This window comes from Erythrobacter sp. SDW2 (assembly GCF_021431965.1).
Lineage (GTDB): Bacteria > Pseudomonadota > Alphaproteobacteria > Sphingomonadales > Sphingomonadaceae > Parerythrobacter.
Window position 1 is genome coordinate 57672 of record NZ_CP090370.1, and the last position, 56760, is coordinate 114431.

General features: G+C 64.8%; 54 protein-coding genes (2 of these 54 running past the window's edge). 19 read left to right on the forward strand and 35 right to left on the reverse strand.

Annotated features, from left to right (window positions below):
- Positions 1–305, reverse strand: partial view of a response regulator transcription factor gene (locus tag LY632_RS00310; protein WP_234091838.1) — the 5' end (the start) only. Its footprint begins 394 nt before the window's first position; 305 of the gene's 699 nt are visible here — the first part of the coding sequence; its start codon is at positions 303–305; its stop codon lies off the left edge, out of view.
- A gap of 444 nt (positions 306–749) precedes the next feature.
- Here LY632_RS00310 and LY632_RS00315 point away from each other — a divergent pair, with 444 nt between their 5' ends.
- A complete protein-coding gene (locus tag LY632_RS00315) occupies positions 750–3698 on the forward strand; it encodes a hypothetical protein (protein WP_234091839.1) in 2949 nt (982 codons plus the stop codon).
- Positions 3699–3874: 176 nt separating this feature from the next.
- The gene (locus LY632_RS00320; RefSeq protein WP_234091840.1) at positions 3875–4402 is read left to right on the forward strand and encodes a cytochrome c family protein; all 528 of its coding nucleotides are present in this window, start codon (positions 3875–3877) and stop codon (positions 4400–4402) included.
- Positions 4403–4474: 72 nt separating this feature from the next.
- Here LY632_RS00320 and hemA read toward each other — a convergent pair whose 3' ends face one another.
- From hemA to bchF, 14 genes are all read right to left on the reverse strand, one after another.
- On the reverse strand, positions 4475–5695 hold the full coding sequence (hemA, locus tag LY632_RS00325) for a 5-aminolevulinate synthase (protein ID WP_234091841.1): 1221 nt from the start codon (positions 5693–5695) through the stop codon (positions 4475–4477).
- Positions 5692–6420, reverse strand: a complete 729-nt coding sequence (locus tag LY632_RS00330; RefSeq protein WP_234091842.1) for a DUF3623 family protein — start codon at positions 6418–6420, stop codon at positions 5692–5694. The genes hemA and LY632_RS00330 overlap by 4 nt, the downstream gene beginning before the upstream one ends.
- 71 nt (positions 6421–6491) lie before the next feature.
- Positions 6492–7568 carry a magnesium-protoporphyrin IX monomethyl ester (oxidative) cyclase gene (gene acsF, locus LY632_RS00335; protein WP_234091843.1) on the reverse strand — a complete coding sequence of 359 codons (1077 nt, stop codon included), beginning with the start codon at positions 7566–7568 and terminating at the stop codon, positions 6492–6494.
- Entirely contained in the window at positions 7565–7864 is a 300-nt protein-coding gene (locus LY632_RS00340; RefSeq protein ID WP_234091844.1) for a hypothetical protein, read from the reverse strand. The genes acsF and LY632_RS00340 overlap by 4 nt, the downstream gene beginning before the upstream one ends.
- Complete coding sequence (puhC, locus tag LY632_RS00345; protein ID WP_234091845.1) at positions 7861–8337, reverse strand: photosynthetic complex assembly protein PuhC; 477 nt, start codon at positions 8335–8337, stop codon at positions 7861–7863. The genes LY632_RS00340 and puhC overlap by 4 nt, the downstream gene beginning before the upstream one ends.
- Entirely contained in the window at positions 8334–8942 is a 609-nt protein-coding gene (gene puhB / locus LY632_RS00350; protein ID WP_234091846.1) for a photosynthetic complex putative assembly protein PuhB, read from the reverse strand. The genes puhC and puhB overlap by 4 nt, the downstream gene beginning before the upstream one ends.
- Positions 8939–9706 carry a photosynthetic reaction center subunit H gene (puhA, locus tag LY632_RS00355; RefSeq protein ID WP_234091847.1) on the reverse strand — a complete coding sequence of 256 codons (768 nt, stop codon included), beginning with the start codon at positions 9704–9706 and terminating at the stop codon, positions 8939–8941. Before puhA ends, puhB begins: the two co-directional genes overlap by 4 nt.
- A gap of 27 nt (positions 9707–9733) precedes the next feature.
- Positions 9734–11161 (reverse strand): BCD family MFS transporter, encoded by a 1428-nt coding sequence (locus LY632_RS00360; protein ID WP_234091848.1) that lies wholly within the window; start codon positions 11159–11161, stop codon positions 9734–9736.
- The gene (gene bchM, locus LY632_RS00365; protein ID WP_234093266.1) at positions 11161–11865 is read right to left on the reverse strand and encodes a magnesium protoporphyrin IX methyltransferase; all 705 of its coding nucleotides are present in this window, start codon (positions 11863–11865) and stop codon (positions 11161–11163) included. Before bchM ends, LY632_RS00360 begins: the two co-directional genes overlap by 1 nt.
- On the reverse strand, positions 11865–12755 hold the full coding sequence (bchL, locus tag LY632_RS00370; RefSeq protein ID WP_234091849.1) for a ferredoxin:protochlorophyllide reductase (ATP-dependent) iron-sulfur ATP-binding protein: 891 nt from the start codon (positions 12753–12755) through the stop codon (positions 11865–11867). The genes bchM and bchL overlap by 1 nt, the downstream gene beginning before the upstream one ends.
- A gap of 13 nt (positions 12756–12768) precedes the next feature.
- Positions 12769–16308 (reverse strand): magnesium chelatase subunit H, encoded by a 3540-nt coding sequence (bchH, locus tag LY632_RS00375; RefSeq protein ID WP_234091850.1) that lies wholly within the window; start codon positions 16306–16308, stop codon positions 12769–12771.
- Positions 16298–17833 (reverse strand): ferredoxin:protochlorophyllide reductase (ATP-dependent) subunit B, encoded by a 1536-nt coding sequence (gene bchB, locus LY632_RS00380; RefSeq protein WP_234091851.1) that lies wholly within the window; start codon positions 17831–17833, stop codon positions 16298–16300. Before bchB ends, bchH begins: the two co-directional genes overlap by 11 nt.
- Before the next feature lie 2 nt (positions 17834–17835).
- Positions 17836–19131, reverse strand: a complete 1296-nt coding sequence (locus tag LY632_RS00385; protein WP_234091852.1) for a ferredoxin:protochlorophyllide reductase (ATP-dependent) subunit N — start codon at positions 19129–19131, stop codon at positions 17836–17838.
- A complete protein-coding gene (bchF, locus tag LY632_RS00390; protein ID WP_370636547.1) occupies positions 19128–19535 on the reverse strand; it encodes a 2-vinyl bacteriochlorophyllide hydratase in 408 nt (135 codons plus the stop codon). The genes LY632_RS00385 and bchF overlap by 4 nt, the downstream gene beginning before the upstream one ends.
- Positions 19536–19870: 335 nt before the next feature.
- Here bchF and LY632_RS00395 point away from each other — a divergent pair, with 335 nt between their 5' ends.
- The 7 genes from LY632_RS00395 to LY632_RS00425 all read left to right on the forward strand — a co-directional run bounded on the left by LY632_RS00395 (position 19871) and on the right by LY632_RS00425 (position 26507).
- Positions 19871–20809, forward strand: a complete 939-nt coding sequence (locus tag LY632_RS00395; protein ID WP_234091853.1) for a B12-binding domain-containing protein — start codon at positions 19871–19873, stop codon at positions 20807–20809.
- Between the two features lie 14 nt (positions 20810–20823).
- Complete coding sequence (ppsR, locus tag LY632_RS00400; protein ID WP_234091854.1) at positions 20824–22242, forward strand: transcriptional regulator PpsR; 1419 nt, start codon at positions 20824–20826, stop codon at positions 22240–22242.
- An 88-nt stretch (positions 22243–22330) separates the two neighbouring features.
- The gene (chlG, locus tag LY632_RS00405) at positions 22331–23233 is read left to right on the forward strand and encodes a chlorophyll synthase ChlG (RefSeq protein WP_234091855.1); all 903 of its coding nucleotides are present in this window, start codon (positions 22331–22333) and stop codon (positions 23231–23233) included.
- Positions 23233–24546 carry a BCD family MFS transporter gene (locus LY632_RS00410; RefSeq protein ID WP_234091856.1) on the forward strand — a complete coding sequence of 438 codons (1314 nt, stop codon included), beginning with the start codon at positions 23233–23235 and terminating at the stop codon, positions 24544–24546. Before chlG ends, LY632_RS00410 begins: the two co-directional genes overlap by 1 nt.
- Positions 24543–25739 (forward strand): geranylgeranyl diphosphate reductase, encoded by a 1197-nt coding sequence (locus tag LY632_RS00415; RefSeq protein WP_234091857.1) that lies wholly within the window; start codon positions 24543–24545, stop codon positions 25737–25739. The genes LY632_RS00410 and LY632_RS00415 overlap by 4 nt, the downstream gene beginning before the upstream one ends.
- Complete coding sequence (locus LY632_RS00420; protein ID WP_234091858.1) at positions 25736–26218, forward strand: TspO/MBR family protein; 483 nt, start codon at positions 25736–25738, stop codon at positions 26216–26218. The genes LY632_RS00415 and LY632_RS00420 overlap by 4 nt, the downstream gene beginning before the upstream one ends.
- A gap of 10 nt (positions 26219–26228) precedes the next feature.
- Complete coding sequence (locus LY632_RS00425; RefSeq protein ID WP_234091859.1) at positions 26229–26507, forward strand: hypothetical protein; 279 nt, start codon at positions 26229–26231, stop codon at positions 26505–26507.
- Between the two features lie 12 nt (positions 26508–26519).
- Here the strand turns inward: LY632_RS00425 and LY632_RS00430 are convergent, their stop codons facing one another.
- From LY632_RS00430 to LY632_RS00475, 10 genes are all read right to left on the reverse strand, one after another.
- A complete protein-coding gene (locus LY632_RS00430) occupies positions 26520–26795 on the reverse strand; it encodes a hypothetical protein (protein WP_234091860.1) in 276 nt (91 codons plus the stop codon).
- 173 nt (positions 26796–26968) lie between these two features.
- Complete coding sequence (pufM, locus tag LY632_RS00435) at positions 26969–27898, reverse strand: photosynthetic reaction center subunit M (RefSeq protein WP_234091861.1); 930 nt, start codon at positions 27896–27898, stop codon at positions 26969–26971.
- A gap of 14 nt (positions 27899–27912) precedes the next feature.
- A complete protein-coding gene (pufL, locus tag LY632_RS00440; RefSeq protein ID WP_234091862.1) occupies positions 27913–28737 on the reverse strand; it encodes a photosynthetic reaction center subunit L in 825 nt (274 codons plus the stop codon).
- A gap of 128 nt (positions 28738–28865) precedes the next feature.
- The gene (gene pufA, locus LY632_RS00445) at positions 28866–29051 is read right to left on the reverse strand and encodes a light-harvesting antenna LH1, alpha subunit (RefSeq protein WP_234091863.1); all 186 of its coding nucleotides are present in this window, start codon (positions 29049–29051) and stop codon (positions 28866–28868) included.
- A gap of 10 nt (positions 29052–29061) precedes the next feature.
- Positions 29062–29292: a light-harvesting antenna LH1, beta subunit gene (gene pufB / locus LY632_RS00450; protein ID WP_234091864.1), complete on the reverse strand. Its 231-nt coding sequence runs from the start codon at positions 29290–29292 to the stop codon at positions 29062–29064.
- A gap of 127 nt (positions 29293–29419) precedes the next feature.
- On the reverse strand, positions 29420–30865 hold the full coding sequence (bchZ, locus tag LY632_RS00455) for a chlorophyllide a reductase subunit Z (RefSeq protein WP_234091865.1): 1446 nt from the start codon (positions 30863–30865) through the stop codon (positions 29420–29422).
- Positions 30862–32391, reverse strand: a complete 1530-nt coding sequence (gene bchY, locus LY632_RS00460) for a chlorophyllide a reductase subunit Y (RefSeq protein WP_234091866.1) — start codon at positions 32389–32391, stop codon at positions 30862–30864. Before bchY ends, bchZ begins: the two co-directional genes overlap by 4 nt.
- Positions 32392–32394: 3 nt before the next feature.
- On the reverse strand, positions 32395–33378 hold the full coding sequence (locus LY632_RS00465; protein WP_234091867.1) for a chlorophyllide a reductase iron protein subunit X: 984 nt from the start codon (positions 33376–33378) through the stop codon (positions 32395–32397).
- Positions 33375–34310: a chlorophyll synthesis pathway protein BchC gene (gene bchC / locus LY632_RS00470; protein ID WP_234091868.1), complete on the reverse strand. Its 936-nt coding sequence runs from the start codon at positions 34308–34310 to the stop codon at positions 33375–33377. Before bchC ends, LY632_RS00465 begins: the two co-directional genes overlap by 4 nt.
- Positions 34311–34417: 107 nt before the next feature.
- Positions 34418–35524 (reverse strand): methyltransferase, encoded by a 1107-nt coding sequence (locus LY632_RS00475; RefSeq protein WP_234091869.1) that lies wholly within the window; start codon positions 35522–35524, stop codon positions 34418–34420.
- 67 nt (positions 35525–35591) lie between these two features.
- Here LY632_RS00475 and crtD point away from each other — a divergent pair, with 67 nt between their 5' ends.
- Positions 35592–37145 carry a 1-hydroxycarotenoid 3,4-desaturase CrtD gene (crtD, locus tag LY632_RS00480; protein ID WP_234091870.1) on the forward strand — a complete coding sequence of 518 codons (1554 nt, stop codon included), beginning with the start codon at positions 35592–35594 and terminating at the stop codon, positions 37143–37145.
- A complete protein-coding gene (locus tag LY632_RS00485; RefSeq protein WP_234091871.1) occupies positions 37076–37984 on the forward strand; it encodes a hypothetical protein in 909 nt (302 codons plus the stop codon). Before crtD ends, LY632_RS00485 begins: the two co-directional genes overlap by 70 nt.
- A 6-nt stretch (positions 37985–37990) precedes the next feature.
- On the opposite strand, the gene LY632_RS00490 is transcribed toward LY632_RS00485, so the two are convergent.
- The 6 genes from LY632_RS00490 to LY632_RS00515 all read right to left on the reverse strand — a co-directional run bounded on the left by LY632_RS00490 (position 37991) and on the right by LY632_RS00515 (position 45458).
- Complete coding sequence (locus tag LY632_RS00490; RefSeq protein ID WP_234091872.1) at positions 37991–38143, reverse strand: hypothetical protein; 153 nt, start codon at positions 38141–38143, stop codon at positions 37991–37993.
- Complete coding sequence (gene bchO / locus LY632_RS00495) at positions 38140–39024, reverse strand: alpha/beta fold hydrolase BchO (RefSeq protein WP_234091873.1); 885 nt, start codon at positions 39022–39024, stop codon at positions 38140–38142. The genes LY632_RS00490 and bchO overlap by 4 nt, the downstream gene beginning before the upstream one ends.
- Positions 39021–40715, reverse strand: a complete 1695-nt coding sequence (locus tag LY632_RS00500; RefSeq protein ID WP_234091874.1) for a VWA domain-containing protein — start codon at positions 40713–40715, stop codon at positions 39021–39023. The genes bchO and LY632_RS00500 overlap by 4 nt, the downstream gene beginning before the upstream one ends.
- A complete protein-coding gene (gene bchI, locus LY632_RS00505; RefSeq protein WP_234091875.1) occupies positions 40712–41713 on the reverse strand; it encodes a magnesium chelatase ATPase subunit I in 1002 nt (333 codons plus the stop codon). Before bchI ends, LY632_RS00500 begins: the two co-directional genes overlap by 4 nt.
- 43 nt (positions 41714–41756) lie before the next feature.
- On the reverse strand, positions 41757–43022 hold the full coding sequence (locus LY632_RS00510; protein ID WP_234091876.1) for an MFS transporter: 1266 nt from the start codon (positions 43020–43022) through the stop codon (positions 41757–41759).
- A 105-nt stretch (positions 43023–43127) separates the two neighbouring features.
- Positions 43128–45458, reverse strand: a complete 2331-nt coding sequence (locus tag LY632_RS00515; protein ID WP_234091877.1) for a TonB-dependent receptor — start codon at positions 45456–45458, stop codon at positions 43128–43130.
- Positions 45459–45633: 175 nt separating this feature from the next.
- Here LY632_RS00515 and LY632_RS00520 point away from each other — a divergent pair, with 175 nt between their 5' ends.
- From LY632_RS00520 to LY632_RS00555, 8 genes are read left to right on the forward strand one after another with little or no spacing between them, the layout of a single operon-like run.
- Positions 45634–47643 (forward strand): alpha-glucosidase, encoded by a 2010-nt coding sequence (locus tag LY632_RS00520; protein WP_234091878.1) that lies wholly within the window; start codon positions 45634–45636, stop codon positions 47641–47643.
- Entirely contained in the window at positions 47640–48650 is a 1011-nt protein-coding gene (locus LY632_RS00525) for a LacI family DNA-binding transcriptional regulator (RefSeq protein WP_234091879.1), read from the forward strand. Before LY632_RS00520 ends, LY632_RS00525 begins: the two co-directional genes overlap by 4 nt.
- On the forward strand, positions 48647–49561 hold the full coding sequence (locus LY632_RS00530; RefSeq protein ID WP_234091880.1) for an aldo/keto reductase family oxidoreductase: 915 nt from the start codon (positions 48647–48649) through the stop codon (positions 49559–49561). Before LY632_RS00525 ends, LY632_RS00530 begins: the two co-directional genes overlap by 4 nt.
- Positions 49561–50652: an LLM class flavin-dependent oxidoreductase gene (locus LY632_RS00535; protein WP_234091881.1), complete on the forward strand. Its 1092-nt coding sequence runs from the start codon at positions 49561–49563 to the stop codon at positions 50650–50652. Before LY632_RS00530 ends, LY632_RS00535 begins: the two co-directional genes overlap by 1 nt.
- Before the next feature lies 1 nt (position 50653).
- On the forward strand, positions 50654–52150 hold the full coding sequence (locus tag LY632_RS00540; RefSeq protein ID WP_234091882.1) for a glycerol-3-phosphate dehydrogenase: 1497 nt from the start codon (positions 50654–50656) through the stop codon (positions 52148–52150).
- Positions 52147–52722: an NADPH-dependent FMN reductase gene (locus LY632_RS00545; protein ID WP_234091883.1), complete on the forward strand. Its 576-nt coding sequence runs from the start codon at positions 52147–52149 to the stop codon at positions 52720–52722. The genes LY632_RS00540 and LY632_RS00545 overlap by 4 nt, the downstream gene beginning before the upstream one ends.
- On the forward strand, positions 52722–53318 hold the full coding sequence (locus LY632_RS00550) for a 3,4-dihydroxy-2-butanone-4-phosphate synthase (RefSeq protein WP_234091884.1): 597 nt from the start codon (positions 52722–52724) through the stop codon (positions 53316–53318). Before LY632_RS00545 ends, LY632_RS00550 begins: the two co-directional genes overlap by 1 nt.
- 23 nt (positions 53319–53341) lie before the next feature.
- A complete protein-coding gene (locus LY632_RS00555; RefSeq protein WP_234091885.1) occupies positions 53342–54259 on the forward strand; it encodes a DUF3883 domain-containing protein in 918 nt (305 codons plus the stop codon).
- Between the two features lie 430 nt (positions 54260–54689).
- Here LY632_RS00555 and LY632_RS00560 read toward each other — a convergent pair whose 3' ends face one another.
- From LY632_RS00560 to LY632_RS00575, 4 genes are all read right to left on the reverse strand, one after another.
- Positions 54690–55301, reverse strand: a complete 612-nt coding sequence (locus tag LY632_RS00560; protein WP_234091886.1) for a DUF305 domain-containing protein — start codon at positions 55299–55301, stop codon at positions 54690–54692.
- Between the two features lie 3 nt (positions 55302–55304).
- Positions 55305–55667 carry an ion channel gene (locus LY632_RS00565; protein WP_234093270.1) on the reverse strand — a complete coding sequence of 121 codons (363 nt, stop codon included), beginning with the start codon at positions 55665–55667 and terminating at the stop codon, positions 55305–55307.
- 226 nt (positions 55668–55893) lie between these two features.
- Positions 55894–56355 (reverse strand): hypothetical protein, encoded by a 462-nt coding sequence (locus LY632_RS00570; RefSeq protein ID WP_234091887.1) that lies wholly within the window; start codon positions 56353–56355, stop codon positions 55894–55896.
- Between the two features lie 18 nt (positions 56356–56373).
- A protein-coding gene (locus LY632_RS00575) for an APC family permease (RefSeq protein WP_234093272.1) crosses the window boundary here: on the reverse strand, positions 56374–56760 show its 3' portion. It continues 873 nt past the right edge of the window; the window shows 387 of its 1260 coding nt (coding positions 874–1260); its start codon lies beyond the right edge, outside the window; the stop codon is at positions 56374–56376.

The window sequence follows — 56760 nt, forward strand, 5'->3', positions numbered from 1 at the left end:
TTGACGATGTAGTCGATGGCGCCAGCCTCGAGGCCTCGTACCACGTCTTCCTTCCCGGCCCGGCTGGTGAGCAGGATCATTGCCGGCGGCGGCGACAGATTGGCGCTGGCCCAGGTGACGATTTCCAGCCCCGATGCCCCCGGCATGTTCCAGTCGATCAGCACAACGTCATAGGTTTCGCGCTTCAGCGCGGTGAGCATTTCGGCCCCGTTGCGATAGCGATCGAAGCTGTGGCTCGCGCCTTCCAGCGCGGCCGACAGCTGCTCCAGCAGCTCGGGATCGTCGTCTGCAATTGCGACACGCATCTATCTGTTCTCTCTTGCGCCGAGGGCGCCCTCATTGCCCCTCGGCAGGCATTCAGAAATGTAACGAACTGGCTGAATATTGAAAGAACAACGGCACTTTAGAAAGTGCGAAGTTACAAGATTTTACTAGTTTGATCAGCGGCTTAGGTGGCCTTACAAGTGCCTTTTGCCACCAGTATTCCGGCAGCAGTGCTTCCAGTCCGCAACTGATGCATCCGCGCGACGCCGATGTCCAAGATTGCGGCGACGTCCGCCAGTTTGACAAACAGGTCCGGGTTGCGACCACCTACCCGCTGCCACCCCGTACCCCCGTGACAATGCTGGCCATCTTGTCTAACCTGCTCTGGCAGCTTGGTAATGATGCACTAACGGGTCCCGATTCCAGCCATGCTTGCCGCGCGATCGCCCTCTTGCGGGGCGGTCCGTCATGCCTGGGAGGGGACCATGCCGAAGATTGCCGCAAAAGCTGCCGAACACCTTGATGAGCTGCTCGCCGCGGTCGATCTCGACGACGAGGTCGAAACCGCCAAGGCGCTGGTCGAACTGGGCAGGAGTTTCCGCGACAAGGCGGACCAGGTTAAGGATTTCGATAGCGCCGGGGCATTGGTCAAGGCACTGGCCGAGGGCACCCGGTCCGACGCGGTGAAGGCGGCTTTCGCTGCAATCGGGGAGGAGGACTTGCAAGGCAAGCTCGCCGCCAGGGCCGAATGGCTGGAGCAGGCCTTCGCCAAGGTCGACAGCAAGGGTGGCGACCTGCTGCGCACGCTCGACCAGTTCGGCGACGGGGCGGAGCGCGGGTCCGGCAAATTGGCTTGGCCGCTGCTCAAACAATCGGCTTCGGGCGGAGGCAACGCAGGGGGGCAGGTCGGCTACGACTTCGCCTTTACCAGCGAGCTTGCGCTGGACCTGGAAGCGGCGGCCAAGTGGAGCTACACCGACCAACTGGCCGGCCCGCTGATGCGGATTGGTGCTTCTGGCCGGCTGGAAGCAAGCGGCGGGGCTACGCTGCCATTTACCGGCGGCAGTGCTGGCCTCAAGGCCGGGGTCAGCGCCAGGCCGAAGATCGATTACTTTTACGCCGTAAAGGACCGCACAACCTTATTCGCCGAAGCTGTCGCCGGCAGGCTGGGCAAGCTGCCCAACCCGTTCGACTATGACGCGGTGTGGGACGGCTTCACCAAGGGCGATCTCGCCGGGCTGCACTGGCAATTCGAAGGCGCCGCGTCGATCGGACTGGGGCTTACTGTGGCCAAGGCATTTTCGATCCGCGACGCGGTGGGTGTGGACCTCGGCGCCACGGTCGATGCCAAGGCCAGTATAAACGGGCTGTGGAACCTCAGCCTGCAACGTGCGCCGGGCTTCACCGCAGATCGACCGCGCATCCTCGCGATCCTTTCGCGCGAACGCACAGGACAAGCCGAGATGATGGCCAAGCTGGGGGCAGAGGTCGATATCTCGAAACTGGCCACGAAGATCCATGGCTTTCTTGACGAGGCCCTCGCAGGAATGGACGAGGCGCTGGCTGAGCTCAGGCCCTTCCTCTCGCCAGGCACTTACCTTCTGGGCCAGGGCGACGAACTGAAAGCGCTGGTCCGGGCCGAAGCCGAGAAGCTGGTTGGCAATTACGAGCTGAAGCAGGCATTGGCCCGCGACCTGCAGGGCGTCGTCGGGGTCGGCGAGCCGGATGAAAGCGAATTGGTTGCTTGGCTGACCGAGCGGCTCGGCGGCGGACTCGATGCCGGGCAAGGATGGCTCAGCGACAAGGGGCGAGCAGTGACCAATGCGCTCAAGGCGATGGCGAGCCAGGTTCCGGCACTCGGCCAGAAGGACTTCATTGATGAGCTGACCGTCAGTCTCGAGACCCTGATCGGCAAGAATATCACGCGCCTGCGCGAGACAGTGGATGCAATGATCGATGACAAGGGCGAGCAAGTCGAGCAAGCTCTCGATAAGCTCGGGCTCAAAGTCGGCAAATGGCCCAAGGACAAGGCCAAGCAACTGGACGACGCCTTTGCCTCGGTCCGCGCGCTGGTCGAGCGTTACGAAGGTCTGTTCCGCAAGGTGCTGGAGAAAGCCAAAGCCGCAGCCGACGCCAAGATTTCAGCCGCGATCCAGGTCGACCTCAACCGTACGGACCGCAAGCAAGTCGAGTTTCAGGGAACGTTCCTGGTCAACAGCGACCACGCCCGCATGGTGTTCCAGGCCTTGTCACGCGGAGACTTCGATGCGCTGACAAATGTCATCCTCGAGAATACCAGTGGTGGCCACGATGCCGAGTTCGACCTCGATGAGGGAGAGACCCGCATCGCGCGTTTTTCTGAAAGCAAACGCAATGTCGGTTACGAATTCCTCGCTTTCGGCTTCGGCGTCAGCGGCAATGCACTGCTCTCCGCCAAGGCGGAAGTGATCGTTGATGGCTATGGGAATATCGAGATCACCACCGAGGCCGAGATCAGGAAACGCGGTGAGAACTTCTTCGGCAAGCGCGAGATCAGCCTGATCAACAGCCAGAGTCTGAGCCTTGCCCGCGTCACTACCCATGCCAGTCCACTGGTCAAGAAGCGGTTCGGCTTTGCCCTGCACATGAGCCATGTCGACACCAGCCTGGTGCGAAGTGAGGTTACCGCTTTCGTGCGCAGCCTGTGCGACGGAAACCTGCTGGGCACCGATGCGGTCGCAAGCGCCGACGCTGCCTTCAGCCGCTGGAGCGCGAGCGCAGCGAGCGGGGCAAAAATCGAGGGGCGGCTCGATTTGCGCCTGTCTCTCGATCACAACGAACTACTGAGCCTGATGGAGATGGGGTCGGGCAACAGTTCGATCATCTTGTCCGATGCTCGCCGTATCGCCATTGCCAACCACGCATTCCGCCACCAGCGCGAGCATCTGCCGAAGGATGCGCAATTGGCCGCTAGTGCCATCGCATTCTTCGAAAAGCATACCGCCTTCAGCACATTCGAAGAGTCGATCTATTGCTGGGAAAGATCGCGCGGCAAACTCCTGCGCGAAGGGCGCGGACCGAGCCGCTCGGAATTGTCGAACGAAGACAAGGCATTCGTTGGCATGTGCGAACGCGCCAACGGTATCTGGGCCATGATCGAGGCGATGCGCGAGATCTATCTTTCGTCTCCGGAAATCACGGAGGACAACGATCCGAGAACGCTGTCCTACAAGGATTTCCGCCGACTTGCGGCGCAGGGGGCGAAAGCGGTTGAAGGCTGGCTGGCAGTTCAGAACAGCCTGTTCTGGTCGGACGCATCGATCCACCCCAAGGTGATCGCGTTCCTCCATCTTGTCGGGGACTTGGCCAATATCCCGGTAGAACAAAGGCTTTCCCTCACCCTGTCCAGGACCGGCCCGGGCGATCCGGAAACCCTGGTCCTTGTCGGCGCCTGAGAGCTGCCCCGACGATACAGCATAGCCGCCTTCGGGAACCATCGGAACGCTGGCGGTTTTCAAGTCTTGGCAGGAGACCACGGACGTTGGGCCACTATGCCGCGCCCCGAGAATGTTCTAAGGGAAATGGGGAGAGATCGGCGCACCGGTCTCCGGGAAAGCGAGAGGGAGTAAGTATGAGCAAATACAAGGCATTTGCAGCAGTGGCAGGTATGTCGGTGCTGATCGCGGCTTGCTCTGGCGGGGAATCGGAACCCGCCGCACCGGCCGAACCTGCTGCCACCGAAGCGCCGGCTGCAGAAGCAACGCCTGCGGCGCCTGCCGCTGCGGAAACTCCGGCTGCCGCTCCTGCCGAAGGCGGCATGGCCACGGCCGATGGCGTGGCCTATGCCAGCCTGACGGGCAATGCTGCGGCCGGCAAGGTGGTGTTCGCTGCATGCGCCACCTGCCACTCGGTCAAGGCAGGGGAAAACAAGACCGGCCCGTCGCTGGCCGGCATCGTCGGTCGCCCCGCCGGTTCGGTGGCAGGCTTCAACTATTCGCCGGCCAACAAGAACAGCGGCCTGACCTGGACCGAAGAGCAGCTGTACCAGTATCTGGAAGCGCCGCAGAAGGTCGTTCCGGGCACCAAGATGATCTTCCCGGGCCTTCCCGATGCACAGAAGCGCGCCGATGTGATCGCCTATCTCAAGAACCCGGTCTGATCGGGCCATTTCTGGACTAGCAAAAGGGGTCGGAATTCCGGCCCCTTTTTCATGGCATCCTTGTCGAGGTGATCAGGCGGCCAGTTCGCGCCGGGCCAGTTCGCAACGCGACCAGATCTCGCTCAACGCATCGAGCAGCCGGTCGATGTCGCCGTCGCTGTGCACCGGTGACGGGGTGACCCGCAGCCTCTCGGTCCCGCGCGGGACGGTGGGATAGTTGATCGGCTGCACATAGATCCCGTGATGCTCCATCAGCCAGTCGCTGATGAATTTGCACTTGTGCGGATCGCCCACCATCACCGGGATGATATGGCTGGGATTGGGCAGGTGCGGGATGCCCATCCGGTCGAGCGCGCCGCGCACCTTGGCCACTCGTTCCTGTTGCATCTCACGCTCGGCATTGCTGTCCTTCAGATGCCGGATGCTGGCGCAGGCCCCGGCCGCAACCGCGGGCGGCAAGGCGGTCGAGAAAATGAAGCCGCTGGCAAAGGTGCGGACGAAGTCGCACAGGTCGCGGCTGGCGGCGATATAGCCGCCCATGACCCCGAAGGCCTTGCCCAGCGTGCCTTCGATCACGGTGATGCGGTCCATCAGCCCTTCGCGCTCGGCCACCCCGCCACCGCGCGGGCCGTAGAGGCCGACGGCGTGGACCTCGTCGATATAGCTCATCGCATTATGCGCTTCACAGACGTCGAGGATTTCGGCGATCGGTGCGATGTCGCCGTCCATCGAATAGACGCTTTCGAACGCCACCAGCTTGGGCCGGTCAGGGTCGAGCGTCGCCAGCTTGCGGTCGAGATCCTCGGGCGAATTGTGCTCGAAAATCATCCGCTCGGCCTTGGAATGGCGGATGCCTTCGATCATCGAGGCATGGTTGAGCGCGTCGGACAAGATCACGCAGTCCGGGATCATAGCCCCCAGCGTGCCGAGCGCCGCCCAGTTCGAGACATAGCCCGAGGTGAACAGCAGCGCGTCTTCCTTGCCGTGCAGGTCGGCTAGCTCGGCCTCCAGCAGCACGTGATGGTGGTTGGTGCCCGAGATATTGCGCGTGCCCCCCGCGCCCGCACCGCATTCGTCGAGCACCTTGTGCATCGCCCCCAGCACCTTGGGATGCTGCCCCATGCCGAGGTAATCGTTGGAGCACCATACCGTGACGTCGGTGGTGGTGCCATCGACATAGCGGGTCGCCTGCGGGAAATTGCCCGCCTTGCGTTCGATCTCGGTGAAGACGCGGTAGCGCCCCTCTTCGCGCACGGCATCGAGCTGGCGGCCGAAAAATTCCTCGTAGTTCATGCTTGTCCCTCACCGTCATGAATTCTGTTGCTGGTCTCCGCGCGCGCTTCGAGCGCCCATTGCCACAGGGCGGAATCGCGAAACGGAATGGCCAGGAAAATGTGTTCGAGCGCCGCGAGCAGGCACAGGCCGCTCAGCAACGCGCCCTGTGCGGTACCGGCCGCTGTGGGGGCGACAAAGGCCGCATGGGCGAACCAGGCGCCAAGCCCCAAGATGGCAATGGTGCTGAGCAACAGCGCCGGATGCAGGCTGCGCGGCCCGAAGTAGCTTTTCAGGTAGTCGAGATGCCGCGGCAGCAGCTCGTCGCTCATGTTCGGCACGCCGCGATAGATGTTGAGCTTGGACGAAAGCCGGAACACCAGCAGCAGCGCGAAGGTCAGCGCCCCGGTGGCGTTGTGCGTAACCGCTGCGAGGGAGAGCAGCAGACCGGCGGTCATCGCCAGCGCCACCTCGTGATGGATCAGCGCCATGGTGGCGAGCGAGAACCGTTCCCAGCCCCGCGCCTGCGGTGGGCAAACCTCGCGATGAACCCCGGCGACAGCGCCGGTGAGAAAACTGATCTCGTGCCAGCTCCAGATCAGCAGCCCGCCGAGGAAGCTGCCGTAGACCGCCCACACGGCTTCCGAAGTGCTGCTCAGCACCACCAGCGCCAGTCCGCACAGGGCGCAGCCGCCGGCGATCACCAGGGCGCGCGCGAAGGATTGGCGAAAGCGGTGGTTGAGCATGGCGACAAGGCCCGTGCTCACGAACCAGAGCGCCGTCACCACAACGAAGGGTAGCAAAAGGCCGCTCTCGCCTACCACGCGGGCTGCATCCGGATCGTCGCGGGAAGCTGGTTGGGTTTGGGGCGCAGGAAGAACATGCGGGCGAAGGCCCTCCCGGCGCTGGCCATGCCCGCGAGCCTGTCGATGCGACCGGCGATTCCGCCGCGTGCCTTGGCGTCCTCGATCCGGTCGGACGCGAGGCGCAGGTCCTCCATCGCCCGGCGGAAGCGCGGATCGTCGGTGTCGAGCTCGACCGGAAAGACCTGGCGGCTGATTTCGGTGCAGATCGAGAAGACCTTGTAGCCGTATTCGGCCGGATGAATCCCCAGCGCCTTGTGGAACTCGGGCCGGTTGTGATCGCGCACATACATGGTGGCGTAAACCGACAGCAGGAAGAAGCGGATCCACAGCTTGTTGAGGCCGGTCAGCAGCTTGGGATCGGCCCGCATAAGCAGCGCGAAGGCCTCGCCGTGGCGGAACTCGTCGTTGCACCAGTCGTGGAACCAGTCGAAGATCGGGTGGAACTTGTTCTCCGGCCGCTTGCCCAGTTCGCGGTAGATGGTGATGTAGCGGGCGTAACCGATCTTTTCCGACAGATAGACCGCGTAGAAAATGAACTTCGGTTTGAAGAAGGTGTATTTCTTGGCCTTGGTCAGGAAGCTGAGGTCGATGCCGATGCCCGCACCTTTGAGCGTCTCGTTGATGAAGCCGGCGTGGCGGCTCTCGTCGCGGGCGAGCAGCTTGAACAATCGCTTCATGTCGGGGTTCTTCGTCCGCCGGGCGATTTCGGCATAGAGTATGCAGCCGGAGAATTCCGAAGTCAGCGAGCTGGCCAGGAAATCGATGAACTCCTTGCGCAACTCGGGTTCGAGCCCTTCGATCACGCCGTCGAATTCCGGCGTCTTCTTGAAGTGGCGCTTGTTGGGATCGCCTTCCATCTCGGTCATCAGCGATTCCCACTCGGCCCGCACCGATGACACATCGATCCGGTCCATCGCGGCGAAATCGGTGGTGTAGAAACGCGGCGCGAGGACGGTGTCCTGCGTGGCGATGGCCATGGTGTCCGGTTTATCACCGGCAGCCGCGGCCACCTTGCTATGGGCGTTCATCTGAGCCTCCCTGGATTGAAGCTGACTTCGTAGAGTTCACCGAGCTCGAAATAGCTGGCGAGCTTGGTCCACGCCCGGCGCAGCGGGGCTGCGCGGCGGACAGTGGCGGTGCGCTCGAAACTCAGCTTCTCGCCGAATGCCACAGTGACCGGCGCGCCGTGGACCTGCACCTGGTCGCCGGGATAGATCGGAACGTCTCCGTCGAGCTTCACATGCGCGTGGAAGTGATCCGGGCTCTGCTCGATCTCGATCCGGCAGCCCGTTTCGAAGGCGGTGCTGTAGAACAGGCCGGTCATTCGCCAACCCCCTGTAGCAGCGACGCGAAATTGGCGGTGTGATCGGGACCGTAGCCTTGCAACTCGGCGCTCTCGCCAGTGCTGGGATCGGTCAATGACAACGCCCCGTTCTGCCATTTGGTGAGGATGAAGGGAGCCTCGGGCCCGAGGCCGATCTTCTTGCGCAGTTTGGCGAGGCGACGGATCGTGGCGCGAGTGAAGCCTTCCTCGCCAAAGCCGATGACCTTGACCACCGCGCCGTTGGCAGCGTCGGTTACGACCACAGCTCCATCGGCGCGATCCTCGAACCGCAAGCTCCTCTGAAGCGCAGGTTGCACCTGCGCTGCGGCGCGCTGGAGCTGCGGGTTGGCCTCTTGCGGCAGGAAACCCCACGAAACCGCGCCGGTCAGGGCAAGGACGCAGGCAAGCAGCGCCGCGGCGCCGATCAGCGCTTCCTTGGGAACGGTCGGGTCGTGGTGATGGGCGTGGCTCATGCCGGGTAGCCCTCCAGCGCCGGTCCGGAAGCTGTGTTATCGGCCTGCACAATTGGCTGAACCTGCCGCACCGCGTCGAACAGCTGCTTCGCCACCGCCGCTGCATCCGGAATCGCCCGCAGAATCGGCTGCGGCCGGAAGATGCGGAGCGACCGGGCGTGCGGCCACAGCATCAGGTAGCCGAGCCGGGGCATGCCCTTGAGGTGCAGCACGATGCTGCCCTTGCCGCCGCCAAGCGGCTTGAGGTCGGCGCTTTCGATTTCGCTCAGCGGGATATTGATGCACTTGTTGAGCGCGACCCCGATCCGCAGCACGATCCGCTTGTTGGTCAGCGTATAGACCGTGGTCCGGTGCACACCCCAGAGGAACAGCGCCGCCAGCCCCAGCACCAGCACGGCCGATACGGCCAGCGTCCCCGCGGTCGTCCTGGCGCCGGTCGCCAGCGACCACACCAGCAGAGCGGCGAAGTAGAGCGCCACCAGCCGCACATGCAGCGCCGAGGTCACCAGGGTTCGCCATTCGGGTTCCCCCTGCCACAGGATCGCTTCGCCGGGCGGGAGCTCGCCAGGAAGCCCGCGCACCGGTTCGTGGTCGTACTCGCTCATATCAGCGGCTCCTGCCGGGCGCGGTTGGCGTAGAGGTAGCCACCGCCGAAATAGGCCACGATGCGCTCTTCCTCGTACAGCGTGATCGTATCGGCGGCCTCGGGCACCGGCGCGGCGGCGAACTGGCCGGCATTGATCGCATCGATCACCACCCGGCCGACCTTGCCCTGAACCTTGGCCATGCCCATCGGCGCGAGCACTTTCTTCATGCCCGTATCGACTTCGAGATAGCGGACCTGGTTCTCGGCCCGGTCGACCCACAGGTCGGTCACGGTCCCCGCCTTGGCCCCGTCGGCCCCGATCACGCTCATGCCGCGCGGATCGGCATCCTTGCGATGCACCCCGACACCGGTGGCAAGAGCAATCGGCACGATCCGGTTGCGCCCTTCGGCGTCGAGGTCGGCATGCTTGGCACGGTCGGCCCAGGCTGCCGGGCCGAGGCCGTCTTCGAGCGGGTTGCCGGTCGGATAGTAAGGCGCGCCGCCCGAGGCGAATGTCCGCTTGCCCGCAACATCGACCTTTTCGCGGCCCTTGGTGGGCGTCGTCACCGTGCCGCGGCCATGCGGCATGAGGAAGGTCTTGGGGCTATCGCTGTGCAGGATACCTCCAGGCGTATCGACGCGGCCTGTGACCTCATCCTCCAGCGGATAGCCTTCGCGGCGATCCTCGCGCCGGAGATAGACGAGCAGTGCCAGGAAAAACCCGGCGAACAGCACCATCGCAATTGCCGCCAGATCGTACTGGACTATGTTGAAATCCTTCATCTCAACTCTCCTTCTTCGTTCCGGCCGTCAGGTCGGGAATTCGGTCACCGCGAAACGCGCGGAGGCATTCTTGTTGTCGGGATCCGCAGGATTCCTGAGCCGCCCGACGACCGGCCCGAGAACAATCAGCGTGAACACCAGCAAGGCGATCTCCAGCGCGTAGACCGCACCGTATCCAGTCGCCCGATCGGCCAGTGTCGATGGGCTGTGGAGCGTGGTGCCAATGGCATCGCGAATGATGCCGCCCAGCGCGATTCCGAGACCGGCGGCGCTGGCCTGCACCGCCCCCCATGCGCCCAGCGCCATGCCCGCTGCGCCGTCGCGCGCGAGGCTCATGGCCGCAATCATGGTGCCGACCGAGAACAGCCCCGTGCCAAAGCCGATGGTGGCAGCCCCTGCGAACAGCAGCACGGGCGACGCCAGCGGGGCGGCGAACAGAGTCATCAGGAAAGCCGCGATCCCGATGGCCGCGCCATAACCGGCAAGCCGCAGCGGGTCGGCTCCGCCCTGCATGCGGTGGGCGCAGAGCGCGAAGGCAACGAGCGCGCCCAGGGCCCAGGCCCCGGTCAGGCTGGTGGTCGCGCCGACCGACAGGCCGAGAATTTCCCCGCCATAGGGTTCGAGCAGCGCATCCTGCATCGAGAATGCCATCGCCCCGAGACCGATGGCCGCCAGCAGACGCGGCGCATGCGGCTGTCCGGTGAAAGCACGCCATTGCTCGGCAAAGCCGGCCCGGATGACGTCCCCTGCGGCGAGCGCCGAATTGCGCGCTTCCTGCTTCCACAGTGCGGCAATGTTGAGCAGCATGGTCAGCCCTGCCGCGCCCTGGATCACCTGAATCAGCCGGGTGTGGCTGTAGTCGGCCAGCAATTGCCCCATGCTGAGCGCAGCCAGCATCATGCCGACCAGCAGCATGACATAGAGCAGCGCGACCACGGCCGGGCGCTTGTCCTCCGGGGCAATGTCGGTCGCCAGCGCCAGCCCGGCGGTCTGCACCACATGCATCCCCCCCCCGGTCAGCAGGAAAGCGGCGCAGGCAGCGGCGAGACCAATCGGCAAGGTATCGGGCCGCGACAGCAGCACCAGCGCGAAAGGCATGATCGCCAGGCCGCCGAACTGCGCCAGCGTGCCGAACCAGATATAGGGCACCCGCCGCCAGCCGAGGATCGATTTGTGGGTGTCGCTCTTGTGCCCGATCAGTGCCCGGAACGGGGCCACCACCAGCGGCAGCGCGATCAGCAGGGCGATGATCCAGCTCGGCGTGCCCAGCTCGACGATCATCACCCGGTTGAGCGTGCCGTTGAGCAGCACCACCGCCAGCCCCACGCTGACCTGGAACAGCGCCAGCCGCAGGATGCGCGAGAGAGGCAGGCTGGCGCTGGCCGCATCCGCAAACGGCAGCCAGGATGTCGCCACCCGGGTCCAGTTTGCAGCAAGGCGGCCAGTGTCAGCCATCAGCGTTTCACCAGCTCCATCGCTTGCGAGGTGTAGAAGCCGCTCGAGATCCGCATCGTCCGACCGATCTTCCAGCCCGCCAGTCGCGTCAGACGGCGGCGCAAGTCGCGTTCCGCAATCGGCACGATGGCGGGCGACCGGTTGCCGCGCGGGAACAGCTTGCCGGCGGTGTGCATCGCACCGAGCAGCGGTGTGTGCGGCGCGAAGGTGAACAGGATCGAGCCATGACAGCGCGTCGCCATTTGCTCGAGCGTCGCGACCAGGTCCTCCGCGCGGTAGTGGATCAACGAATCCATCGCCACCACATGCGCAAATCTGCCCAGCGCGGGATCGAGCATGTCGCCGACATGCCAGTCGATCCGGCCATGGCCGAGGAAACCCGGCGCGCGCCTGGCGGCGATCTCGACCAACCCGCCGGCGATATCGATCCCGGTGACCTCGGCCCCGAGACAGGCGACATCGACGCTGAGCGCCCCCGTGCCGCATCCGGCATCGAGCACACGCTGGCGGCGCAGGTCGGGCGGCAGCCAGCCGACCAGGGTCGCGCGCATCCGGTCGCGCCCGGCCCGCACCGTGGCGCGGATGCCGCTGACCTTGGCATCGGAGGTGAGATCGATCCACGCCTTGCGCGCGGTGCCGTCGAAATAGGCGGCGAGCTTTTCGCGCTGGTGATCGTAGCGGGTCGGTGCAGCTTGCGTGGCCATCATTCGAACCCCAGGAAGTCGAAGATGTCGCGGTCCTTCATTGGCTGCGCTGCGAGCGGTTCGACCCCGGCCCACAGCTTGCGGGCAAGGTTCATGTATTCCTCGCGCGCGGCTTCGACCTCGGGGCTGTCGTCCATTTCGAACAGGGTGCACTTCTTCAGCCGGCTGCGGCGGATCGCGTCGAGATCCTTGAAATGCGCCAGCCGCCGCATGCCGATAGCGTCGGAGAAGCGGTCGATCTCGTCGGTCTGGGCCGAGCGGTTGGCGACCACCCCGGCCAGCTTGACGTTGTAGTTCTTGGCCTTGGCGTTGATGGCCGCCACGATCCGGTTCATCGCGAAGATGCTGTCGAAATCATTGGCAGCCACGACGATGGCGGCATCGGCATGCTGCAAGGGCGCGGCAAAGCCGCCGCAGACGACATCCCCCAGCACATCGAAGATCACCACATCGGTGTCTTCCAGCAGATGATGCTGCTTGAGCAGCTTGACCGTCTGGCCGACGACATAGCCGCCGCAGCCGGTGCCCGCCGGCGGGCCGCCCGCCTCGACGCACATTACCCCGTTGTAGCCTTCGAACATGAAGTCTTCGGTGCGCAGTTCCTCGGCATGGAAATCGACCTGCTCCAGCACGTCGATCACCGTCGGCATCATTTTCTTGGTCAGTGTGAAGGTGCTGTCATGCTTGGGATCGCAGCCGATCTGCAACACCCGGTGCCCGAGCCGCGAAAAGGCGGCGGAGAGGTTCGACGAAGTGGTCGACTTGCCGATCCCGCCCTTGCCATAGACCGCGAAGACCTTGGCCCCCCTGATTTCGTCGGCCGGATCGAGCGCGACCTGGACGCTGCCTTCGCCATCCGGGGGGGCATCCTTGCCATCGAGTAGCGTCATGGTGTCACCTCTTTCATTCGGCCGAGACCAGCCCTTCGAGCCGGTCTTCGAGATCGTTGGCGGCGGCCTTGAGGGCAGCCAGGGTTGCGGCATCGGGGCTCCACAGCTCGCGTTCGGTGGCTTCGAGCAGACGCTCAGCCACGCGGGCGGAGGATTTGGGATTGAGCTGAGCCAGGCGGGCACGCATCGCATCGTCGAGCACGAAGGTCTCGCTGATCTGCTGATAGACCCAGGGCGAAACGCTGCCTGTGGTGGCCGACCAGCCCATGGTGTTGGTCACATGGCCTTCGATCTGGCGCACGCCTTCGAAGCCGTGCTTGAGCATGCCTTCGAACCACTTGGGGTTGAGCATGCGGGTGCGGGTTTCGAGATCGATCTGCTCACCCAGCGTACGGACCTTGGCCTGCCCTTGGGTGGCATCGACGACATAGACCGGGGTGGCGGTGCCCCGCGCCTTGGCCACCGCGCGGCTCATCGCGCCGAGGCCATCGACGTAATGGTCGATATCGGTGACGCCGAGTTCGACCGACTCGAGATTCTGGTAGGTCAGCTCGACACTGGCGAGTTCGCTCGCGAGCAGATCGCGGCGCTGCACCGGCGCGCCCCGGCGGCCATAGGCATAGCCCTTGTGGGTCTCGAACATGTCGGCCAGCTCGTCGGCATCCGCCCAGGCTCCGCTGTCGATCAGCTGGTTGACATTGGCGCCATAGGCCCCTTCCGCGTTGGAGAAGACCCGCAGCGATGCGGTTTCGAGGTCGCACTCGTGCTTGGCCATATGCGCCAGGCTGTGCTTGCGAACGAAGTTCTGCTCTTCCGGCTCCTCGGCCATGGTGGCGAGCCAGCTGGCCTCGGCGATCATGCGTGTCTGGAGCGGCAGCAGGTCGCGGAAAATACCCGACAGCGTCACCACCACGTCGATGCGGGGGCGGCCCAGTTCCTCCAGCGGGATCAGCTCCGCGCCCGCGAGGCGGCCGTAGTCGTCGAAGCGCGGGCGCGCGCCGATCAGCGCCATCGCTTGCGCAATCTGGCTGCCTTCGCTCTTGAGGTTGTCGGTGCCCCACAGCACCATGGCGATGCTTTCCGGCATGGCCGCACCTCCTGCAAGGTGGCGCGCCAGCAGCTGTTCGGCCTGCGCCGCGCCCTGCTTGCAGGCGAATCGGCTGGGGATGCGGAAGGGATCGAAACCGTGGAGGTTGCGACCGGTCGGCAAGACGTCGGCATTGTGCAGCAGGTCGCCGCCCGGAGCAGGCTGGACATAGCGCCCGTCGAGTGCGCGGACGAGCGCGCCGAGTTCGTCATTGGCGTCGAGCTTCGCTTCGAGCTCCGCCCGGTCGAGCGCAGGCGTGGCGGCAAGCATGGCCGCAATCAGCTCTTCGCGTTCCTGACCCTCGAGTTTCGCGCCGATGACGTGCAGGCCGTGCGGGATCAGCTCGCGCTCGATCTCGTAGATGCGGCCCGCGAGCGTGGCGATATCGCCCAGTTCGATGTCGAGCGCGGCGCACTGGTCGGCAATCATCGCGGCTAGCTCGGCGCGCTCGCTCACGTCCTCGCTGGTGCGCTGGCGTTCGACCAGGGCTTTCAGCTCGCCGAAGCCCTTGTTGAGCCCGGCCTCGGCCAGCGGCGGCGTGAGATAGCTGACCAGCGTCGCACCCGAACGCCGCTTGGCGATGATCCCTTCGGACGGGTTGTTGGAGGCGTAGAGGTAGAAGTTCGGCAGATCGCCCAGCAACCGCTCGGGCCAGCAGTCGCCGCTCAGCCCCGCCTGCTTGCCGGGCATGAACTCCAGCGCGCCATGGGTGCCGAAATGCAGCACCGCATCGGCCCCGAAATCCTGCCGCAGGTAACGGTAGAAAGCGCTGAAGGCATGGGTCGGGGTGAAGCCGCCTTCGAACAGCAGCCGCATCGGGTCGCCTTCGTAGCCGAACGCAGGCTGCACGCCGACGAAGACATTGCCGAAGCGCGCACCATAGACATGGATCGCCTGCCCGTCGCTCTGCTGGCGGCCGGGGGCGGGGCCCCATTGGGCCTCGATCTGCTTGAGGAAGGGTTCGGCGCGGACATGGTCGTCGGCGGCGATGAAGGCGGCAACATTGGCGTCGGCGCCGTATTGTTCGGCATTGCCTTCGATGATCGCGCGGCGCAGTGCCTCGACGCTCTCGGGCAAGTCGACGGCATAGCCTTCACCCGCCAGCCGGGTGAGCGTGGCATGGAGCGATTCGAACACCGCCAGATGCGCCGCGCTGCCGGTCGCCCCGGCATTGGGCGGGAAGTTGAAGATCACCACCGCGAGCTTGCGCTCGGCCCGCACGCGCTTGCGATTGGCGATCAGGCGGCCGACCTTGCGCGCCAGCGCCCCGGCGCGCTCGGGGCAGGCACGCATGGCGCGGGTGCCCTCGGCGGCGAAATCCGACCGCCCGCCGAACACCGATGGCACGATGGCCCCGTCGAGTTCGGGGATCGCCAGCATCATGGTGGTTTCGAGCGGCAGCAGACCCTGGCGGCTCTCGCCCCAGCTTTCGAGCGACTGGAACTCGATCGGGTGCGCCGCGATATAGGGCACATCGAGCGCGGTGAGCGTTTCCACCGCTGCATCGACATCGTTGTAAGCCGGGCCGCCAACCAGCGAGAAGCCGGTCAGGTTGATGACTGCATCGACCTGGCACACGCCGTCCTTGACGAAGTACCGATCGATCGCCGGGCGGGCATCGAGCCCGTTGGCGAAGGCGGGAATGACTTGCAGCCCCTCAGCTTCGAGCGCCTCGATCATGCCGTCATAGTGCCCGCTGTCGCGCCCGAGCAGGTAGGACCGCAGCATCAGCACGCCGACGGTGCCGTTGGCTTGCTTGACCTTAGGCAGGGCGGCGGCATCCTCCGCCATCAGCCCCTTCATGCGCGGGTGATAGACCCCGACCTCGGGGTAATCGCGCGGCGGCTGCGCGGTCATGGTACCCCTGAGAGTGGTGCGCTCGCCCGCAGCATAACGGTCGATCAGGCCGCGGACCATGTCGACGACATTGTCGTCCGAACCGGCCAGCCAGTATTGCAGGGTCAGGAAATACTGCCGCACGTCCTGTGCCGCGCCGGGGATGAAGCGGAGGATCTTGGGCAGGCGGCGCAGCATCTTCATCTGCCCTGCGCCGGAACTCGCGCCAGGTTTGGAGGAGCCGCGCAGCTTCTTGAGCAGCGCCAGCGGCCCCTTGGCCGGCTTGTCCATGCGGTAACCGCCGAGCCGGGTCAGCTTGACCACGTCGGAAGCCGACATCAGCCCGACCATCGCGTCGCACTCTTCACGCCGTGCCAGCAGCGCAGGATGGATCGCACGGACGTGATCCTCGAGAAACAGCATGGTGGCGATGACGATATCTGCCCGCGCCACATCGGCCTTGGCCCTCTCCAGCACGGTAGGATCGCGGTCCCAGTCCGAGGCGGCATAGAGCCCGATGCTGACATTGTCCGCCGCCAACCGCTGGTTGGCCCGCTCGACCGCACCAGCGAGGTGGTTGTCCAGCGTGACAATGACCACGCGAACGGAAGGGGCGCGCTTACCGGGCATAATGCGCCTTCGCTTCGTAGAGGGTCGCCAGCTCGATCCGCGCCATGCCCTGTTCGGCTGCAAAGAGTTCGGTGTTGCGCCGCGCCTTGCCGCGCACGAAGAACGGGATCTTCTTCAGTTCGCGCTCGGCATCCTCGCTCCACACGGCGGTGTCGTTGGCGGGTTCGGCGGGAACTTCGATGGCAGGCTTGGCGTGTCCCGGCCCCAGATGCGATGGCCCCGCCCCGTCGTTGAATTCGAAGTCATCGCTGAACATGGTCAGCAGGTGCTCTTCGAGCCCCATCACCAGCGGATGGACCCAGTCGTCGAAGATCACATTGGCGCCTTCGAAACCCATCTGCGGCGAGTGGCGGGCAGGGAAATCCTGCACATGCACCGGCGAGGAAATCACCGCACAGGGGACGCCCAGCCGCTTGGCGATGTGCCGTTCCATCTGCGTGCCCAGCACCAGCTCGGGCTGCGCCTCGCCGATGGCCGTTTCGACCGCGAGATGATCGTCGGTGATCAGCGCGGTGAGGCCCAGCTTCTCTGCCATTGCGCGGACATCGCGGGCATATTCGCGGTTATAGCAGCCGAGGCCGCAGACCTTGAAGCCCAGCTCCTTATGCGCGATCCGCGCCGCGGCCACGGCATGGGTGCCATCACCGAAGATGAAAACCCGCTTGCCGGTGAGATAGTTGGAGTCGACCGACCGGCTCCACCACGGCAGGCGGGAGAGCCCTTGGGCGAGGAGTTGCTCGGGGTCGACCCCGGCGAGGCTGGAGACCTCGCGAAGGAAATCCTGGGTTGCGCCGACCCCGATCGGCACAGTGCGCACGACCGGCTGGCGGAAGGTCCGCTTGAGCCAGTCCGCTGCAAGATCGCCGGTCTCGGGGTACATGACGATGTTGAAGTCCGCCGCACCAAGGCGGGCAATATCTGCGGCATCGGCGCCCAGTGGAGCGACGACATTCACATCGATGCCCAATTGAGCCAGCAGACCGGTGACCTCGACAATATCGTCGCGGTGGCGGAAGCCGAGCGCGGTCGGGCCGAGCAAGTTGACGAGCGGGCGGCGCGTTGCGGGATCGCTTGGTCGCAGGTCCTTGTCCGCCAGCGTGCGGACGATCTGATAGAACGTTTCCGCCGCGCCCCAGTGCTCCTTGCGCTGGTAGCTCGGCAATTCCAGCGGCACGACCGGGATCGGCAGACCCATCTTCTCGACCAGACCGGCCGGATCGTCCTGGATCAGCTCGGCAGTGCAGCTCGCGCCGACCAGCATGGCATCGGGCTGGAAGCGTTCGATCACATCGCGCGCCGCGTCCTGGAACAGCTGCGAGGTATCCTTGCCCAGATCGCGCGCCTGGAACGTGGTGTAAGTCACCGGCGGACGCTTGCCGCGCCGTTCGATCATGGTGAACAGCAGGTCGGCATAGGTATCGCCCTGCGGCGCGTGGAGCAGGTAGTGAATGCCGCGCATCGCTGTCGCCACGCGCATCGCGCCGACATGCGGAGGTCCTTCATAGGTCCAGACGGCGAGCTGCATCGCTATACCCTCAACAGATCGCGGCGGCGCAGGGGGCGGGCGAAGAGTTCGGCCAGATCCCCGGCCTGGTCGAAGCCGTGGATCGGCGAGAAAACCAGTTCGATCGCCCATTTGGTCGATAGCCCTTCGGCTTCGAGCGGATTGGCAAGACCGAGACCGCAGACGGTCAGATCGGCACGCGCGGCGCGCACGCGGTCAAGCTGCTTCTCGACATCCTGTCCTTCGCTGAGCTGGACCCCGGCCGGCAGCGCGGCAAGTTCCTGCGCCAGATGCGCGCGGTGGAGGTATGGCGTGCCCACTTCGGCCAGCACCATGCCCAGCTCGGTGGCGAGGAACCGCGCCAGCGGCACTTCCAACTGCGAGTCGGGCATGAAGAAAATCGACTTGCCGGCCAGCTTCTCGCGGTGGTGGGCCAGCGCAGTGCGGGCGCGGTCCTGATAGGGGGCAATCACCGCATCGACTTGCCGTGCATCGATCCCGAAAGCGGCAGCGGCGGCGTGGAGCCATGCCGTGGTCCCCTCGACCCCGAACGGGAACAGCGCATCGATCCGCATCGCGCCGCGCTGCTCGAGCGCGTGGGCGGTTTCGTTGTCGAACGGCTGGGCCAGCAGGAAGCGGGTGTTGGGGCCCACCCCGGGCAGGTCGGCGATGTTGCGTTCCGGCAGGCTCGCCACACGGGCAATGCCGATCTCGGCAAACAGGCGGCGAAACTGGTCCTCGACGATATCCGGCAGCGAACCGACGACGATAAGGTTGGCCGGATCGTCCGCCCCCAGCACCGGCATTTCCGGCACCAGCGCGGTCAGGCAGGCATCCTCGCCTTCGGTGAAGGTCGTCTCGATGCCGCTGCCCGAATAATTGAGCACCCGCACCCGCGGCGCATGCTTGCTGCTGAGCCGCTGGGCCGCTTTCGACAAGTCAAGCTTGATCACCTCGGACGGGCAGCTGCCGACCAGGAACAGCGCCTTGATCTCCGGCCGCCGGGCCAGCAGCTGGTCGACGATCCGGTCGAGCTCTTCATTGGCATCGGCGAGACCCGCGAGGTCGCGCTCTTCCATGATCGCGGTGGCGAAGCGCGGTTCGGCGAAGATCATCACGCCGGCCGCCGACTGCATCAGATGGGCACAGGTGCGCGAGCCGACCACGAGGAAGAAGGCGTCCTGCATCTTGCGGTGCAGCCAGACGATGCCGGTCAGTCCGCAGAAGACTTCGCGCTGGCCCCTCTCGCGCAGGACCCCGTCCGCCCTTGGAGCGCAATCGTCGGTGTCGGCGGTTCGCAAGATGGCCGGAGCGTTCATGCCAAGGCCACCACCGGTTCGGACTGGAGCCTCGCCATGCGAAGTTTCCACAGGAACTGCACAGCGTTGACCACATAGGTCGCATAGGCCGCGAGCGCGACGAACATGCGCGTTTCGGCCGTGCCCCAGCCGTTCCACAGCATCAGCACATAGGCGGTGTGGAGCGCCAGCACCGCCATCGAAAAGACGTCTTCCCAGAAAAACGACTCGGCGAAGAGCCATTCGTCGAACACGACCTTTTCCCAGATCGAGCCGGTGATCATGATGGCGTAGAGCACAGCGGTCTTGAGCAGGATCGAGATGTCGGCCGCCTGCTCCCCTTCTCCCGTCGTCAGAAAGCGCAGCACCAGCGCCAGGCTGACCGCAAAAACAAGGAATTGCACGGGGGCGAGGATGCCCTGCACCAATGTCCAGATCGTCGAGTCGCGGCGGGCACGCTGGGCCGGGGTGTAAAGTGGCCGCGCTGTTCCCGGAGCCGCCGAGTGGGCCGGGGTGCCGACTCCACTGGCCGGCGTTCTAGGTCCCCAAGAGGACAGTGGCACTCTCCCGCATTTCTATGACGGGAAGCTACGCCTCGACAGATGAAAGTGTCAAGTTTTTTGGACGTTCGGTAAAGTTTACAGTGGAGGTTTGCCAAGCCGGCAAAAGTAACATAGGTTGCGAGTCATGCTTGACGGCAAGAGCCGCTTGCCTGGCCGACGTTATGTCACGCCGACCAGACCTCTGGGAGAGTCTGCTGATGGCCAGCGTCTTCGGAATTTCAGCGCTGCGTACCCGGTTCGATGACTGGCGTTCGAGTTTCTGGAAACCGGACCTTGGTGAAGATCTGCCGCACGGGCCGGAGGTTGCCCGGCTGACAGTGGTCGAGGAACCCATCGACCTGTCCGCCCTGATCGAAAGGCTCGTTATTCCCAGGCTGCTCGCCAATGAGAAGGAACAGGGGCATCCGGCATGGTCGGGACCGCATAACACCGCGAATGCCGCCAACACGCTGTTTCCCGTATCCGACGACGATGTCACCGCCTTCGCCAAGCTCGCCATTGCCGGCGAAGCGGCAACCCTGCTCGATTTCATCGACGACTGCCTCACTCGCGGAAGCTCGGTCGAACATATCTACGTCGATTTGTTGGCCCCTGCGGCCCGCAAGCTGGGCACCATGTGGGAAGACGACCAGCGCGACTTCATCGATGTCACCATGGGGCTGTGGCGCATCCAGGAAGTGTTGCGCGAGCTCGGCCACCGTGTTCCCCACACTTCGTCGCGGGGGCGGGGACCGCGTATGGCATTGTTCTCTACCATGCCGGGCGACCAGCATAGCCTGGGCACGCTGATGATATGCGAATGCTTCGAACGCGCGGGCTGGAGTGCGGAGCCCTTGATCGAGCCAAGCACTTCGGATTTGCTTGGCAAACTGGCCGGTCGCCACTTCGACCTGGTCGGATTGACCGTCAGCAATGACTGCCCTACGGCGGCGCTCTCCAGCCTGGTCAGCTCGATCAGGTCCGTATCCAGCAACCCGGGAATTCGTGTTATGGTAGGTGGCCGCCTGATCAACGAGCAGCCGGAGCTGGCCGTACAGTGCGGTGCCGATGCGACAGCGACTGATGCCATGGCAGCGCTGGAAATGGCCAATTTTCTCGTTTCGGCGGTTGCCGAGGCTCCCTCCCCGCTGTCGTAGGGAACAGGCGGAACATGGACGCACCCACATCCGAAGACGTCCGGATCCCATTCGCCGATCCAGAGGCAGTGTTCGGTAATTTCGCCCAGGACGACGTGATGGAACTGGCCTATTGCGCCGGTGACATCATGCTGGCGATCGATGAATACAACATCGTCCGCGACATCTCCGTTGCAGGGGACGACCAGTCGCTGGCCAACCGCTGGATCGGGCAGAAGTGGGTCGACACTGTCACCACGGAAAGCCGTCCGAAAATCGAGCGTATGCTCGACACGCGGCAAGGGCGCGACCGCACCTGGCGCCAGGTCAACCACCGCCACGACGGCGAAGACATTCCGGTCAAATATCGCCTGATCCGTCCGAAAACGGGCCGCTGGGCCATCGCCATCGGCCAGGACATGCGGGCACTGGCCACACTCCAGCAGCGCTTGCTCAAGACCCAGCAATCGATGGAGCGCGATTACCTCGCCCTGCGCCAGACCGAGACCCGTTATCGCCTGCTGTTCGACACCATTTCCTATCCGGTCATTATTGCCGATGCTGCGAAGCTGGAAGTGCAACAGGCCAACCGGGCCATGCACGATCTGGTCGGGGCCGCCGCAGGCGCCCTCGATGGTTCGCCGCTGACCTCGCTGGTCGATCCGAAAGACCGGGACCGGCTGCTGACCCATATCGGGGCCGCGACCGCGCGCGGAAGCCCGGTCGAGCCGCTCGAGCTTCGGCTCGCCGGGCAACAGGAAAGTGTGCGCCTGTCGCTTTCGACCTTCCGCCAGTCGGGCCGCCAGTTGTGGCTGGTCAACATCGACGGCGGCGCTCAGGCGCTACCGGCCCGGCAGGCCGATCGATATGTGCTGGCGGCGGTCGAGCACATGCCCGATGCCTTCGTACTGGCCAATGCCAAGCACGAGATCATCGTCGCCAACCGCGCCTTTGCGGAGCTGGTCCAGGCCGGCACTGTGGAGCAGCTCTATGGCCAGTCGCTGGCCCGCTTCATCGGTCGGCCCGATGTCGACCTTGCCCTGATCCGCAAGCAGTTGCGTGACCATGGCACGCTGCGCAATTTCTCGTCGGTGGTGACCGATCTGACCGGTCTCGAGGAGCCGGTCGAGATTTCCGCGCTGATGATCGAGCAGGATGGCCCGCTCTACGGCTATTCGATCCGGCTCGTCGCCCGACGCGAGCGCGACTTGCCCGTAGGCGATGAGGAAATGCCTCGTTCGGTCGAACAGCTGACCGAACTGGTCGGGCGCAAGCCGCTCAAGGAAATCGTCCGCGAAAGTACCGACCTGATCGAACGCATGTGCATCGAAGCGGCGCTCATCCACACGTCTGACAATCGTGCTTCTGCCGCCGAAGTTCTCGGCCTCAGCCGCCAGAGCCTGTATTCCAAGATGCACCGCCACGGGCTTGGCGACCTGGAGCCGCGCGACTGATTCCGTCCCGCCAACTGTCTCGATTCGAGAGACAGTTTCACTGTCCAATCGAATTGACACTGCGGGGGTCGAGGCGTAGCTTCCACCCATGTCCGAGACGGCTCTTCCGACTCCTCTCAGCGGTGCCCCGGCGCTGCGAGACATCGTCGAGCTGACCAAACCGGTCACATGGTTCCCGCCGATGTGGGCCTTCCTTTGCGGAGTCGTCGCCTCGGGTGCCTCGATCCCCGCCAACTGGCTGTTCCTTGTCGCCGGCCTCGCGCTGACCGGTCCCGTGGTCTGCGGGACCAGCCAGGTGATCAACGACTGGTGCGACCGGCATGTCGACGCGATCAACGAGCCCGATCGCCCGATTCCCTCGGGCCGCGTGCCCGGGCGCTGGCCGGTTGGGATTGCGCTGTTCGGCACGGCGGTATCACTGCTGCTGGGCGCCGCATTGGGACCATGGGTGATGCTGGCGACCGGTGTCGCCCTGTTGTTCGGCTGGGCCTATTCCTCGTCGCCTTTCCGGCTCAAGCGAAGCGGCTGGCTCGGCCCGCTCGCCTGCGCGCTGAGCTATGAGGGGCTGTCGTGGTTTACCGGCACCAGCGTGATGGTCGGCGGGCTGCCTGCCGCCAATGTGTTGGCCGTCTTGCTGTTATACAGCCTGGGTGCCTTCGGAATCATGACTCTGAACGACTTCAAGGCGGTAGCGGGCGACCGCGCCACCGGATTGCGCTCGCTTCCCGTAGTGCTGGGGGAACGCCCGGCTGCGCTGCTCGCCTGTGCCGCAATGACAGTGCCGCAAGTGGCGGTGATTGTGCTGCTGGCGACACAGGGCATGGCGCTGTCTGCCGCAATCGTCACAGTCCTGCTGGCGGCCCAGCTTTACTTCATGACGCGCCTGTTGCGCGATCCGGCAGGCTACGCACCGATGTACAACGCAACCGGCGTGCTGCTCTATGTCCTGGGTATGCTGGCCTCGGCACTCGGACTGGGGGGATATTTCTGATGGCAGGAGTGCACGGTCTCGGCTGGTTCGGCATCGTCCGGCTCGGCATGGTGCAGGCCGCCATCGGGGCGATGGTGATGCTGGCGACTTCGCTGCTCAACCGGGTCATGGTGGTCGAATACGGGGTCGCTGCCGCAGTCCCGGCGGCCTTGGTCGCATGGCACTATGCCGTCCAGCTGACGCGTCCGCTGTGGGGCCACACCTCCGACCGTTCGCATAGCCGAACTCCATGGATCGTCGGCGGCCTGGGCATGCTGGCGCTGGGAACCCTGCTGGCGGTCGATGCCACGGTGATGATGGCGAGCCCGGGCATCATGGCGGCGCTCGTGGCGATCACGGGCTTCACCCTGATCGGCTTCGGCGTCGGCATGTCGGGAACCGCGCTTCTGGCCCTGCTCGCTTCGCGCACTTCGGTGACCCGCAAGCCGGCCGCTGCCGCGATCTGCTGGACCATGATGGTCGCAGGGATCGTCATCGCCGCCGCCGTTTCCGGCGCCAACCTCGATCCGTTCAGCGAAGCGCGGCTGGCGATCGTCGCCAGCTTCGTCGTGCTGGGTGCCTTTGCCCTCGCCATGCTGGCGTTGCGCAATGTCGAGCGCAACACGCCGCCGGTTGAACAGCCCAAGCCGGATGGCAGAGCGCTCGGTTTCGCCGAAGCTCTGCGGCAGATCTGGCACGAGCCGGAGGCGCGACGCTTCACTTTCTTCGTGTTCCTTTCCATGCTGGCCTACAGCATGCAGGACCTGATCCTCGAACCCTTCGCCGGGTTCCTGTTCGCCATGACGCCGGGGGAATCGACGCAGCTCGCCAGCGTCCAGCACGGCGGAGTACTGGCAGGAATGCTGCTCGCCGGGCTGGGCGGCAGCCTCTATGCCCGCCGCTTCGGCCGGGACATGCGGCTGTGGATAGTGGCGGGGTGCCTCGGCTCCGCCGCCATGCTCGGCGGGCTGGCGATGGCGGCGACGCAAGGACACGGCTGGCCGCTCCGCGCCAACGTCTTCGGGCTCGGCGTCGCCAACGGGATATTCGCAGTCGCGGCTGTCGGCGCGATGCTCGGCCTTGCCAGCAAGGGCGCCGGTGCAGGCGAAGGCGCGCGCATGGGTGTTTGGGGCGCGGCGCAGGCCGTTGCCTTCGGCCTCGGCGGGCTGGCCGGCGCAGTGCTGGTCGACCAGCTCCGCGCCTTCATGGCCAGCGACGGCGCAGCCTTCCAGGCGGTGTTCGCGACCGAAGCCCTGCTGTTCCTCGCCGCCGCGCTGGTCGCGACCGGCACCACCCTGGTGCGCGCACCCGAACCGGAGGGCCTGACCGCATGAGCCGCAATCCTGATTTCGACGTTATCGTGGTCGGTGGCGGACCTTCGGGCGCAACCGCGGCGAACGATCTCGCCCTCGCGGGACACAAGGTCATGCTGCTCGACAAGGCCGGGCGAATCAAGCCTTGCGGCGGAGCGGTCCCGCCGCGCCTGCTCGAGGATTTCGCTATCCCGCAAAGCCTTCTGGTGGCCCATGCCAAGTCGGCCCGCATCATCGCGCCATCCAACAACACCGTCACCATGCCCGTGGGCGATGGCTTCGTCGGCATGGTCGACCGCGAGCATTTCGACGAGTGGTTACGTGCTCGCGCAACACAGAACGGAGCCCGGCGGGTCACGGGAATGGTGGAGCAGGTGCTCGACGATCCCGACGGCACCGCGACGGTCGTCTATCGCGCCGATCGCGGATCGGGGGTCAGGACGGCAACGGCGCGCTGCGTCATCGGTGCCGACGGGGCGCGTTCCAGAGTGGCGGAGCAATGCATCCCCGGAGGCGGCAGGGTGAAGTGCGTCTTTGCCTATCACGAAGTGGTTGCCGTGCCGGATGACATCACCGGGGACTACGATCCGACCCGGTGCGACGTTTATTACCAGGGGCACCTCTCGCCCGATTTCTACGCCTGGATCTTCCCCCACGGCAAGACCGCCAGCATCGGCCTCGGCAGCGCCAACAAGGGCTTCCCCTTGCGCGAGACAACCCGGCTGATGCGCGAACAGATCGGCCTCACCCAGTGGAAGACGTTGCGCAAGGAAGGCGCGCCGATCCCGCTCAAGCCGCTCAAGCGGTGGGACAATGGCCGCAATGTCCTTGTCGCAGGCGATGCGGCCGGCGTCGTCGCGCCGTCATCGGGCGAAGGTATCTATTACGCCATGACAGCGGGCCGGATGGCGGCGACTGCGGCCACGGCCTTCCTTGCCAGCGGCAATCCGGCAGCGCTGAAAGGCGCGCGCAAGGCTTTCATGAAGGCGCATGGCCGGGTCTTCTGGATCCTGGGGATGATGCAGTATTTCTGGTACTCGAGCGACAAGCGGCGCGAACGTTTCGTCAAGATGTGCGCCGATCCGGACGTGCAGCGCTTGACCTGGGAAGCCTATATGAACAAGGAACTGGTGCGAAGGGAGCCGCGCGCGCACATGAAGATCTTCCTCAAGGATTTGGGGCATCTGTTCGGGCTGAAGACGGTCCACGGATGAATCGCGCCGCCTTTTTCCCGGTCGTGATCGCTGCGGCCTTTGCCATCATCACCGCCCTGGTCGGCAGCACCATCACCGTTCTCGACGAGTGGTACTACAGTCTTGTCCAACCGGCATGGGCCCCGCCCGATTACATGTTCGGGATCATCTGGACCGCGATTTTCGCGCTGATCGCGCTGGCCGCCGTGGTCGGCTGGCGGGCGGCGCAAACGCGCCGCGATGCCGAGGTCATGGTCGGGCTGTTCGCGCTCAACGGCTTTCTCAACATCCTGTGGAGCTTCCTCTTCTTCCGCATGCAGCGGCCCGACCTGGCGTTCTACGAGTTGCTGCTGCTGTGGCTGTCGATTGCCGCGCTGATCTGGTTTTGCGCGCGCTTTTCCAAGGGGGCAGCCCTGCTGCTGCTACCCTATCTCGCCTGGGTGACCACAGCCGGAGTGCTCAACTGGCAGGTAGTCCAGCTCAACGGGCCATTCGGCTGACCCCTGACCGATGACAGAGTTCTTCACCAGCGGGCGGGCGGTCGACGTGGTCCTCGCCGTGCTGGTGCTGGAAGGCATGGTACTGATCTGGCGCGGGCGCAGCGCCGTCAACGTGTTTGCCGCGCTGGTTCCCGCCGTGCTGATGATGATAGCACTGCGCGCGGCGCTGACCGGAGCGTCATGGCCCTGGATCGCCATCCCGCTGGCCGCCGCTTTCCCGGTTCACCTGCTCGACCTCAAGCTCCGCCGCATAGCAGCGCGCAAGCAGCCAGCTAACGACCTGAAATAGCCACCGTCCGGCTCAACGCACTTCAGCTGCCTCGGATTCCTCGGGTGTCGGTGCCGTCTCGGGCACGACCGGTTCATTGGGATTGTCGGCCGAACCCGTCGCCATGCCCCCGCCTTCGCGGATTTCCGGCGCCCCCGAGTCCATTTCGTCGGCGACGGTGCCGTCCGCAGCGTCTTCCGCCAGCTCCATGTCGGGCGCGGCAGGTGTCTCTTCCCCAGTGTCGTTGCAGGCGGCAAGGCCCATGGTTGCCAAAGCCAGGGCTGGAGCAAATTTCGCGATTGCCATCATCGTCGGTCCTTTCGCTTGATGATGGTCAAGCGCTCGAAGGCGCGAAGCGTTCCGCGTGCCTGCCCTTGGGTCCGACAGGGAAAGGGGCCCGATCTTGCGATCGGGCCCCTTGTCGCGGCAGTCGAAGCTGCCGGAGGTTCTGACGGGAGATCGGTCGTTGCCGTTCGCATCCCCTAGTAAGGCTGGGCGAACTTGTGTTCGATCGCCCACAGGTACCAGTTGTCGACCACCGTGCCGGTGAGCAGGATGCCGATCCCACCGGTCAGTGTGCAGAGCACCGCAAACCACCAGGCCCAGCGGTGGATCGATTCCATCGTGGCGTTGAAGCCCATGGTCCAGCGCCAGAACAGCGCCGCACGCTCCGAGGCCGTGCCGCGGTCGGTGATCTGCTCGAGCTCGCGCTCACCGCCATAACGGCCAACCGCCAGGATCGTCGCCCCGTGCATCGCGAACAGCAGCGCCGACCCGTAGAGGAAGACGATCGAGAGCGCGTGGAACGGGTTGTAGAACAGGTTGCCGTAGAGCAGCGAGAAGTTGTTGGTCCACTCGAGGTGCGGGAAAATCCCGAACGGAACCGATTCCGCCCAGCTGCCCATGAAGAACGGACGGATGAAGCCCAGCACGAGATAGAGCCATATAGCGCTGAGAAACGCCCAGGCGACATGCGTCCCCATCCCCAGTGCGCGGGCGCGGCGATAGGTCCGGACCCACCACAGCAGGATCGATAGCGTCAGGAAGAAGCCGGCGAGGATCCACCAGCCGCCTTCATTGAGCGGGACGAATGGCGAGAAACCGTATTCCGGCCCCGGGGGCGACAGACCGAGCCAGAAGAACTGGCGCACGAATTCTGCCAGGTCCCAGTTGACCGAGGCGAGCATGTTGAGGCCGATGATCTCGATCGCGAAGAACCCGAACAACAGCGAGGCGATACCCAGCCAGCCGAGATAGATCGGTCCGATCTGCGCCTGGCCGAACTTGCCCATCCAGTAGTTGAATGTGGTTGTCCGGGTCCGGTCGCCCTGCTCGCCGGCAGGCAAGTGGACGCCCATTTCCGGGGCGTGGGTCAGCTGGACCTGAGTGAAGATGTTTTGATAGCGTGCCATGTCTTTTCTCCCCCTCACGACCAGATCGGCATGTTGCGCCACCATTCCCACCATTCGGGGAAGCTGCCGTCATAGAGCGGCCCGGCAATGATGATGCACACCGCGCTCCAGAACCCGGCGTTGAGTGCCAGGAACAGACCGAGGCGGTGGATCCCGATGGTGCCGACCGAATAGCCGATCAGGTCGCGGAAGAAGGTGTCTTCCGATTCGGGCGTCTTGACGGTCTCGCCTTTCTTGGGATTGACCGCCGACAGGATCAGCGAGCCGTGCAGCGCCAGCGCGAAGCAGGTCACGAAGAAGAACGAGACGGCGATCATGTGCGCCGGATTGTAGTGGAAGTTGACGTAGGTGTAGCCGGTGTTGGACACCCAGTCCAAATGGCTGAAGATGCCATAGGGGAAACCATATCCCCATGCCCCCATCAGCAACGGTCGGAACACCACCAGCGTGACATAGGCGAGGATGGCAAAACCGAACGCGATCGGGACATGATAACCCATGCCCAGCTTGCGGCAGATTTCCACTTCACGCAGCGCCCATGAAACAAAGGCGATGATCGCGCAGCAGGTGATGATCTGCCAGAAACCGCCCTCGTTGAGCGGGGCCAGCGAGAGGCCGGCCGAAATGTCCGGCGGGTTGATGGAAATCAGCCACGGGTTCCACGTCGGCCCCTGCGAGGCTGCGTAGAAGATCAGAGCCGTGCCCAGGATCGCCGATATCGCGGTCACCACTCCGAAAAAGCCGACATAAAACGGCCCGATCCAGAAATCGAACAGGTCGCCACCGATCAGGGTCCCTCCCCTGACGCGGTATTTTCTCTCAAAGCTCAAAAGCGACATCGCAATATCCCCTGGGCGTAATCCAGCGGCGCCCCGCGAAAGGCGGGCGCTGCGAGATGTCTTTCATTCAAAACCCGGTGGGAGGCATGGCGCCACCAGGGCACCATGACCTCCGCAAGGGGCCGAGTTCAGGTAAGGGTTTCAGCCTGCCCCACCATGGCCGTGGCCGCCGGAGCAGCCGCGGGCCCTTCGATCCAGTTGAAGCGATTGGTGCTCAACAGGATGAAGTGGATCAGCAGGGCCAGGACGAACAGGAAGATTGCCAGGGCAACCAGTGTCCGACGCGGGTCGAAAATCAGCCAAAGTCTCCACATGGTCTCTCTCCTATCCGAAGAACGTGGTCAGAGCGGCCTGCGCGTACTGGGTGCCATGCTCGAGAGCGGCATAGCCGTTCACGCCAGGGAACCACGGACGCCACATCCACACCAGAGCGTGAGCGATGATCGCCACGATGGTGAAGAAGATGAAGCTGCTCATGAAAATCTTGTGAAATTCCTTGGCCTCCTCGGGCGTGAGATACGCCCCTGGACCAAAGCGATCAGAGTCTTCGCTCATATTTCCTTCTCCGGTTTAGCCCCCCGAAAGCCGCCGAGAGGCGCCTCCCACGGGTGTTCCCGGCCGACCGACATGGCCGCCCAGGTCTGTGATGCCGGACAGGGGCCCGGCAAATGGCGTTGGCGGGTCATGCACCCGCTCCTTCGAGCAGCACCGCGGCAAGGCGGTCTGCGGTAACTGTGGTATCGCCGTCCATGCGGGCGTGCCGTTCGGCGGCGTCGCGCAGGCGCTTGGCGGCGGAAATCCGCACCAGCACCGGCTGCGCTTCGACGATGGCGTCGAGCTTGGCCTTGGCCTCCGGCTCCCATGCGAGCGGGGCCTGGTTGCGCGCCGGCGTCTGGGCGCCGGCGTCCATCTGGGTCGAAAGCGGCAGGATGTGGAACAGCGCGTCGAACAGCGCATTGCACACTTCCTGCACCAGCCAGGTCGCACCGGAATATCCCATGTAGGGCGTACCGGTGTGCCGCCGGATCGCTGCGCCGGGGAAGCTTGCGGGGATATAGATCCCTCGCGCGCCGCACTCGGCCATGTACATCCGTTCGTTGTAGCTGCCGAACACCACCATCGGCGGGTTCTCGATGATCGCTTCGCGTACCGACTGGTTGTCGGGCTTGATCCCCGCCGACCTGCTGAATGCGAACGCACAGGGCAGGCCCATGTCGTTCTCGAGGAAATTGCGGATGCCGCGGGCGTAGGTCTCGTTGGCGACGATCGCGAAATTGGCGGTGCCGAAGAAGTCCTGCGTGACGGAACGCCACAGGTCCCACAACGGCTTGATCGTGGTGTGCTTTTCCCGGGTGATGAACGGCTCCGGATCGAGTCCGGTGAGATCGCCCAGCTGGCGCAGGAAGCGGGTGGTCGAGTCGAGGCCGATGGGTGCTTGCAGATATGGCCGCTCGAGCAGCTCGCACAGATTGCGACCGAACTCGCGGTACATGCAGATATTGACCGAGGCATCGGCCAGCCGGCGGATATCCGCCAGATGCGTTCCGAGGGGGAAGACCATGTTGACCTCGGCCCCGATCCCTTCGACCAGCCGCCGGATCTCGGCGAGGTCGCTCGGCATGTTGAACATGCCGTAGGAAGGCCCGATGATGTTGACGAGCGGCTTGTCGCCATCCTTCAGCTTGCGCGGCTCGGGCATCTTCTTGGGCCCGAACTCGGTCCACAGCCAGCTGAGCGCGCGGTCTTCGGACTGCCACTGATCCTCGTCGATGGTGCGCGGCAGGAAGCGCTTGATATTGGTGCCTTCGGGCGTGACCCCGCCGCCGATCATCTCGGCGATGGAGCCCGTCACGACTACCGCCGGCAGATCGGGATCGAGCGACTGCCAGGCGCGCTTCATCGCGCCTTCGGTGCCGGTCTTGCCGAGCTCTTCCTCGCCCAGCCCCGTGACCACGATGGGCAGTTCGTGCGGAGGAAGCCCGTCGGTGTAATGCAGCACGCTGGTGACCGGCAGGTTCTCGCACCCGACCGGACCGTCGACGATCACCTGCAGACCCTTCACCGCGGTGAAGGCATAGACCGCGCCCCAATAGCCGCCCGCCCGGTCGTGATCGAGGATCAGCGTCATGAGCCGACCGCCTCCGCTGCCTTGGCGGCGGCGGCATTTTGCGCGGCATACTTGGCCTTGAACTTGGGTCGGTCGACCGGGGTTTCTTCCCAGATCCCGCTGGCGTGGCCTTCACCGACGCCTTCGAAGAACTCGCGCATCCGGGCAAAGCGTTCACGGTTGCCGATGGCGGCATTGACCACCTGCGCCAGGCTGCCAGCACCTGCGGGGCCCATAAGGGGGCGGGCCGAGATGAGATTGGTGAAATAGAGCGCCGGGACCGCCTTAGCCTTGGCATGCTGCACCACCGGCGTGGTGCCAATGGCGAGATCGGGGCCGAATTCCTCGACCGCTGCAATGTCCTGTTCCAGGCTGGCGCGATAGTTGACCCGGACGCCGCGGGCCTCCAGCCAGTCGCGGTCGGCTTCCGACCACGGCGTGCGCGGACAGGCGGTGCCGACATAGGGCACCTCCGCCCCGCTTTCGACGAGCAGGCGGGCGACCAGCAGTTCCGAACCTTCGTAGCCTGAAACGGTGATGCGGCCCTCGATGGGCTTGGAGGCCAGTGCCTTGCGGATCGAGGGCAGGATCACGTTCTGTGCCGCCGCAATCTGCCCTGCGCTCGCTCCGGTCGCTTCACCGATGCTGGCAAGCCAGGCGGCGGTGCCGTCGACGCCGACCGGGGCGGAGCCCACGACCTTGCGCCCGGCGGCTTCGAACTCGCGCACGCTGGCGGTGTAGAAAGGATGGATTGCCGCAATCACCGCCCCGTCGAGCGCGGCATAGAGCTCGCGCCATTCGCGGGTGGGCACCACTGGCCCCGCAGCAAGGCCTAGCGGGGCGAGCATCATGCCGATGCCGACCGGGTCGGCCGGGAACATCTCGCCGAGCAGCGTCACGCCGGGCTTGTCGGCACGCGTGGCAGGGGCCGCCACCGGTCCTTGCTGCGCTTCCTCGCGAGCATATTTGAGCATCGCGCCGGCGAGCACGTCCTTCGCCTCGGCATGGGTCGGCACGCCGAAGCCGGGCACATCGATGCCGATGATCCGCACGCCGTTGATGGCATCGGGCAGCAGCCGCAGCGGCACCCCGCTGGCGGTCGGCACGCAGAGGTTGGTGACCACGATGGTGTCGTATTTCTCGGGGTCGGCCATCTGTTCGACGGCTTCCTTGATGTCTTCGAACAGCTTTCCGGTGACGAGCGTCTCCGAACTGAACGGGACATAGCCAACGCTGCGGCGTGCACCGTAGAAGTGCGACGTAAACGTCAGTCCATAGACGCAGCAAGCAGAGCCGGAGAGGATCGTCGCTGTGCGGCGCATCCTGAGGCCCACCCGGAGCGAGCCAAATGCCGGGCACATCGACTGCGGTTGGTCGTGCGGGCCTAGCGGGTAGTCTTTCTCGAACTGGTCGAGGATCTCGCTCTTGCCCGCTTTCTTGGCCGCTTCGCGCATGGTGTCCGCGCCACCATGGCAGCCGCTACCCGCTTGCGGATCGAGCTCGATCCGGTCGGGTGCGCGCTCGGTGGAGGCGGCGAGCTCCGTCATCCGTTACACCTCGTCATAGATCACCTCGAGCGACGGCTTCTCTTCGTAAGTGCCGCCGCGCATGTCGGCCTGGGTAGCGGGAACGAGCTGGATGTCGCCGCCGACGTCTTCCGGGGAGAACAGGCCGAGCAGGCCTTCCTGTTCCAGCGGCGTCGGGCGGCGCGGCGGAGCATTGGCGACATTGGTCGCCAGCTCTTCGAACAGCCCTCCCCATTCGCCGCCGGGCATGCCGATGATCTGGTAATTGGCGGACTTGCGGCGGATGTCCTCGTTGGCGGGGATGGCCGTCAGAACCGGGATATCGACCGCCTTGGCGAAGGCCTGCGCCTCGCCGGTGCCGTCATCCTTGTTGATGATCATGCCGGCAACGCCGACATTGCCGCCCATCTTGCGGAAATATTCGACCGCCTTGCAGACGTTGTTGGCGACGTAAAGCGACTGCAAGTCGTTCGATCCGACAACGATAACCTTCTGGCACATGTCACGGGCGATCGGCAGGCCGAAGCCGCCGCAGACCACGTCGCCGAGGAAGTCCAGCAGCACGTAGTCGAAGCCCCAGTCGTGGAAGCCGAGCTTTTCCAGCAGTTCGAAGCCGTGGATGATGCCGCGCCCACCGCAGCCGCGACCGACCTCGGGGCCGCCCAGTTCCATCGCGAACACACCGTCGCGCTGGAAGCAGACGTCCTCGATGGTGACCTCCTCACCCGCCAGCTTCTTCTTCGAGCTGGTTTCGATGATGGTCGGGCAGCTCTTGCCGCCGAACAGGAGCGATGTGGTGTCACTCTTCGGGTCGCAGCCGATCAGCAGCACCCGCTTGCCCTGCTGCGCCATCATGTAGCTGAGGTTGGACAGCGCGAAGCTCTTGCCGCTGCCGCCCTTGCCGTAGATCGCGATGACCTGCGTTTCCGACTTCACTTCACCGGTGTGGACCGGATCGGGCTCCTGCGCCGCTTCCTCGCGGAGGGTTTCGACGTCCAGCATGCTCATGCGCATTCTCTCCAATCGAGCACCATCTTGAGGCACTGCGGGTCTGCAAAGGCGGTGGGATAGGCGCGCGCCGCGTCGGTCGCGGGGGCCTGGTGTGAAATGAGCCCCGACAGGTCGAGCGCGCCGGTTTCTATCAGTGCGTCGACCGAGGCGAGGTCTTCGGGTTGCCATTCGGCAGCGATCCGCAGCCGTGCTTCGCGCTGGAATGCCGGCGGGAAAGTGAACTGGATCGGTTGGCTGTAGAACCCCGCCAGGACCAGCTCGCCGCCCTTCGCCAGCCGCGCGATGAAGGCATCCATGGCCGAGGCATCGCCGCTGACGTCGTAGATGCTGGCATAGTCCCGCCGGTCGTCATCTTCCGGGTGGATGACCTCATAGCCCTGCGCACCGTCCTGGCGGGCGGTATTGGTGTCCCACACCACGGGCGGCGGCGCCCCCGCTGCTATCGTCAGCCGCGCCAGCAGCCGGCCGAGGATGCCATGTCCGACGATCAGTTCGGGCGGGCTGCCATGGGCGATGGCATGCAGTGCGGTCGCTGCCAAAGCATAGAGAATGCCGTCACGGCCCAGCGACTCGGAAATCGTCAGCGCGCGGGCGGAGGGGAGAATGACGGTGCGGGCCGATCCGCCGAACAGGCCACGCGCCTCGCGATAGCAGTTGGCACCAGGCACGAAGACCCACTCACCCAGCCTGGAAGTCGCGGCGAGGCCGGTTTCGACCACTCGCCCGATCGACTCGTATCCAGGCACCAGCGGATACCCCATTCCCGGAAATGCGGGCATTTTGCCGGTCCAGAGCAGCTTTTCGGTGCCGGTGCTGATGCCGCTCCAGTGGATTTCGACACGCACATCGTTCTCGGTCAGGGGAATCAGTTCAAGGTTCCGCAAGGATAGACGCTCTGGCGCGTCGAGAATGATGGCGGATGTTTCCAAACAGCTCCCTCTCTGGTCCCACTCTTGAGGCGAAGGGACTCCGACATCTGTCTAGGTAACAGAACGCGGAACGTTGTCAATTTTATTGGACACTTTGCTGTGTCAGTTCAGCTGGCTTTGCGCGCCAGCAGGGCCCGGGCGATGATCGGCAGTGGGGTGTCGATCTCCACGACTCGCGCAAATCCGGCCTTTCGGGCCATTCCGGCGATCTCTGCGAAGGGGCGTGGGCGGCCCGAGCCCATGGCCCAGAGATAGAGCCCGAAATAACTATCGCCCATGGCCTTGGCGCCGCGCGTTCGGGCCATCGGTTCGATAATCAACAACTTGCCGCCGGAAGGCAGCGACTCGAAGATCGAGCCGAGCAAGGCCTGCGCGACGTCGTCGTCATGATCGTGCAGGATCCGCACCAGCGTTACGAGGTCGTAGCCGGTCGGGATCGGGTCTGTCCGGAAGCTGCCCGGGTGGAGGGCCACGCGAGGCTCCAGCGCGGTTCCGGCGACGCGGTTGCGGGCGAGCATGACCACTTCCGGAAGGTCGAAGATCCCGAGCTTGAGGCCGGTCGCATGGGTCCCGATGGCCTCGACAAAGCCGCCCGATCCGCCGCCGACATCGAGCATTCTCCGATGCGAATCGAAGCGATAGTGCCCGATAACCTGCTGCCACACCATCGGCTGAGTGGCGGCCATCAGCTGCGAATAGGGCTGCGCCGACTGCTCGGCCCCACCAGGCATGGCATAGGTCCAGAAGGCGGACAGGGCGGTGCCTTCACCCGGAGCGCGGCGCAGCAATTCGAGCGGATTTGCGAGGTCGCGATAAAGCAGCGCATGATGCGCCACCATCGCCATGGCACCATCGTTTGCAGAGAGCTCTGCCCCCGTCCGGCCGAGGGTCCAAACACCTTCCTGCGCCGACTCGCTCAGCCCGATCCCCTCGCCAGCACGCAGCAGTCGCAGCGCCGCCGCTTCGCTCAATCCGGTAAGGCCCTGCACCTCATCGAGGCGCATAACCCGCTCACGCAGCGCGGCAAGCAAGCCCGTAGTGACATAGACCTGCGTGACCTGGGTGTAGACGAAGCCCGCGATCAGATCGAACTGCCGCGCCGCCCTGTATCGCGCCACGCTGCGGACGATCGGCCAGTGCGAAGCCCAGCGCTGGAAGCGCGCGCTGCCCAACACGGCGTTCCGCCGCAGCGCCAGCCGCATCTTCCAGTTCAAGTCAGATTCTTTCTTGTTGGACATATTCCTATGTCCAATGAACTGGACCCATGTTAGCCTGTGGTCAATGACGGAAACGCCGACCATCATCATCGGGGCGGGCATAGGGGGACTTGCCAGCGCTGCGCTGCTCTCGGCGCGCGGGGTGCCGGTGGTGGTGCTGGAGAAGGATCATTCGCCCGGCGGAAAGATCCGGCAACTGCCGGTGGGCGATGCCGAAATCGACGCCGGACCCACTGTCTTTACCATGCGCCCGGCGCTCGAGGCCATTTTTGTCGATGCCGGGGCCCGGCTGGAAGATCACCTCACCTTGACCCGCGCCGATGTGCTCGCGCGCCATGCTTGGGATGAGACGGGCCATCTCGATCTCCATGCCGATCACGAGACCAGCGTCGATGCCGTGGGCCGCTTTGCCGGCGCCCGCGCCGCCGCAGGGTTCCGCAGCTTTTCCGCCGAGGCCAAGCGCATCCATGACATTCTCGACAAGCCGTTCCTGCAAGGCAGCAAGACCTACCCGCCCGGCCTGATGTGGCGCATCGGGTTGAGGCGGATCGGTGCCCTGCTCGCGATCCGCCCCTACGAGAGCCTGTGGAAGGTGCTGGGCGAGCATTTCGACGATCCACGTTTGCGCCAGCTGTTCGGGCGTTACACCACCTATTGCGGCTCCGCGCCGTTCCACACCCCGGCCACGCTGATGCTGATCGCCCATGTCGAGGCGCAGGGTGTGTGGGCGATAGAGGGCGGGATGAGCGCCCTCGCCGCCGCACTTGAAGGCGTTGCCCGAGCCAATGGCGCGCGCTTCCGCTATGGTGCCAACGCGACCTGGATCCCGACCCGAGGCGGCCGGGTTATCGGAGTGGGGCTCGAGAGCGGCGAAGTAATGGAGACCGGCTCGGTTATCTGCAACGCCGATCCTGCTGCCCTCGCCAAGGGGCTGTTCGGCAAGAGTGTCGCCCGCGCCGTGCGTCCGGTCCCACCCGCCAAGCGCTCGCTTTCCGCCATGGTGTGGCTGGCCAAGGCGCGTACCTCGGGATTCCCGCTGAACCATCACAATGTGTTTTTTTCGCCCGATTACCCGCGCGAGTTTGCCGAGATCGCACAGGGCCGCGTGCCGTCTGCCCCGACGGCCTATGTCTGCGCGCTGGACCGCGGCGCAGGAGCCGTCCCCGATGGGCCCGAGCGCCTGCAAGTCATCGTCAACGCGCCCGCCAACGGCGACACCCACAGTTACGGCCCAGAGGAGAGAGAGCGATGCACATCGACCATGCTGGAGCGGCTGCAAGCCTGCGGGCTGGAGCTGGAGACGCCGCTGCCGCACGCACTCGTCACGCCCAGCGATTTCTCGACACGCTTCCCGGCGACGGGCGGGGCGCTCTATGGTCGGGCTTCGCACGGGTGGGCGGCCTCCTTCCTCCGGCCCGGGAGCCGGACAGCGATCCATGGGCTCTATTGCGCGGGCGGGGCGACGCATCCTGGCGCGGGCGTGCCGATGGCCGCCTTGTCGGGGAGGCTGGCGAGCGAGGCCGTCTTGCACGACCGTGCTTCGACCCGGTGGTACCACCGCAAGGCTACCGCTGGTGGTATGTCGATGCGATCAGCGAATGCGGCGCCTACGGGCTGACCATTATCGGCTTCATCGGCAGCGTCTTCTCGCCCTATTACAAGAAATCCGGACGCGGCACGCCGCTCGACCACAGCTGCCTCAATGTCGCGCTCTACGGCCGACGGAGTGCCCGCTGGGTGATGACCGAGCGCGGCGCGGGCGATGTATCGCAGGAGCGCGACCAGTTGCAGATCGGCCCCAGCGCCATGCGGTGGGAAAACGATCGCCTGATCATCGACATCGAGGAACGCGACATCCGCCTCGGCATTCCCTGGCGGCGGCGGGTCAAGGGACGGATCGTGCTTCATCCCGAGGCGATGAACACCCGTCCCTTCCGGATCGATCCGGCCGGGCGGCACATGTGGCAGGCCTATGCGCCGCGCGCGCGGGTCGAAGTGCAGATGGAGCGGCCCGGCGTGTCTTGGCAGGGCAGCGGTTACCTCGACGGCAACCACGGCAGCGAGCCGATCGAGGCGGGCTTCAAGAGCTGGCACTGGTCGCGCGCCCACGCCGGACGCGATGTCGGAGTGATCTACGAAGGCACCCGCCGCGACGGCAGCCACTTCGCCAGTGCGCTGCGCTTCGACCATACCGGCACCCCGCACGAGGAAGAGCTGCCGCTGGTCGCCCCGCTACCGCCGACGCTGTGGCTGATGCAGCGCCAGACCCGCGCCGACCGCGGCCATGCCAGCGTTGTGAAGACATGGGAGGATTCGCCCTTCTACGCCCGCTCGGCACTGGCAATGCGGATGTTCGGGCACAAGGTGATGGCAGTGCAGGAAAGCATCTCGCTCGACCGGCTGATCAACCCGGTGGTGCAGTTCATGCTGCCCTACAAGATGCCGCGCGAGGTCTAGCAGGCGCTATTCGGCCTCGTCCTTCTTTGCTGCGGCTTCCTTGTCCTTGGCGATCTCGCGGTTGACCGACCACAATTGCCACACGCCGAAGCCGAGCGCGACTGCGCCGGAAAAGATGATCTCGATGAAGCCGAGGTTTTCCATGGTCAGTCCTTTCATTGCACCTCGTCGAAGAAATCCGAGATAAGTTCTGACGTCTCGCGGGGACGTTCCTCATGGGCAAGATGCCCAACCCCCGGCATGGTGACAAGCCGGGCACGGGGAATGAGATCGGCTGCTCCCTGCACCGCCGTCGCAGGGATGGCGGTGTCGCCACTGGCATGGACCAGCAGCACCGGCGCGGCGAAGCGGGGCAAGGTGGCCTGCAAATCCTCCAGCCGCCAGTTGGCCATCATCCGGATTGCGCCGTCGCAATGGCCCGACTTGGTGAGCAGGGCGCGATAGGCTCGCAATCCTGCCGCATCGAGGCGTGATCCTGTTGCCCTTTTCAGGAATCGCTCGGGCTCCGTAGGCGCGCGCATCATCCGGGCGACAATCACCGAAACCAGCGGATTGGCGAACAGCAACTGCGCCAGCGAGGGGAACAGCTTGGCCGCCAACCCAGGAAAGGGCAGCAGGGCGGGGTTGAGCCCGACCAGCGGCACCTTGCGGCCGCTGGCGAGCAGCATCTGGATACCGATGGCCGCGCCGGCGGAATGGCCGACGATCAGCTCAGGGACGAAGTCCTCCTGCTCCAGCAGCGCTTCGACCGAGGCAGCCATGCCCGGGAGCGTCACGGGCTTGGCAAAATTGGAACGGGTGAAGCCGTGCCCCGGCAGGTCCATCGCCAGAACCTCGAAGCCCGCGGCCAGCAGCGGCACCAGGTCGCGCCAGCTATGCGTCGCAGCGCCTGTGCCGTGCAGCAGCAGGCAGCGCGGCGCGCCTTGAGGCCCCATCCGCTGGACGTGCCAGCGATATCCGCCGTTGACGATGAACCGGCTGTGTTCGCGATTGGGCCAGTCGGCACCGTCGCGATTCCAGTCTGGGTAGCGGTCGGTCATCTGCCTTGCGCCGAGGCCACGGTCTCGATCGCCTCAACCATCGCCGCGCTGCGGGCGTGCGGCAGCGCCAGATAGGTCCCGCGCAGGACGGCAGCCAGCGCGGCAGCTTCCTCGCGTGGGCGGGGCGCGATATCGATGACCACGCTCAGGTGTCCGGACAGCGCAATCGCTCGCGCCCACTGCTCGACCTCGGCGGCGGCGCGCGGGCGATCGGCCTCGCCGTCAAGCGTGACATTGGCCTTGCCGTCGGTCAGCAGCGCGATGGTCGGTGTGAGGCCGCGCTTCTGCGCGCTGTCGGCCATCACCAGCGCTTCCCTGAGGCCTGCCGCGAGCGGCGTACCACCCCCGCCCGGCAGCGCCCCCAGAGCCCGCCGCGCGCGGGTGAGTGAGCGCGTGGGGGCGAGCAGCACCTCTGCCCCGCTCTTGCGAAAGGCGATCAGCGCGACCTGCGACCGCTTCACATGCGCCTGCGCCAGCATCAGCTCGACCGCGCCCTTGGCTTCGGCCAGTCGCGCGAGGGCAGAGGAGCCCGAGGCATCGACAACAAAGATCGTCAGGCTCTCTCGGCGCTGCTCGAAGCGGCGGATGTGGAGGTCATCGGTACGGATGTGCAGCCGCCCGGTGTCATTACCGCCCGCCATGGCGCGGCGCAGGCCCTGCCAGGGCGCAGCGGCGCGCAGCGTATCGACCAGCGCCAGCCGACGCCCCTGCCCCGGCATGCCGGGCCGCGAACCGAGCGGCCGCCCGCGCCGGGCCGACTTCTGCTTCTGCCCGCTCCTTCCGGCCTGCCCGCGCCCTTCGCGCAAGGCACCCTGCTGCATCAGGTCGAGCACATGCGGCGGGATCGAGGCGGCGGCGGCGGCGAGAAGGAGGTCTTCGAGCGGCAGGTCCTCTGGCGAAGGGGGAGGAGTGCTGCTCTCCCCGCTTTCGTCAAGCGCGCTTTCGGGCTGTGGCGGGGGCGAGGCTTGGTCCGGCTCCTTCGGCATTCGGGTCGCACGCGGGGCCAGCACCAGTCGCACCGCTGCGGCAAGGTCCCCATCCTCGATCTTACCCGCGCCGCGGAAGGCCGCATGATGCCGCGCCGCCTGCTCGGCAAACAGCACGGGGCGGATCGAGGCGATGCCCAGAGCCGCCGCGCTACCGGCGAGCGCCTTGCGCTGGCGGCCAGTCGGCGCGCGGACCGATGCCGCAGCGCCAGCTTCCACCGCAAACTCCAGCGTATCGGCGCGGGTCAGGTCGCAGTGGAACGCCGCGCGCTCCAGCAGCGCAGGAGGTGGGGCTTCGTCCGGCTCGATCCCGTCGTCGAGCAGCAGCAGCGCCAGTTCGCCGCGATCGACCGCTTGCGCCAGCTGTGCGGCGATGCCGGGTTCGAGCCGTTCGGCCATCGGCACAAGCAGAACCCCGCCCGCGAGCCGTTCGAGCAGGCCGGGGCGCAAGATCCGGGTGCCACTCGCCAGCGTAGCGGGCAGGTCGATCCCGCCTGCCATAAGCTCTGCATCCGCATTGATGGGCAGTTTGGCAACGGGGCGTGCCACCGCCAATCTCGCGACGACTTGATCGACCAGCACATCACGCGCCGGGCCGAAGCCGCGCAGCACGATGCCGCCGAAGCGCAGCGGGCCTTTCAGGAACAGCGATGTGGCAAGGATAGCATCCGCCAGCCCCGGATCGAGGACCGGCGCCTCGCTCAACCGAACAGCTCTTCCAGCGCCCGCTCGATCCGCACGGTCGAGCCGGTTTCGTCGAGCACGTCGCGCCGCAGCCGATGGCGCAGCGCCAGCGGGGCCATGCGGGTGAGATGGTCGAGCGTGACGGACTTCGTGCCCTCCAGCGCCGCCAGCGCCCGCGCCGCTCGCATCAGCGTCAGCTCCCCGCGCAGTCCGTCAGCGCCTACCGCCTGGCAGATTGACGCAGTGCTGCGCAGCATTTTAGGCGAGGTTCTGACCGACTTGAGCGACTTCTTGGCGGCCGCGATCGTGGCCAGCACAGCTGCATCCTCGTCTGCCCATTTGGCGGTAAACCTTTTCGCGTCACGCTCCTGCGCATCGCAGCGGCGCATGATCTCGACCCGCTGGTCGAGGTCCTGCGGCGTGCGGACTTCGACCGAGAGGCCGAACCGGTCGAGCAATTGCGGGCGCAACTCGCCTTCCTCCGGGTTGCCGCTGCCGACCAGCACGAAGCGCGCATCGTGCCGCACACTCAGCCCCTCGCGCTCGACCAGATTCTCGCCCGAGGCGGCGACATCGAGCAGCAGGTCGACGACGTGATCCTCCAGCAGGTTGATCTCGTCGATATAGAGGAAACCGCGGTGCGCCTTGGCGAGCAGGCCGGGCTCGAAATGCTTCTCGCCGGTCGACAGCGCTTTCTCGAGATCGAGCGTGCCAAGCACCCGGTCCTCGGTCGAACCCAGCGGCAGGTCGACGAAGGGCACGGCAATCTCGACGCTGCGCTTCGAGGTGCAGCAATCGGGGCAGGAGCCACGATTTTCCGGCGCACAGTGATAGCGGCACCCCTCCACCGCCTGGATCGGCGGCAGCGCCGCGGCGAGCGCGCGGGCGGCGGTGGATTTGCCCGTTCCGCGATCGCCGAAGATCATCACCCCGCCGATCCGCCCGTCCACCGCCGCCACCAGCAGGGCCAGCTTCATCTCTTCCTGGCCGACGATGGCGCTGAACGGGAATGCACTCATTTCAGCGACGTAACACAGCTTGCCTGAGGCGCAAACCGGCGCTTCAATCCGCGACCGCGAGCGCTCCCTCGTTGCGGCGGATGACCGGGATGAACAGGTGGAACCACGCCAGCGCGAGCAGGTAGGAACTGGCCGCAAAGACGAACAGCGGCACGAAGCCCAGCCCCGCGTCGAGCACACGGCCCGCCACCAGGCTGATCGCGACCCCGCCCATATTGCCCATGAAAGCACCGAACGCGGTCACCCGCGCGACCTTGGCGTTGGGCACAACATCGGTGATGGTCGAGAAGATCGACAGCGAGAAGCCCTGGTGTCCGGCCATGACCACCCCGATCATGATGGCTACCGGCCAGTAACTGTCGAGCCCCATCACCAGCGGCAAGGGCGCGACCACCAGCGCCGAGACCAGCATCACTGTCTTGCGCACACGGTTGACGCTCCAGCCCTTCTCCAGCAGCCGGGTCGAGACCCAGCCGGCCAGCAACGCGCCGAACCCCGATCCGGCAAAAGCAATCGCCAGCGGCACTGCCAGGTCAAGCGTCGTCAGGCTGAATTCCTTGCGATAGTAATCCGCCAGCCAGAAGTTGATGAACCACCAGGTCATGTCCGACAGCGCCTTGGCCACGACGATGCCCCAGGTCTGACGGTTGGTGAGGATATTGCCATAGCTTCCGCTGTCACCCGCGGGATGCTCGTCGGTCGCCTCGATTGTGCTCTGCCGCAATTGCGAGAGGCCCCGGGCGAGAAACATCCACGCGGCGAGCGAGATGAATCCGCCGATCCCACCGACCATGAGTGCTCCGCGCCAGCCCACCGCCAGCGCCAGCGCCGGGATGACGAACGGCATCGCAATGGTCCCTGCCCCCGCCAGCAGCGTGGCAAAGCCGAAAGCGAGCGAACGCCGGTCGGGCTCGAACAGGGTTGCGACGGTCTTGATCGTCAGCGGAGTCTGGACAGCCTCGGTCACCCCCAGGCCGACGCGCGCCGCCACCACCTGTGCGGTGGTCACGGCCCAGCCGTGCGCCATCGCCGCCAGGCTCCAGGCCGAAGCGCCCAGTTGCATCGAGCGGTGCACCCCCAGCCGGTCGACCAGCCAGCCGGTGAACAGGAAGGCAAACGCAGCGGAGAACTGCGTCACCGCCGCAAGATCGCCGAAGTCGGTATCGGTCCAGCCGAAGTCCGCCATCATGTTGGGCTTGAGAATGGCGATGATCGGGCGATCCATCGCGTTGAACACCCCCGCCACGCACAGCGTGGTGAACAGCGCCCAGCGCAGCTGGGTGGAGATATGGTGCGACGAACCAGCCATGATCGGCTCCCGACATTGAAGGCAGAGAGGTGAAATGGAAAGGGCCACCGGATCGCGCCGGCGGCCCCGTTCCTCGCTAGCGACCGCGAAGGGCCCTGGCGGCCATCAGAAGCCGGCCCGCAGCGTCACGCCGACATAGCGGTCCGCGTCACGCGGGATCTGCAGGCGCTGGCCGTTGCCCACGTTAAGCAGGGCGTAGCTTTCATCGGTGATGTTGCGGACCACGAAGGTCAGGCGATACTTGTCGTCCTGGTCGGAGAAGCCGATCGAGGCGTTCCACATGCCATAGGGATCGATCAGGCCCTGCTCGCCGAGGTCGGAGAACTGCTGGCTGACATGGCGGAAGTCCGTGTCGATATAGAGCTTGAAACCGGCAAGGTCGGTCTCATAGCTGGCACCCAGCGTGTATACGAACTCCGGCGCCAGCGGCAGCCGGGTACCGTCACGTGCGTCAGGTGCGTTGGTCAGCGGGTTCGGGTTGAACTTCTTGACCTTGGCATCGGCATAGGCCGCGCTGGCGCGCAGCGTCAGTCCGTCGACCGGAACCGCCAGCAGGTCGGCTTCGAAGCCCTGGCTCTTGACCGTCCCGGCGTTGGTCAGGTTGGTCACAGTCGCGCCGTTGAGCAGCACGAAGTTGTTGGCCTGGAACCCGTCATACTCGACGGAGAAGGCCGCGAGGTTGAGTTGGACCCGGTTGTCGGCAAACTGCGACTTGAGGCCGATTTCGAACGCGTCGGAGGTTTCCTCGTCGATCGGCACCGCATTGGTCGGGGCGGTGTGGTTGAAGAAAACGTTGAACGCCGGCCCCTTGTACCCGCGGGTATAGCTGCCGTAGAGCATGACATCGTCCGACGGCGTGAACTGCAGCACCGCCTTGCCCGAGAGATTGCCGTTGCTGCTCGATCCGGCCGAAGTGTTGGTGCCATTGCCGCCGCTGGCGATAGTGCCGCCGGCCGGATTGCCCGAAACACCCGGGCCCGTCGCCGGAAGCCCGGTGGCGGCATTGACGCCAGGCGCACGGGTGTGGACGTAATCGAGATCGTCCCAAGTGTAGCGCAACCCGCCGGTCAGCGCGAACATGTCACTGAAGCGGTAGGTCGCCTGCCCGAACAGCGCGAAGTTCTTCGAATTCACGTCGCTGTCCGATGTGGCAGTCGGGAAGATGGTGTTGACGGTGTCCGCCAGGTTGCACGGGCGTGCCCCACTGACCGGATCGATCGGCGAGGTCGAGCTGGCGCAGCTGATCACTTCGCGGGTGAAGACCTGCTGGTTGTCCGACTTCCACCAGAACGCGCCGACCTGGTAGAAAAACGGTTGCGACTGATCCGATGCCAGCCGGGCTTCGAGCGAGTACTGCTGGGTCTTGACCGTACCGTCATCGTGCAGCTGCGCCGTTCCGACGATCGGGCGCGGCAGGAAGTCGCCTTCGCGGATTTCGCGGTTCTTCCAGTTGCGGTAACCGGCGATCAGGCTGAAGGTATGGCTTTCGAAGACATCGAAATCGCCCGATGCGGTCAGGCTCCACTGCTTGTCCTTCGTTCGCGTGACGAGGTTGTGGTTGACGAAGCGCTGGTCGAGGCCCTGCGCAACGCCGCCGGGCAGGCCGAGCTCCGCATCGAGCGTGGCGCCGCGGCTGACGGTGGTGATGTCGGCACAGCAATCGTCGTCGGCCTGGAAATAGTCGGCGATGAAGCGCAGCGTTGCACCATCGCCGTCATAGTCGAGCAGGCCGCGCGCACCGTAGTGTTCGTAGCCGTTGACATCCTCGCCAGTGGCGATGTTGCGGATGTTGCCGTCATAGCTGCCGTAGAAGCCGGTGACACGGCCTGACAGGTCACCGCCGAGCGGGCCCGAGAGCGAACCGCGCAGGCGGTATTCGTCGCCTTCGAACCATTCTGCGCGGACGGTTCCTTCCAGCTCATCGGTGCCGCCCTTGGAGACGATGTTGACGAGGCCGGCGCTGGCGTTCTTGCCGAACAGCGTGCCTTGTGGCCCGCGCAGCACTTCGAGACGGTCGGCATCGACCAAGTCCATGAACGCCTGGCCCGAACGACTCAGCACCACGCCATCGACCACCGTCGAAACGCTTGGCTCGGCGGCGATGGAGAAAGTGATGGTGCCCACGCCGCGCATCACGATGGCGCTGTTGGCACTGGTGGTGCCCTTGCGGAAGGTGACCGAGGGGACCAGCTGGGTCAGCCCTTCGAGGCTGGTGGTACCGGTGGCTTCCAGCCGTTCCGAGGTCACTGCGGTGATCGAGATCGGCACGTCCTGCACGTCTTCGGCGACCTTCTGCGCGGTCACCACGATCACATTGATCCCCTCGCCTTCAGTCTCGTCAGCCTCCTGGGCATAGGCGGTGGTGGAAGCGAGAAGGCCGAGCGCGCTCGTCGACAAGGCCAGCGCACGCACGGCGCGGTTCCGCAAATCTCTCATCAGTCTCTCCCATGTGACCGAAGCGTCGCCAGGCCCCTTGTGAAGCCCGTGTCGGCGCATTCGCATGCGGCCAGAAATGCGCCGGGACCGCCCTTATGTCAAGCGTTGTCATATCGCCCTTGATTGGTCTTGCCATATGGGGCAAGAATTGGCGCTGAGGGAGAGAGACGGAGCCGTGCAACTGGCCTTTTCTGCCATTTCCAACGGGTTCGAGCTGCGGCTGGGCGGCCATATCGTGCTGCGTCACACCGAATTGTGTCCTGCGGTAGTCATCGCTCGCGGACAGCCCGACGTGGCGATGGTGCGCGGCAACTTCTCCATCTCCGACACGCTGCGTGACATGATCGAGCCAATCGGGTGGCGGGAGGTTGATAGCGGGATCGAACTGCTGGATGGCGAAAGCGTTGCAGCCCGTTTGGCCTTGGACGGCAATGTCCTGCGGGTCTCCGCTGTCGATCCGGCGCATGATCGTATCGCCCTGCGCTTCCATGCCGAATCCGGCGAGGCGGTCTGGGGCGGCGGAGAGCAGATGAGCTACCTCGCCTTGAATGGCCGCCGCTTTCCGATGTGGACCAGTGAGCCGGGGGTGGGGCGCGACAAGTCGACCGAGCTGACCCGGCTGATGGACGCCGAGGGCATGGCGGGCGGCGATTACTGGAACACCAACTATCCGCAGCCGACCTTCCTCACGTCGCGCTGGCTGGCAGTGCATCTGGGCGAGAGCAGCTACAGCGTGCTCGACTTCAGCGATCCGACCCAGCATGTGGTCGAGGTGTGGCGCAACACCGCGCGGTTCGAGTTCTTTGCTGCCGACGGGCCTAAAGTGCTGGTGTCCCAACTCTCGACCCACTTCGGCCGCCAGCCCGAATTGCCCGACTGGGCCATCGGCGGGGCCATCGTGGGGCTGAAATCGGGTGACAGCAGTTTCGAGCGGCTCGAGAAGTTCGTTGCAGCAGGAGCAGCCATTTCCGGCCTGTGGTGCGAGGATTGGGCAGGCATCCGCCAGACCAGCTTCGGCCGGCGGCTGTTCTGGGACTGGCATCTGGGAGAGCGCAGCGCCGAGCGCTTCCCCGATCTCGAAGCGCGGATTGCCGAGCTGGCGACGCGCGACATCCGTTTCCTCGCCTATGTGAACCCCTATCTCGCGGTCGATGGCGAGCTTTTCGCCGAAGCGGCAGCGGGCGGACACTTCTGCTTCAATCGCGACAGCGACGAGCCGCACCTGGTCGATTTCGGCGAGTTCGACTGCGGCGTGCTCGATTTCACCCGCGAGGAAACCCGCGCCTGGTTTGCCGAGCGGATCATCGGGCGCGAAATGCTCGATCGCGGCGTCGCCGGGTGGATGGCCGATTTCGGGGAGTACCTGCCCACCGATTTGCGGCTGGCCGACGGCTCCGACCCGATGGAGGCGCACAACCGCTATCCGGTTCGGTGGGCCGAAGTGAATGCCCGAGCGGTTGCCGGTCGGGGCAAGACCGGCGAGGCAGTGTTCTTCATGCGCGCGGGCTTTTCCGGCGTGCAGGCGCACTGCCCCTTGCTCTGGGCAGGCGATCAGTGCGTCGACTTCACCCGCCACGACGGGATCGGCACGGTGATCACCGCGGCGCTGTCGGCGGGGTTGGTTGGCAATGCCTACAGCCATTCCGATTGCGGCGGCTATACCTCGCTCCATGGGCATGTCCGCACCGAAGAGCTGCTGATGCGCTGGTGCGAGCTGGCCGCCTTCGCACCGGTGATGCGGAGCCATGAAGGCAACCGCCCCGACGACAATCTGCAATACGACAGCACGCCCGAACTGCTCGCCTGCTTCGCCCGCTGGAGCCGGGTGCACGCCCATCTCGCGCCCTATGTGCGCACCCTGTGCCGCGAAGCGGCCCGGACCGGACTGCCGCTGCAGCGCCCCCTGTTTCTCGAGTATCCAGATGATCCGGCGCTGTTTGCGCTGCAGGACCAGTATCTCTACGGCGGTGACCTGCTGGTGGCACCGGTGATCGAGGAAGGTGTGGACCGGCGCGAAGTCGTTTTGCCGGGAGATCGACCCTGGCGGTACTGCTGGAACGGCGACGACTTCGCGCCCGGGACGCATACCGTCCTCGCCCCGATCGGAGCGCCGCCTGTGTTCTATCGCCCCGACAGCGCCCATGCGCCGCTGTTCGCCGGGCTTGCCGAGGTGCTGGGACAATGAGCGAGCGATCGAATATCCGCGATGTGGCAGAACGCGCCGGGGTGGCGGTCAAGACCGTCAGCCGCCTGCTCAACGGCCATCCCTATGTCCGCGCCGAAACCCGCGAGAAGATCGAACGGGCGATGAAGGAACTCGACTTTCGGCCCAGCGTCGCGGCCCGCATCCTGTCGGGCGCGAAGTCCAACCAGGTCGCGCTGATCTATGACAATCACAGCCCCTATTACATGTTCCAGATCCAGACCGGATGCTGGGACGCCTGCAAGGCGCGGGGCATCCGGCTGATCGCCCAGCCGGTCGATGTCGAGGACCCCGATGTGGGCGAGCAGGTGCGCGGGCTGGTGATGGAAACCCATGTCGACGGGATCATCCTGTCCTCGCCCGTCACCGATTGCGAGGCTGTGCTGGCAACGCTCGACACGCTCGACATCCCCTTCGTCCGCATCTCGCCCGGCACCAACCACGCCCTGACCAGTTCGGTGTTCATGGACGATGCCCAGGCCGCCGACGACATGACCAGCCTGCTGATCAACAAGGGCCATCGGCGGATCGGCTTCATCAAGGGCCATCCCAACCACATGGCCAGCGACGAGCGCCTGTTCGGCTATCGCCGCGCGCTCGACCGGGCGGGCATTTCCTTCGAGCCGGGGCTCGTTCACGACGGCGAATTCGACGTCGAAAGCGGCATCAGGGCGGGCGGCGAACTGCTCGACTTGCCCGAACCGCCGACCGCGATCTTCGCTTCCAATGACGATATGGCGGCGGGCGTGCTGGCAGTGGCCCATGAGCGCAATATCGAAGTGCCCCGCGACCTGTCCGTGGTCGGCTTCGACGACACGCCATTGGCCCGCACGGTTTATCCGCCGCTGACGACAATCCACCAGCCGATGGCGGAGCTTGCCCGCACGGCGACCGAGATTCTCGTTTCCGGCGGCGACATCAAACACCAGCGCCTGCCCCACCAACTTGTCGAACGCGCATCCGTCGCGCCACCGAAGGGATACGAATGAGCCAATTGCCACCTCCGCCCGCCATGCGCCGTCTCGGCACGAGCGATATCGAGATCAGCCCGCTCGCCTGGGGCATGTGGCGGCTGGCCGAGAATGGCCGCACCGCTGCCGAGGCCGCAAGGCTGGTCCACGCCGCGCTCGATGCCGGGATCACCCTGCTCGACACGGCCGACATCTATGGCTTTGACGGAAAGGCCGGCTTCGGCGATGCCGAGGCACTACTGGGGGAAGTCCTGGCGGCGGAACCTGCCCTGCGCAGCAGCATGGTACTGGCGAGCAAGGGCGGGATCCTGCCCCCGCTGCCCTATGACCAGTCGGCGGAATATCTCTCGGGCGCGATCGACGCCTCGCTGCGGCGGATGCAGGTCGAGACGATCGACCTGTACCAGATCCACCGCCCCGATATCCTGGCCCACCCGCAAGAGGTCGCGCGCACGCTCGAAGACGCGGTTGCGGCAGGCAAGATCCGCAGCATCGGTGTGTCGAACTTCACGCAGGCCCAGACCGAAGCCCTCGCCCATTTCCTCGACACCCCGCTGGTGGCGACCCAGCCCGAAATCAGCCCGCTGCGGATCGACTGCTTTGAAAACGGCGAGCTGGACCAGGCCATGCGGCTGGGCATGACCCCGCTGGCATGGTCGCCGCTGGGCGGCGGACGCTTGCTCGCGCCCGAGAGCGCGCGCGACAAGGACGTCGCCACCGAACTCGACCGGATCGCGGCAGAGCAAGGCGTCAGCCGCTCGGTCGCAGCCTATGGCTGGCTGATGGCCCATCCGGCGGGCATCGTGCCGATCATCGGCTCGCAAAGCACCGCCCGCATCGCCGAAAGCACCCAGGCGCTCGGCATGCGCTGGACACGGCAGGATTGGTACGCGGTGCTGGTCGCCGCGCGTGGTGAGAGGCTTCCCTGATGACCGACAAGCAACAATGCGAAATCGCGTGGTTCTCCGCGCTGTGCGATGACGATTACGAATTCCTCGGCGTGCCCGACCCGCAGCTCGCCTCTAGCTGGGAGCATTGCCGCAACATCGTGCTGCGCGCCGAAGAGGGCGGGTTCGACAACATCCTGCTGCCCTCCGGCTACCAGCTCGGCGTCGACACCACGATATTCGCCGCCGCCGTCGCGCCCTATCTCAGCCGGATGAAGCTGCTGTGGGCGACCCGCATGGGCGAGGACTGGCCGCCGCAGCTGGCGCGCCGCATCGCCACGCTCGACCGCATCCTCGGCTGGAACGCCGACCAGACCGCCGGGCGCCTCAACGTCAATATCATCTCCTCCGATATGCCGGGGCAGGCGATGGAAAGCGCCCCGCGCTACCGCCGCGGGACCGAGATCATGAAGATCGTCCGCGCGCTGCTCAATGGCGAGCATCTGGATTTCGACGGCGAGTTCTACCAGCTCAAGCTCGACCCGGCGCGGATCACCACGCTCAGCGGCAGGTGCCCGCCATTCTATTTCGGCGGTCTCAGCCACGAGGCCCGCGAATGCGCGGCAGAAGCAGCCGATGTCTATCTGATGTGGCCCGACACCATGGACAAGGTGCGCGAGAACGTCGCCGACCTGACCGAACGGGCCGCGAAATACGGCCGCAAGCTCAAGTTCGGCTACCGCGCCCATGTGATCGTGCGGGAGACCGAGGAAGAGGCGCGCGCCTATGCCGACCGGCTGCTGTCGAAGCTCGACGACGCGGCAGGGCAGGCGATCCGCGAGAAGTCGCTCGATGCCAAGAACTACGGCGTCCAGCGGCAGGCCGAATTGCGCGGCGCGGCGGGCGGCGACGGCTTTGTCGAGGACAATCTGTGGACCGGCATCGGCCGCGCACGCTCGGGCTGCGGCGCCGCGATCGTCGGCAACCCCGACCAGGTGCTGGCCAAGCTGCGCGCCTACCAGGCCGAAGGGATCGAGGCTTTCATCCTCTCCGGCTATCCGCACACCACCGAAGCAGACCTGTTCGCGCGGCATGTCTTGCCCCATATAGAGCATGGCCCGCTGAAGTTCTGAGATGACCGAAATCCCCACCCCCCTCTACGACGTCGCCGTAATCGGTGGCGGCATCAACGGCTGCGGCATTGCCCGCGACGCCGCCGGGCGCGGGGCGAAGGTGTTGCTGCTGGAGGCGGGGGACTTGGCGCAGGGGACCTCGTCCGCCTCGTCCAAACTGATCCACGGCGGATTGCGCTATCTCGAGCACTACGAGTTTGGCCTCGTGCGCGAGTCGCTCTCAGAGCGCGAAACGCTGTGGGCCATCGCCCCGCATATCATCTGGCCGATGCGCTTCGTCCTGCCGCATGTGCAGGGCCTGCGCCCGCGTTGGCTGCTGCGACTGGGGCTGTTTCTTTACGACCACATCGGCGGGCGCAAGCTCCTGCCGGCGACCCAGAGTGTTGCCCTGCGTGGCCATCCGGCGGGCGCACCGCTCAAGCATGAGTTCGTCAACGGCTTCGTCTATTCGGACTGCTGGGCCGACGATGCCCGGCTTGTCGTCCTCAACGCGCGTGATGCCGCCGATCGCGGGGCCGAGATCCGCACCCGCTGCCGCGTGACCGGCTTTGCCCGCGAAGGCGATGTATGGCGTATCCATGCCGGGGGCGGGACCTTCCGCGCCCGCGCCATCGTCAATGCCGGCGGACCGGGCGTGCTCAAAGTGCTCGAGGCTGGCCATGTCCCGGATGCCAACCGCATGCGACTGGTACGCGGATCGCATATCGTTGTCCGCAATCTGTTCGACCACGACTACGCCTATTTCTTCCAGTTGCCCGACGGGCGCATCTTCTTCGCCATTCCCTACGAGGAAGACTTCACCCTGATCGGCACCACCGATGCCGACCACACCGGTCCGCTCGACCATGTCACCGCCAGCGCCGACGAGATCGCCTATCTGTGCGAAGGGGCGAACCGCTTCTTCCGCCAGCAGCTCAGCCCGGAGGACGTGGTCTGGAGCTATGCCGGAGTGCGGCCGCTGATAGACGACGGTTCGGGTAAGCCCGAGGCTGCAACACGCGGATATCGGCTCGAACTGTCGGACGCAGGCGAAGGCGCTGCGTTGCTCAACATCTTCGGCGGCAAGCTGACGGTCTATCGCCACTTGGCGCAGGAGGCGGTGGACCGGCTTGCTGCGCGGTTGCCACTGGACGACCGCTCGGGCTGGACCGCCGACGAAGCCCTGCCCGGCGGCAATTTTACCATCGGCACGTTGGATGCCATCATCGCTGAGATCGCCGCTCGTTACCCATTCCTCGAAGGCCAAACCGTGCGCCGTATGGCCCATGCTTATGGTACGACATCGTTCGAGATCCTCGGCGACGCGACGAGCCTCGCTGACTGCGGCCATCACTTCGGCTACGGCCTGACCGAGCGCGAGGTCGAGCATCTCACCACCAACGAATGGGCCCGCACCGCCGACGACATCCTCTGGCGCCGGACCAAGCTGGGCCTGCGCTTCACGCCCGCCGAGGCGCGGGCGCTGGCAGAACATATCAACGAAAGGATCGCGGCATGACGCTCCGCATCGTCGCCATCGGCGGCACGGTCTATCCCGGCAGCACGACCGAAATGGCGCTGCGCTACGCGACCCGCCCCTCGGTCGAGGCCGGCGCCGAGGTTACCGTGTTCGGGGCCGAGTATATCGGCGCGTTGCCGCATTACCGCGGGCTCGGCCATGCCGTCGATACCGGGACCGAACTGGTCGAGGCGGTGCGGGCGGCGGACGGCATCATCATCGCTGCGCCCGGCTATCACGGGACCATCTCCGGCCTGGTCAAGAACGCACTCGACTACCTCGAGGACCTGGCCAAGGACGACCGGCCCTACCTGCACGAGCGACCGGTCGGTCTGATCGCCACCGCCTATGGCGACCAGGCGGCGATGGGCACGCTGCTGACCATGCGCGGGATCGTCCACGCGCTGCGCGGCTGGCCGACCCCGATGGGGGCGACGGTGCGCACCTACAGCGGGCTGTTTTCGCCCGAAGGCGAATGCCTGGACGACCGCGCGCGGCTGCAGTTGCAGCTGGTGGGGGAGCAGGTGATCTCCGCAGCGGGCAAGTTCGCGGCACAGGCGGGGAAGGCCTGATGACCAGAGTCGACCAATCGCTCGAACCTGCTCTGGAAGCGCTGAAACGTGGCGGGATCGTCGTCCTCACCGGCGACCGGCTGCGCGGCGGCGATATCGATTTCTGCACCCCCGCCAGCATGGTCACGCCCGAAAAGATCAACTTCATGGCGACCCACGGCCGCGGCCTGATCTGTCTGACGCTGACCAGCGAGGCGGCCATGGGGCTGGGCATCTCGCTGATGAACCCGACCTCCGAACGCCAGACCGAGCGGCCCTTCGGCAACTCGATCGAGGCCGCCGAAGGCGTCACCACCGGAATCTCAGCCGCCGACCGGGCGCATACCATCCTTGTCGCCGTGGCCGACGGAGCGCGGGCCGATCACCTTGTCTCCCCCGGCCATGTCTTCCCGCTCATCGCCCGCAGCGGCGGCGTGGCGGAGCGCATGTCGGCGGTCGAAGGCTCGATCGACCTGTGCCGCCGCGCCGACGTGGGCGAAGCCGCCGTGATCTGCTCCATCATGCGCGACGACGGCGAAATGGCCCGGATCGACGACATCGCCGATCTGGTCGCAGAGCACGGGCTGGCCGTGGCCGATATCAGCCTGCTGGCCTGAATTTTAAGGAGACCCAGCGCGGCTTGACGCCGGTCTATGGATCGTTGAAACCGCTATTACACTTCGACAAGCGAGGCTTGAAACTGAGCATGGCAGACGAAGATTGGGATGATACTGAAAACGATCTGATCGTCGCTGACTACTTCGCCATGCTAACCGACGAATTGGCTGGTCGCCGCTACAACAAGTCGGAGCACCGGAGGAATCTCCTTGAGCTCCTGCCAAAGCGCAACAACTCCGCAATTGAGTTTAAACACCGCAACATCAGTGCAGCGATGGATTTCCTCGGCCAGCAAAGGATCGACGGCTACAAGTCGCTTTACAGCTACCAAGGTTCCTTGGTCGACGCGGTGATCCGTTGGCTGGATGCCAACCCAGAATGGACGGCAACCAATCATACTGAGGCGGTGGATGAGGTCGGAAATTCGCTGAAGGACGGTACGGACGCAGTTCTCTGGATCGGTCCCGCACCGACTTACTCAAACGAACCGCCGCCGGTTGATCCAAAATTTGCAGCAGCTGTCGCAAAGAAATACGACGTCGCCCAACGCGACGCCCGCAATCGCGCTCTGGGCAAGGCAGGCGAAGAACGAGTCTTGCTTCACGAAAAAACTGTTCTGCAGAACTCCCACAGGAGCGACCTCGCCGACAAAGTACGCTGGACCGCGATGGAGGAGGGCGATGGTGCCGGCTTTGATATCTTCAGCTTCGAACCCGATGGGCGGGAACGACTGATCGAAGTCAAGACGACGAATGGTTGGGACAGAACGCCGTTTCACATAACGCGAAATGAGATTGCTGTTGCTGAAGCCAATCGCGACACTTGGCACCTCGTTCGCTTGTGGAACTTCTCGCGCAAGCCGCGAGCTTTTTCGATCTGTCCTCCACTCGACGCCCATGTGTTGCTGACCGCAACGAGTTTCCTCGCGTCCCTCCATTGATCGAGAATGACATCCCCCCTCTTTTGGCACTTTTATCGCAGCGGATTGACTGAAATTGCGTGACACACTTTGGGATGGGTGCTGCTCGCAAATGGGCGGCTCAGGCCTGCTTGCTACCCAGCTCGGGTTGTCCCGGTACGGAAAAATGGTGCCAGAAGAGGCATCACATTCAGCATCTTTTTGCGCGTCTTTTCAGATGCTTAAAAAATTCGGCTTGGCCAAAAAGCCCTCAAAAGGCCCGCAAATCCCAGCTAATGCATTGGTTCGATGCCTTTTTCAGGACTCGACACCAACACTTTTCCTGTCTTAGCATCGCCAACACAAGTCCGCAAAAGCAGTCAGCGGACCATCTCCGCACAGCCATCCCATCGGGTTTTTATCCCGCAAATTCGCGTTTTCGCGAATTGTGGGATAAATCTGCTTAGAGCCATTATTCGCCCACCGTGACCTCGTCGCGCACCGCCGGACTGATACGACGTTCGACCGCCTTTTCGGCTTCCTGCAGCAGCTCCGGTGTCAGCTCCGTCGTACGTGCAGGAAGAGGCGTACCATCGCCCATTTCGCCATTGGTCTCAATGTCTTCGATCAGCATCTTCATCTCGGCGATTTCCTTGACCTGCGCTTCGATGATGGAGTCTGCAAGTTTGCGAACACGCGGGTCGGTGATCTCAGCCCGCGCGCTCGTCATGATTGCGATCGAGTGATGCGGGATCATCGCTGCCATATATTCTTCATCGTTGACGGTCGCTTGGCTGCGAACCAACCAGAGCGCCACTGCGAAGGTCAGACTACCGACGCCCAGGATGATGAAGTTCTTGGTCTTATCCTTGTACATGCCCCACATGAAGAGCAGCATGACGATCATCATCATGCCGCCCATGACGAAGGTCATCCAGAAGCGCGTTTCGCTCCAGAACACGTGATCGATTTCGTACGTGTTGAGATACATCAAACCGAACATGATCGCGGTCGACGTCGCCACCATCGCCATGAAGCGCCAGTAGTTGCCCCCATCGCCGTGATGTTGCTTATGCTCAGTCATCGATCATTTCTCCTGTTTCGCCATTGTCTGGAAAACGAATTGCGCCGTGCAGCTGATCAGAAGGAAGCCGGTTAGGGATTCGATCCCTGCAAGCGCGCGTAGGTGCCCGGTCGGATAGATGTCTCCGAGTCCGAGCGTGGTGATATTGATGAGCGAGAAGTAGTATAGGGCCATGGCGCTCATAACGGGCCCTTTCTCGAAACCGCCGAGCCCGAGACCGGCTGCACCGGCAAACCCAACAGCAAAAAGGCCCGTGACGATCAGGTGACTGACGAGAACGATGAGATACGCGAGGCCCAAGTTCAAAGAGCCGGGCGCGCTTGTCGCAACTGCGCGCTTCGCCAAGTGGATCATGCCGATGTGCATCCACAAGGCCGCGATTAACAGAATTACGCCTATTAGCAGGGCAATTGATATGGCTGCTTCTCCATCTCCGTTTGCTGTTTTTAACGGGACGCGAAACCGTTTCGTTCCCAGAGAGGAAACGCTGCGCCTGAACGGTGAAGGTCTCAAGGTGCCCCGATCAATGCCTTGCCCGCCAGGATAAGTCGATGTTGTATAATGGAAATTCGTAGGGCAGCTTAATGGGTGTTCAAGCCATTCGTCTCGCCAAGCCCAGCGACGCCAGTGGGACGAATACCCACATGGCGAGAGGCACTACCCCAATGCCGAACAGTGTCGGCATTGATTGGGAATAGCTCCAACCCCAGTCGCTCCGCAGCGCCATCCACTCGATCGCAGCGGTTGCGGCCAGTCCAACACCCAGGAATATCCCCACGGGCGGCGAACTCAGACGTTCGTGCCAGAGACCGCCGCCGGTTAGGCGATCAGCGATCCATGCCGCACCAACCATGATGCCCGCATCGCCAAGAGACGCGAGCGCACAGCTCTTCGTTACTGCCCAGGCTGTCATGCCATCCATCACGTAGAACGGCATCTGGAGCATTTCCCAGAGGAAGGCGACGAGGAAGCCCTGAACGGCCAGCCACACTTCGGGATGGCTTTCGGCCTGCTCGCCATTTTCTCCAGAACCCGAAATGACCTTTACCTCCATGACCCGAAGATGGCGCCGCTAGGCGAGCTCGTCTTCGTTCGCTTCTTTGCGGCGCAGGAACAGATGCTCTCCAAAGAAGACAATTGCGATCCCCAGCACGGCATAAAGAACGATCATCGCGTCGCTCTGCAACTTGGTCCACGTGAAGGCTCCCAGGACGACCAGATCAGCTGCCAGTGCTGCCAGAAGGATCTCGGCCCGCGCACCGATTTCCTTGCGCAGGTTCCGCAGGACGCCCCAATGCACGAGCATGTCCATGACCAGGTAAAAGAACACGCCAAGGGCAGCAATGCGGGAAAGGTCGAACAGGACCGCAAGGACTCCGGCGACCACCACTGTGTAGACCAACAGGTGGCTGCGCAGACTACCTTTCATTCCGAAGTGGCTGTGCGGGATCATCTTCAT

Bases quoted from the DNA above. Each gene is read 5' to 3' on its own strand.
- bchH (WP_234091850.1), bottom strand. From the start codon at position 16,308: ATGCCCGGTAAGCGCGCCCCTTCCGTTCGCGTGGTCATTGTCACGCTG.
- bchM (WP_234093266.1), bottom strand. From the start codon at position 11,865: ATGGCCACGCAAGCTGCACCGACCCGCTACGATCACCAGCGCGAAAAG.
- bchY (WP_234091866.1), bottom strand. From the start codon at position 32,391: ATGACGGAGCTCGCCGCCTCCACCGAGCGCGCACCCGACCGGATCGAG.
- LY632_RS00465 (WP_234091867.1), bottom strand. From the start codon at position 33,378: ATGAGCATGCTGGACGTCGAAACCCTCCGCGAGGAAGCGGCGCAGGAG.
- LY632_RS00420 (WP_234091858.1), top strand. From the start codon at position 25,736: ATGAATCGCGCCGCCTTTTTCCCGGTCGTGATCGCTGCGGCCTTTGCC.
- LY632_RS00560 (WP_234091886.1), bottom strand. From the start codon at position 55,301: ATGACTGAGCATAAGCAACATCACGGCGATGGGGGCAACTACTGGCGC.
- LY632_RS00565 (WP_234093270.1), bottom strand. From the start codon at position 55,667: ATGCACATCGGCATGATCCACTTGGCGAAGCGCGCAGTTGCGACAAGC.
- LY632_RS00490 (WP_234091872.1), bottom strand. From the start codon at position 38,143: ATGAAAGGACTGACCATGGAAAACCTCGGCTTCATCGAGATCATCTTT.
- LY632_RS00525 (WP_234091879.1), top strand. From the start codon at position 47,640: ATGAGCGAGCGATCGAATATCCGCGATGTGGCAGAACGCGCCGGGGTG.
- LY632_RS00515 (WP_234091877.1), bottom strand. From the start codon at position 45,458: ATGAGAGATTTGCGGAACCGCGCCGTGCGTGCGCTGGCCTTGTCGACG.
- puhB (WP_234091846.1), bottom strand. From the start codon at position 8,942: ATGAGCGAGTACGACCACGAACCGGTGCGCGGGCTTCCTGGCGAGCTC.
- puhC (WP_234091845.1), bottom strand. From the start codon at position 8,337: ATGAGCCACGCCCATCACCACGACCCGACCGTTCCCAAGGAAGCGCTG.
- chlG (WP_234091855.1), top strand. From the start codon at position 22,331: ATGTCCGAGACGGCTCTTCCGACTCCTCTCAGCGGTGCCCCGGCGCTG.
- bchI (WP_234091875.1), bottom strand. From the start codon at position 41,713: ATGAGTGCATTCCCGTTCAGCGCCATCGTCGGCCAGGAAGAGATGAAG.
- ppsR (WP_234091854.1), top strand. From the start codon at position 20,824: ATGGACGCACCCACATCCGAAGACGTCCGGATCCCATTCGCCGATCCA.
- LY632_RS00570 (WP_234091887.1), bottom strand. From the start codon at position 56,355: ATGGAGGTAAAGGTCATTTCGGGTTCTGGAGAAAATGGCGAGCAGGCC.
- puhA (WP_234091847.1), bottom strand. From the start codon at position 9,706: ATGAAGGATTTCAACATAGTCCAGTACGATCTGGCGGCAATTGCGATG.
- pufL (WP_234091862.1), bottom strand. From the start codon at position 28,737: ATGTCGCTTTTGAGCTTTGAGAGAAAATACCGCGTCAGGGGAGGGACC.
- LY632_RS00315 (WP_234091839.1), top strand. From the start codon at position 750: ATGCCGAAGATTGCCGCAAAAGCTGCCGAACACCTTGATGAGCTGCTC.
- crtD (WP_234091870.1), top strand. From the start codon at position 35,592: ATGACGGAAACGCCGACCATCATCATCGGGGCGGGCATAGGGGGACTT.
- LY632_RS00540 (WP_234091882.1), top strand. From the start codon at position 50,654: ATGACCGAAATCCCCACCCCCCTCTACGACGTCGCCGTAATCGGTGGC.
- LY632_RS00545 (WP_234091883.1), top strand. From the start codon at position 52,147: ATGACGCTCCGCATCGTCGCCATCGGCGGCACGGTCTATCCCGGCAGC.
- LY632_RS00535 (WP_234091881.1), top strand. From the start codon at position 49,561: ATGACCGACAAGCAACAATGCGAAATCGCGTGGTTCTCCGCGCTGTGC.
- pufA (WP_234091863.1), bottom strand. From the start codon at position 29,051: ATGTGGAGACTTTGGCTGATTTTCGACCCGCGTCGGACACTGGTTGCC.
- LY632_RS00425 (WP_234091859.1), top strand. From the start codon at position 26,229: ATGACAGAGTTCTTCACCAGCGGGCGGGCGGTCGACGTGGTCCTCGCC.
- LY632_RS00385 (WP_234091852.1), bottom strand. From the start codon at position 19,131: ATGAACGCTCCGGCCATCTTGCGAACCGCCGACACCGACGATTGCGCT.
- LY632_RS00410 (WP_234091856.1), top strand. From the start codon at position 23,233: ATGGCAGGAGTGCACGGTCTCGGCTGGTTCGGCATCGTCCGGCTCGGC.
- bchB (WP_234091851.1), bottom strand. From the start codon at position 17,833: ATGCAGCTCGCCGTCTGGACCTATGAAGGACCTCCGCATGTCGGCGCG.
- LY632_RS00360 (WP_234091848.1), bottom strand. From the start codon at position 11,161: ATGGCTGACACTGGCCGCCTTGCTGCAAACTGGACCCGGGTGGCGACA.
- LY632_RS00530 (WP_234091880.1), top strand. From the start codon at position 48,647: ATGAGCCAATTGCCACCTCCGCCCGCCATGCGCCGTCTCGGCACGAGC.
- hemA (WP_234091841.1), bottom strand. From the start codon at position 5,695: ATGAACTACGAGGAATTTTTCGGCCGCCAGCTCGATGCCGTGCGCGAA.
- bchL (WP_234091849.1), bottom strand. From the start codon at position 12,755: ATGACGCTACTCGATGGCAAGGATGCCCCCCCGGATGGCGAAGGCAGC.
- LY632_RS00510 (WP_234091876.1), bottom strand. From the start codon at position 43,022: ATGGCTGGTTCGTCGCACCATATCTCCACCCAGCTGCGCTGGGCGCTG.
- bchZ (WP_234091865.1), bottom strand. From the start codon at position 30,865: ATGACGCTGATCCTCGATCACGACCGGGCGGGCGGCTATTGGGGCGCG.
- LY632_RS00395 (WP_234091853.1), top strand. From the start codon at position 19,871: ATGGCCAGCGTCTTCGGAATTTCAGCGCTGCGTACCCGGTTCGATGAC.
- LY632_RS00330 (WP_234091842.1), bottom strand. From the start codon at position 6,420: ATGCTCAACCACCGCTTTCGCCAATCCTTCGCGCGCGCCCTGGTGATC.
- LY632_RS00550 (WP_234091884.1), top strand. From the start codon at position 52,722: ATGACCAGAGTCGACCAATCGCTCGAACCTGCTCTGGAAGCGCTGAAA.
- pufM (WP_234091861.1), bottom strand. From the start codon at position 27,898: ATGGCACGCTATCAAAACATCTTCACTCAGGTCCAGCTGACCCACGCC.
- LY632_RS00430 (WP_234091860.1), bottom strand. From the start codon at position 26,795: ATGATGGCAATCGCGAAATTTGCTCCAGCCCTGGCTTTGGCAACCATG.
- bchO (WP_234091873.1), bottom strand. From the start codon at position 39,024: ATGACCGACCGCTACCCAGACTGGAATCGCGACGGTGCCGACTGGCCC.
- pufB (WP_234091864.1), bottom strand. From the start codon at position 29,292: ATGAGCGAAGACTCTGATCGCTTTGGTCCAGGGGCGTATCTCACGCCC.
- LY632_RS00340 (WP_234091844.1), bottom strand. From the start codon at position 7,864: ATGACCGGCCTGTTCTACAGCACCGCCTTCGAAACGGGCTGCCGGATC.
- acsF (WP_234091843.1), bottom strand. From the start codon at position 7,568: ATGAACGCCCATAGCAAGGTGGCCGCGGCTGCCGGTGATAAACCGGAC.
- LY632_RS00320 (WP_234091840.1), top strand. From the start codon at position 3,875: ATGAGCAAATACAAGGCATTTGCAGCAGTGGCAGGTATGTCGGTGCTG.
- LY632_RS00415 (WP_234091857.1), top strand. From the start codon at position 24,543: ATGAGCCGCAATCCTGATTTCGACGTTATCGTGGTCGGTGGCGGACCT.